This is a genomic window from Streptomyces sp. NPDC002698 (assembly GCF_042888945.1).
In the GTDB taxonomy this organism is placed as follows: domain Bacteria; phylum Actinomycetota; class Actinomycetes; order Streptomycetales; family Streptomycetaceae; genus Streptomyces.
In genome coordinates this window covers 1-57,671 of record NZ_JBIAQM010000008.1, presented here as the reverse complement: position 1 = coordinate 57,671, position 57,671 = coordinate 1, and the positions used below count along the sequence as shown (strand labels likewise).

Below are 57,671 nucleotides of genomic sequence, written 5' to 3'. Positions count from 1 at the left end.
TCGCGGTCTTCGGCTCGGTCTTCTTCGCCCGGGCCAAGACCGGTGACTTCACCGGCGGCTTCCACCGCGCGCTGATCGTCCAGGCGTGCCTGCTGGTGGTCTTCCTCGCGATCACCTTCCTGCTGCCCGAGAAGGGCCGCCCCGAAGAAGAGCAGCACGTCATCACCCCCGAGACCCCCGAGGCGACCGCCGACGGCTCCGGCACCAAGCAGCACCTCACCGTGTGAGCCCCGGCCGGGGACCGTGCACGACAAGCGGCCCCGGCCGGCCCGAACGGACCGCGCCGACCCGTCACGCATCCCGTACGAGGAGACCCACCCGCACACCGAATCCCCCGCACCTGACCGCCGTCGCGCTTCGTGGGCGGGTGGACGATCACCGGCCTCTCGCTCATGTCCAATCTCCTGGACGGGGGCTCTGCGAGTGTCCCCGTGCCACGACCTCGAACGTCCGCGCGCCGCCGGTGCCCCCGTCGGACGGAAGCCCGTGTCAACCGGCGGCCGATGGGCACCCGGAGGTACCGGACGGACCATCCAGGAGCCGTCACCGCGTCTGAGAGGTGGAGGACATGGGGCACGGTGGAAACGTCATCGACGAGCTGACGACCGATCATCGGGAGGTCGAGGAGATCTTCGGGCGCATCGACCGGTGCGCGCCCGGCGACAAGGACCGGAAGGTCTACGCGGACCAGGTGACGATGGAACTCGTCCGTCACTCGGTGGCCGAGGAGGCCTACCTGTACCCGGCCGTGCGCCGGCACGTGCCGAACGGTGACGCGATGGCCGACCGCGAGATCGACGACCACTCCAAGGCCGAGCAGATCATGAAGGACCTGGAGAGCTACGAGGCGGGCGACCCCGAGTTCGACCGGCTCCTCGGGACCCTGATGCTCGAAATCCGCGCTCACATCGCCGACGAGGAGCAGAACCTCTTCCCGATGCTGCGCGCCGCGTGCCCTCCGGAGGCCCTGGACGATCTCGGGGACAAGGTGCGCCAGGCGAAGAGGGTGGCCCCCACCCGCCCGCACCCGTCGGCCCCCGACACGCCCCCCGCCAACAAGCTCCTGGCACCGGGTGTGGGCATGGTCGACCGGCTGCGCGACGCGCTGAGCGGCCGGGGCAAACTCGACTGACAGCGATCAAGGCGATCACACCGGGCCGACACCACGAACCCATGACGACCTGGCCGCCCGCACGACGTCTCGTGGTCGCGCGGGCGGCCGGGCGTCCGGCACGCGTGCCGCCCCTCAGACGACGAGCGCACGCCCCTGGCCCAGACGGCCGACGAGCTCCTCGCGATGGAGCGCCACCACCGGGGCGAGCAGGTCGGGGTGTCGCAGCAGGGCCGCCGCTCGCCTGTCGCTGTCGTCCGGCGACCTCAGGCGCCCGAATTCCACGGGCGCGACCCTGACGTGCTCCCCCTCGGCGAGCGCGGCGACCGCCAGGTCGGCCAGGCGGGCGTCGGTGAGGAGGGACGCGGCCCAGCTCACCACGGCCTCGTCCACCCACGTACGCCAGGCGTCGTCGTCCGCCGTGCCGTCGTCCGGGCCGGCCAGGTCCGAGCCGACGGCCATGTCGAGCCTGCCGGCGCCTCCCGGGCCCGCCATCGCGACCAGGGCGGCGTCCATCGGCGTCGGGTACCGCAGCCATGCCGCGACGGTGACGGCCTGACGCGCCTGGGCCTCGCAGAGCGCGGACGCGAGCGGCCCGCCGCAGGCCGGGTAGGCCCCTGTCAGCCATTGCGTGGCGGCCGCTATGAGCGGAGAGAGATCTGCGAGCACTGCCGGCCCTCCGGGAGCTGCCGAGAAGACGAGTCACCTTCGGCGAACGGTAGCTCCGGCGGACGGCATCGCGATGTGGCCCAGCCCTCGGCGGCGGGGTGGGATGCGACACAGCCCGTCGCTGTCGGCGAGCCGGTCCTCCCCGGGCGATCCGAACCGGCCGGCCGGGGTGATCCACGTCCCTCGATGCCCCGGAGGGAGTTTCACCCGCCGTATCCGGGCATGCGGGCAAGGACACGGGCAAGCGGACAATCCCGTACCTGAGACCTGATCACGGAGGAAACGGTGGGTGGGGGCGACGAGGTGGACTCGACCTCTTCTACGTCGTTGGAGGCATGCGTCACGGCGCGTGTGAGGGAGCTGGAGGGGGAGAACATCCAGCTCCAGGAGGCGCTGCGGTCACACGCCGTGGTGGACCAGGCGATCGGCGTCGTGCTGGCCCTGGGCGGGCTGACGCCGTACGAGGGGTGGGACGTGCTGCGGGCGGTCTCGCAGCGGACGAACACCAAGCTGCGCAGCGTGGCGGAACTGCTCATCGAGTGGGTCCGGACCAAAGAGCTGCGCGCCGACATCCGCACGGAGCTGGAGCGGCAGCTCGCACGGATCCCCGCACACCGGCAGGCGGACCTGTGACCACCGTCGCCGAACCTCGTCACCGGACACCGGCAGGCGGACATGTGACGCCGGTGCCGGCCTCACGACCGGTGTGCCGCCGTCGGCCTCACCACGGGGCGCCCGCCCGGTCCGGTGGAGGGCTCAGCGGTCGAGGCCGGACAGCCCGTCACCGAGGATGCCGACGCCCAGGAGCAGCAGCACGATCACCGTGATGACGGTGCTGTTGGTGACCATGAACCCTCTGATGGTGTCCAGGAACGACGCGGCGCGCCGTCCTCCGGCGAGATGGAGGGCGACGGAGCCGAGGACCGTGCACGAGGCGATGAGGACGTAGACGGCGACGGCCGCGACGAGACCGACGTCGTGCGCCCCGGCTTCGACGATCGACGTGGTGGCCGACGCGGTCAGAACGAGGTTCTTGGGGTTGGCTCCCGACAGGAGGGCACCCAGGAGCAGCGCCCGTCCGGCGGTGGCGTCGTCGAGCGAGGCCATCCAGCGTGGTTCTTCCGCCTGCTCACCGGCGCGCGGACGTCTCCACCACGTACGCGCGCCCAGCACGATGAGGGCTCCCCCGGCGAGGACCCGCCCCCAGTCCGCGATCGCCGACGAGGTGCTGTCGGGGTCGTCGGCCCCGCCGAAGAGCAGCGCGATGAGCGTCGCCGCGATCGTGAGGCCGGTGATCCATCCGGCCGCGAACAGCAGGCCGTTGCGGCGGCCGTGCGCGCCGGACAGGATCAGGATGATCCCGATCAGGGGGAAGGGGCTGAGCGCGACCGCCAACGCGGCCGGCAGCATCGCCCCCATCGCCTGGCCGAGCACTGGCTCCCCTTCCGCGTCGTGCGACTTCCACGTCGTGCGACCGGGACGGCACCTTTCGCCGAAGTCAACCCGATGCTGCCCCGGCGAGGGCCCACGTGCCTTCCGAACGCGCCGACGTCACCCGTCTGCGGAAGGGGCGCGGGACGCGGGCGATCCCGGCCGTTCGGTCACGGGCTTCAGGCTTCGCCGGACTTCAGCAGCAGTACGGCGATGTCGTCGGTCGGCAGGCCGTGGGGCCAGGAGTGGTGGATGAGCTTGTCGACGAGCCGGTCCAGCCGTGACCGGCCGGGGAGGAGCTGTGCGAGCCCGCTGGTCATCCGGTCGAGGTCGGTGCCGGGCACCTCGACCAGTCCGTCGGTGTACAGGGCGAGGGTCGTTCCGGGAGGCATCGGAACCGTGGTGATCGGGTACGGGAGGTCGACGCCGATGCCGAGCAGCGGACCCGGCTCGATCTCCAGCACACCGGGGCGTTCCCCGGGCCGGTGGAGCAGGGGTGGCACGTGGCCGGCGCTGGCCAGGCACATCTGCCCGTGAGCGAGGTCGATGTGCGCGTACAGGCAGGAGACGAGGAGGTCGGGTTCCAGGTCGGCGAGGACGCGGTTGGTGCGGGCGAGCACCTCGTCGGGCCGCGCGCCCGCGGTGGCGTGGACGGCCGTACGGACCTGCCCCATGAGCGCGGCGGCCGCCATGTTGTGGCCCTGGACGTCGCCGATGACGGCCGCCGCGGTCGTGTGGTCGAGCCGGATGAGGTCGTAGAAGTCGCCGCCCACGTCCATGCCGTGGCCTGCGGGGAGGTAACGCGCCGCCACCTCCAGGCCACTGAAGGTGGGCAGGCTGCGCGGGAGGAGTGCCTGCTGGAGTGTGTGGGCCAGGTCGAGCTTGGCGTCGTAGAGGCGCGCCCGGTCGAGGGCCTGGGCGACGAGGCCGCCCAGTGACGTGAGGACGGCCCGGTCGTCTGCCGTGAACGCGTGGGGGCGGGCGTAGGTGAGGATGCAGCAGCCGACGGGGCGGGCGTCGACGATGAGCGGGAGGAAGGCCCAGGCCTGCTTTCCGCTGATCCGTGGTGCGGCGGGATAGTCGCGGGCGAGCTCGTCGGGGTCGGAGAAGAACAGGGGGATCCCCCTGAGCAGTGCCTCTCCCGCGGGCGTCAGGCCGGTGTCCACGGGAAGGCCGTCGAGGCGTTCGATGGTCTCGGGGTCGTAGCCGTGGTGGCCCATGATCTTCAGGCGTCCGGCGTCGGCCGCGGACAGGACCATGCCGTCGGCCCCGAACGCGGGAAGGATCTGGGCGGCGATCAGGTCGACCACATCCTGCACGCCGACCACGTCCGTCAGGGCCGCCGCCAGGTGCACGAGCTGGTACAGACGGCCGACGGAGGCCTCGGGCGCGGCAGGAGAAGCCGTGCCGGGCCGGTCACGGGGCTCTGAACGGCGAGGGCTGACGCGGACGCTGATGCCGCTGGAATCGGGATGGAGATCGATGTCCAGCCAGGTGTCCGGCGGCCGCAGAACGGTGAAACCGACGGGCTCGCGGCTCATGACCGCGGTGCGGTAGTGGTCTTCGACGAGGACCTGGTCCATCCAGGGCAGGGACTGCCAGGGCCGGGTTCCCAGGAGCCGGCTGACGTGGCGGCCGAGGAGGGACGCGGCCCGGCTGGTGAGAAAGGTGATCCTGCCCTCCAGGTCGAGGGCCAGGAAGCCTTCCGGCAGGCGTTCCAGGAGATCGGCGGGCGCGTGGGCGGACAGGACGAAGTTCTCGGAAGCGCCGTCCGCGGGGATCATGTGTGGCTCGTCCGGCGGGACGAACGTTCTGCCCGCGTCCTCAAGCACCCGGGCGACCCGTCGGCCGAGGGAGGCGAAATTCGCCCTTTCCCTGGGCGATGCCCGGCCGGAGTGGCTGGCCGGCCAGATCAGGAACAGCACGCCCCGGGAGCCGCTGCGGCCGGAGAGCGGTGCGGCGGCGAGGGCGTAGCGGTAGGGCAGCGCCGCCGCGGTCTGCGGATAGGAGCGGGCCATCTCCTCCTGCGAGCCGACCCACACCACACGGTCCTCACGGAACGCGTCGCTGACCGGGACGGACGCCGTCACGGGTACCTGCCGCCAGGACACCGCGATGTCGCGGGGCAGCCCGCACCCGATCTTCAGTCCCAGCAGCCGGCTGGTCTCGTCCACGAGGTAGATGCCGCCGCCTGACGCCCCGCTGCGACGGACGGCCACGACGAGTGACTCCACCAGCGGCTCGACACCACTCGGCTTCCCGACGCCACGAGGCTCCGCGACGCGGCCCGGCTTTCCGGGGTCGTTCGAATCCTCGACGTGGCCCGGTCTCCCGGCGCCACTCAGCGTGTCGGCGCGGATCGACCGCTCGGCGCGGCCCGCACCCACCCTTCTCGGGTTGGTCGACACAGCGGCGAGCCTCCTCCTGCGGCCGGACTCGGCGGTCCGGTTCACGTGCCCCGGCAGCCCCGGCATGCTCCTGGAGCGGCACCGTGCGCCTGACGGACTACCCGTCCGGCCACCACGTTCGCGCGATGTCTTTTCGGACCTCGGGGCGCGGACGCTGTTCCGCCTCCCCGGGCATCTCCTCGGGCGCGCGGCCATGGGGCTCGGACTTCTTGTCGTGTTTCTTCTGCACCAACTCTCGACGCATCTTCCTGCTCCTCTCCCAAGTTTCGCGATATGCCCGCTTTAGGCATGTTTCAACCACATTACCGAGATGCGGCCCTCCAGCGCCCAGCAAGGGCCCATCCACCCCCTGCCCCCGCCGACACGGCACCGTCGCCACGCCGGACACTCAGGCACCTCACGCTTCCAGGGAATCCCGGCCATCCTTCGCCCGCTCCTGCGCCCGGGCCCACACGGTCGCCCAGTCGTCGAGCGGGCGGAGGGCGTCGCCGAGGGCCGCTCCCAGGGCGGTGAGTTCGTAACCGTCGGGCGAGTTGGCGATGATCCCGCCCGACGTGAGTTCGCGGAGCCGCTGGTAGAGGACGCTGGACGACAGTCCCTCGCACCGCGCCAGCAGCGCGCGGGCACCGAGCGGCCCCTCACGCAGCTCCCACAGGACGCGCAGTGCCCAGCGACGGCCGAACAGGTCCAGCGCGGCCATGATCGGGCGGCCGGTCGCGGAGCCGCGAACCGGCGCTCCCGGGCGCGGTGTCGACATGACCCTCCTTGCGTTTCGTTATTCGAAACACTAGCATCGGCGACCGCGAGTTTCTGATTTCGAAACAACGCCTGCCGGGAGAGCCGATGCCGCGGATAACCCCGCTGGAGCCGCCGTACACCGACCGGGCCGACGCGCTGCTCGCGCGCATGATGCCCGGCGGAGCCCCGCCGATCGGGCTGTTCCGGATGTTCGCCAGAAACCTCCCGATGACCGGCGCCATGCACGGCTGGGGCCGCTACGAGCTGGGCCGGCAACTGACCCTCACCGCACGGGAACGCGAGATCGTCATCGACCGGACGTGCGCGCTGTGCGGCTGCGCGTACGAGTGGGGCGTGCACGTGATGACGTACGCCGAGCGGGTCGGCCTCACCCACGAGCAGACCGCGTCGCTGGTTCACGGTGGTCCCGCCGACGCGTGCTGGGCGTCCGAGCGGGAACGCCTGCTCATTCTGGCCGCAGACGCGCTCCACGAGCGCTCCGACATCGACGACGCGCTGTGGGCACGGCTCGCCGCGGTCTTCGACGAACTCCAACTGCTGGACCTGCTCCTGCTGTGCGGCTGGTACCACGCCGTCAGCTTCGCCGCGCGGGCCGCACGTCTGCCGCAGGAGCCCGGCGCGCCGGACTTCGCCGACTTCCTGCCCCGCGACCGATGACGCGCCGCCCGTCGTGGTCCCCCGCGGGCCGGACCGGCCTGCCCGTGACGATCGTGCACGCGTGCCTGCGCGAGGGCCGTGGCGGCAGCCCGACGGCGGTCGTGGACGAGGGGCTCTCGGTCCGGGCCAGCAGCCTGTTGACCGACGACGAGCGGCGCCGCGTGCCCGCCCTGGCCGGTACCTCTCACGCGGTCTTCCTCTCGGACGACCCCGCTCCGGCGGACGGTCGCGCGAACGTACGGCCCATGGCCGCGGCGCGCTTCTTCACCACAAAGGGGGAACTGCCCGCGTGCGGCCACGGCACCGTCGCGGCCCTGGCCTTCCTCGCGGCGCGTGCGGGCCGCGAGGAGCTCCGGGTCGATGTACGGGTGTCGGGGCGCGTCGTCTCGGGGCGCGTGGTCCGCGGGGCGTCGGCATCGTCCATGGATGTCACCTTCGGGGCCGGGCCGATCAGCCTGCGTGAGCCGACACCAAACGAACTCGCCCTGCTTCTGCCCGCTTTGGGACTCCCCGCGACGACCGCTTCAGGGGCCTGCATCGCGACGCTGGGCCGTCCGCGGCTGCTTGTCCCCGTCACCACCCGGTCCGCTCTCACGGCGCCGGCCCCGGCCCCCGACCGGCTCGCCGCCGTGTGCGCACGCCTGGACCTGCTGGGCTGTTTCGTCCACTCCGCCGGGTGGGACACGGGCCGGGTCGCGGCCCGCATGTTCGCCCCGTCGATCGGCGTGCCCGAGGACATCGCCAACGTGAACAGCTCAGCCTGCCTGGCCGCCCACCTGCTCGCCCGTCACGGAACGCCCCGGATCGACGTCGACATGGGCGATGCGTCGGGCCGCCCCGCCACCGTCACCGCCGGCGTACGCAGCGGTTCACCGGGGGCGCTGGTCGACATCACCGGCGCCGCGAGGATCGGACAAGTGCGCCGCTTTCCCGTGTAGTCGTGCAGTCCTGGGTCGACGCCGACACCTGCGACCTCTTCCTGGTGAACGAGGTCTGCCTGCTCGCGTGCCCGGACCATCGTGACCCGGCGGCGGTGTGGCCGGTGAACCAGAACTGAGCCGCTGCTTCACCGACCACGTGCCTCCTCCGAGGGCGCAGGTGTCAGCTCTTGGGCATCAGGACGGTGTCGATGATGTACACGTTGGCGTTGGCGGTCTTCACGTTGCCGCAGACCACCTTGGCGGAGTCGTTGACCGTGTAGGACTCGCCCGAACCGGACGTCATGACCTTCGACTTCTCCAGGGTGGTGAAGGAGCCGTTCTCCAGGTCCTTCGGGGCCAGCTTCTGGCCGACGACGTGATAGGTGAGGATCTTCGTCAGCTGGGCCTTGTCGTTGAGGACCTTGTCCAGGGTCGCCTTCGGGATCTTGGCGAAGGCGTCGTTGGTCGGCGCGAACACGGTGATGTCCTGCGCGTTGTTGAGGGTGTCGACCAGGCCCGCCTTCTTCACCGCCGCCACCAAGGTGGAGAGCGCCGGGTTGTTGGAGGCGGCGGTGGCGACCGGGTCCTTGGCCATGCCGTCGAAGGAGCCGGCGCCGTCCTTCGGAACGGAGGAACAGGCCGGGCCGAACGGCTGGTCCATGCTGCTCGCGCTGCTGCCCGAGCCGGCCATCTCCTCACTGCCCGTCGTCGCCGAAGCCGCCGCCGTACCGGCGGAATCGGACTTGTCCGCGTCACTGCTGCCGTTGGAACAGGCGGCCAGGGCCAGGGGCAGCACGGCCGCGGCGGCGAGAAGACCGGTGGTACGGCGGATACGCGTGTTCATCATGTTCTCCTGTTGAACGGTGCAGCACGATGCGGCTGCGTCGGGGTTGTGCGGAAAGGTGGTTCGGAAGGGCGCGCGGCCCCTGTCACGGACCCGGCACGGCTGGTCGACGGGGGCGGGCGTGGCTAGTCGACGGTGACGACGACGGAGTGCCGTCCGTCGGCGCCGTCGGGAATGGTGCGCGTGCGTCTGGCGGTCTGCACGGCGCCGGTGCGGTCGGTCGCGCGGACGGTGAGGGTGTGGCCTCCTCGGGTGGCCTTCCAGGGCAGCGACCACTGGCGCCAGGTGTCGCGGGTGTCCTCGGCGGCCAGGTGGGCCTTCTGCCAGGGGCCGTCGTCGACGCGGACTTCGACCTTGTCGATGCCCCGGTGCTGGGCCCAGGCGACGCCGGCGATCATCACCGTGCCCGCCTTGGGCCGGGCGAAGGGCTTGGGGGTGTCGATACGCGACTCGGTCTTGACCGGGGCCCTGCGGGCCCAGCCGCGCTTGACCCAGTACGGGTCGTAGGAATCGAAGGTGGTGAGCTCGATGTCCTCGATCCATTTGCAGGCCGAGACGAATCCGTACAGACCCGGGACCACCATCCGCACCGGGAAACCGTGTGCGAGGGGCAGCGGCTCACCGTTCATGCCGAGGGCGAGCATCGCGTCGCGGCCGTCCATGAGTTCCTCGACCGGGCTGCCGATCGTCATGCCGTCCACCGAACGCGCCACCAACTGGTCCGCCGGACCTCCCCGGGACGGGGGCCTCACCCCGCACTCGGCCAGCAGGTCGGCCAGGCGTACGCCGGTCCAGCGGGCGTTGCCCACATAAGGGCCGCCGACCTCGTTGGAAACGCAGGTCAGGGTGATGTCCCGCTCGATGAGCTCCCTGTGCAGCAGGTCGTCGAAGGAGTAGGCGGCCGGACGGCGTACACCCTTGCCGTGGATACGCAGCCGCCAGCCGGTGGCGTCCACCTTGGGCACCACCAACGCGGTGTCCACCCGGTAGAAGTCGCCGTTCGGTGTGACGAAGGGGCTGATGCCGGGGACGCGAAGCCCGGCGCCTCCGGGTACCGGTTGCGCCGGTGACCGGGGGGCCGGCAGCACGACCCTCGCACGTGAGGCGACCGCGCCCTGGCCGCGCGAGGCGTTCAGTGACCGGCCGACCACGCCCACCGCGGCCGAGGCCGCGGCGGCGGACGCGGCCGCCAGGACGAATCCCCGTCGGTCCCATTCCCCGCGCGCGGCGAAGCCGTCTCCCGCTCCCTCGGTCGCGGACGCGGGCGGCGGCGACGCCGGTGACGGCCTCACCGCGGTCAGACGGCCCACCAGAACGTACAGAAGCAGAGCCCCGGCCATGGCCCCCACGAGGGAGGGCAGCATGTCGGTGAGGCCGACCGAGTCGGGCCGGCCGACGGCTGCCGCCGCCCCCACGACCCCGAAGAGAAGGACCCCGGCGGTTCCGACCCGCCGAAACCGCACCGCCAGGACACCCAACGCCGGCGCCGCGACAGCCAGCACGACGAGGATGCCGAGCTCCAGCACAAGCTTGTCGTTCGTGCCGAAGTGGCGGATCGCCCAGTCCTTGACCGGAGCGGGTGTCGCGTCGATGGACGCGCCGCCCACCGCGACGACCGGGCTGGACTGCGGACGCACCGCCGCGGCGACCAGTTCGGCCACCGCCAGTGCGGCGAACGCGGCCAGTGCCCCGCTCAGCGCACCCAGCGCCCAGCGCGACAGGCCTGTCCGTGCTCGCTGGCCCTTCTCTTCTGCCCTCACACAGGGAATCCGGTTCTGCGCACCGGGCGGATTGGCCGACCCACCTGATCGGGTGAAATGAGTTCTTCCACCAATCCACGCCGCATTCCGCAACGGATCCGATGTTCCGCTTCGTCTCGGTCGCGGCGGGACGAGACGAGACGGGACAGGTACGCGGGTGAAGGCGTGCCGGACGGAGACGGGGCCGGGAAGCGGGCTACTCGTTCAGCGGCTCCGGCCCGCCCCGAGGTCCGGGCCGCCGCCTTGGCCGAGGGAGAAGATCTGGTCGAGTCCGACGATCCGCAGGATGCGCAGAGTGCTGGCGGGCCTCGGCGGCTTGTCAGGAGACCGTCGTCGGGGCGTCTCGCAGGGTGACGTTGGCGTGGCTCTCCTGGAAGCTCTGGTCGGAAACGAGGGTCAGCCGGGCCGTGGACTGGAACTCCGGCAGGGTGGCGGAGCCGCAGGAGACCATCGTGGTCTTGAGTTTGGCGACGGTCAGGGCGAGCCCTTCGTTGAGGTCGCCCGCGTAGGGGACGTAGCCGTCCACGCCTTCCTCGAAGACCAGCCCCTGGCCTCCCTGTCCGTAACGCTGCCAGTTGCGGGCGCGGTTCGAGCCCTCACCCCAGTACTCCTTCACGAAGCCGTCGCGGGTGGGCAGTTTCGCGCCGGCCGCTTGGTCGAAGCGCGCGAAGTATCGCCCCATCATGACGAAGTCGGCCCCCATCGCCAGCGCCAGGGCCACGTGGTAGTCGTGGACCAGGCCGCCGTCGGAGCAGATCGGCACATACTCGCCGGTGCGCTCGCGGAAGGCGTCCCGGGCGGCCGCGACGTCCAGCACGGCGCTGGCCTGGCCGCGGCCGATGCCCTTCTGGTCGCGTGTGATGCAGATGGACCCGCCGCCCACACCGACCTTGACGAAGTCCGCCCCCGCCTCGGCGAGAAAGGTGAACGCCTCGCCGTCGACCACGTTGCCGCCGCCGACCGGGATCTCGGGATAGTGCTTCTTCACCCAGGTCAGGGCCTGTGCCTGCCAGTCGCTGTAGCCGTCGGACGAGTCGAAGCACAACACGTCCGCGCCCGCCTCCACCAGGGCCGGGATGCGCTCCTGGTAGTCATGGGTGTTGACGCCCGCGCCCACGCGCAGGCGCTTGGCGGCGTCCACGACCTGGTTCGGGAATCGCTTGTTGTCCGTGTAGTCGGATCGGAACACCAGGTACTGCAGGTTGCCCTCGCCGTCCACCACTGGGAGGCAGTCCAGCCGTTCGTCCCACAGCCGGGCGTTGGCCTCGGAGAGCGTGGCGTCAGGCCCGGCATGGGGCAAGTCGGCGACGGCGGTCATCCGTTCGCTGACCGGTTCGGCGAGGTCGTGGCGTTGTGGGTGGAAGTCGCGGGAGGTCACCAGGCCGAGCAGGCGTCCGGTGGCGGTCCCGTCGTGGGTGACCGCGGCGGTGCTGTGACCTGTGCGGCGCATGACGTCGACCAGGAGACCCAGGCTGTCGTCGGGCCGGACGTTCGTATCGCTGGTGACGAATCCGGCCTTGAAGTTCTTCACTTGGCAGACCGCCGCGACCTGGTCCTGGACCGGCTGGTTGTGGTGCAGGAAGCTCAGACCGCCGTTGCGGGCGAGCGCGATCGCGAGTTCCGGTGTACTGACGGCCTGCATGATCGCGGACGTGAACGGGGAGTGCAGCTCGATCGCCGACGACTCGCCCACGATGTGCCGCACCAGGGGCGTGCGCAGCTCGACCGTCGCGGGCGAGCAGTCGGTCCGGGTCCGGTTGGGCAAGAGCAGAAACTCGTTGAACGTCCGTGAGACCTCGGCGATGATCTGTGCCACTCGTTCCTCCTGACCCGTCGGCCGGGGCCCGACTGCCCCGCCGTGAAGATCGCGCCCGTGTCCCAGGGCCGGGCAGGCAGGGGTCGGCAAGACAGCCGTGGAGGTGCCACAACTGCGGCAGAGCCCTGACCGGCCCGTGGATCGAACGGGTGCGGTCGTGACCTGGCACCCTATCGATCGGCCGGCCTCAGCACGAATCGTGCCCCTCATCGGCGATCGCCACCAGACGGTTCCTCAGTTCCTGGGCCCAGGCGGCGAGATCCCGGCCCAGTCGCGTCGGGCGTAGGCACCACGATGGAGTCGTGGCTCGGTGAACGTCACCCGTCCGCCGGAGCCGCTGCCCCGGTGGCGGTGCGTCCCGCCCGCACAGACGGATCCCGCGCCCCCCACTCGTGGAGTGAAGGACGCGGGATCTCCGTGATGGGCTCCCGACGGCTCGGGAGCACGGCCCGGTCAGGTGGTCGGCCGGACCAGGGCACCGCCCGCCGAGCCGCGCACGGCCTCGACCGCTTCCCGATCCTCGGTACCCAGGCCGGCCGGCGCGGCCGGGAAGACGCCGTCCTGTTCCTTGCGGAGGCGGCTGATCAGGCGGACGACCTCGTCGTGTTCGCGGGTCGGCTCGTCGATCGTCGCCAGGGACCGGCAGCCGCAGTACTCGCGCACCGGTCCTCTCCCTGTCCTTCGTTGCCGTCGGTCTCGTCCGTTCGCCGTCAGGCCGGGCGGCCGACGGTGCGGTGCTCGCCCGCGCCTGCGGTGCCCGGAGTGCTCCCGCGGGCTTCCACGGCGGCGCGAACACCGGTCAGCGTGTAGATCAGCGCCACGGCGGCCACGACCGCGAGCAGGGCGAGACCGGCGGCGTACGTGCCGTACGCGCCGTACAGCGAGCCCATCAGCAGGGGCGGCAGGAAGCCGCCGAGGCCGCCCGCGGCACCGACCACACCGGTGACCGAACCGACCTGGTCTGCCGGGGTCAGCAGCGCCACCAGGGCGAAGACCGCTCCGCTGGCCGCACCGAGCGCGGCCGCCATGGCGAGGAAGGCGACGGTCCCCAGCGCGACAGCCCCGACGGCCGCGGGCCGGACCGGGCGGGCCTCCCACTCCGGGCGAGCCCGATGAGCCAGGGTCCCGCGCTCTCGGCGCGGTCCACGACGGCCGCGGCCACGCACGCAGCGGGCACCTGCCGCCGGACGGGCCTGGTGATGCTCCTCACCGGGATCATCGGCTGGTTCGCGTCCTTCCAGCTCACCGTGGACGACTGGCGACTGCTCCGCGACCCCGCCTACCGACCGCCGTGCGACATCAGCCCGGTCGTGAGCTGCGGCAGCGTCATGTCCAGCTCACAGGGCAGTCTGTTCGGCTTCCCCAACATGCTGCTCGGGCTGGGCGCCTTCGCCGCGGTCGCCGCCCTGGGCCTGGCCGTCCTCACCGGCGCCCGACTGCACCGCGGGCTCTAACTCGCGCTGGACGCCGGGGCGCTGCTGGGAGTGCTGTTCGTCCATTGGCTCATCGTGCAGTCGCTCTACGAACTCAACAAGATCTGCCCCTACTGCGCCGGTGTGTGGATCGCCACCATCGCTCTGTTCTGGTACGTCACCGTGCACTGCCTGGAACGCGGAATCCTGCCCGCTCCACGCCGTGTGCTGGTGATCGTCCGGGACACGCACTGGATGCTGCTCGGCGCCTGGTACGGGGTGATCGCGCTGCTCGCCCTCACCCGCTTCTGGCCGTACTGGAGCAGCTTGCCGTGACCCCGGCCCACCGCACCTCCTACCTCGCGCGGGAGCCGAGGCCAGAAGCGCCGTCTCGCCCTCATACCGTCCGGTGCATGACGAAGCCGAGCGACGTCAGTCCCTCCGCCGCGCACAGCCGGTCCGACGCTCCGCCCACCTCGGTCTGCAGGAGTTGGTACGCGGCGCCGTGCCGGTGCCCCCAACACATCGCCGCACGCCACAGTGCCCGGCCGTACCCGCGTCCGCGGTACTCCGGCAGGACGCCGAAGTACTGGGGCAGCAGCCGAGCCCTCCCGACGGCATCGCTCATCGTCTCCATGGGGCCGATGGCGCCCACCACACTGTCCGCGTCAAGGACGGTGAGGACCGGTGCCGCGGTCCCGGCCCGCATCCGCTCGTGGAGGAACCCGAAGCCGTCCGCCGCCATCCGCTCCGCGAACGTGGCGAACCGCTCAGGGTGGTCGAGCCGCTCGTACGCGCGCACCTGACGGTCCGGAGCCTGTCCCGGCCCGTCGGCGAAGTCCCGCAACCGAACGCGGACCCCGCCCCGGACGCGCTCCTCGGGCTGGCCCGGGCCGAGGAACCAGACGACGCGGGCCCGCGCCGCACCGTGTGCGGCGGCGACCTTCCGCGCCAGGTCCGCACCGGCCGAGAGGCAGTCGGGCCCGTTCCCGTACACATGGACCTTGGCCATGCCCGACCCGCGCCCGAGGACGGTCGGCACCAGAGTCCGGTGCCGGTCGTGCTCAATGCCGTCCACCACACGTTCCGTCTTGGCCTCGGACCAGCGACGGTCTTTGTCGTACGGCAGGGACCGGCCGGTCACCGCGTTCGCGACCACCGCTTCCAGGAGGCCGAGATGAGGATCGTCCGGGTGCACCGGGCCGAGGGTCGGGATGTACGGGACGGGCATCACGGGCTCGATCCACCGCAGCTCGAAGCGCATGGCCGCACGTTACTCACGGCATCACCGTGACGTGCCCGGTAGAACCGGCCGACACGGAACGCGCCGCCCTGGCAGGTGAATCCCGACGATACGTCCGAGCGGCGACCGCACAGGACAGAGGCGGGCCAGGACGATGAGAGCACCGGAACGAGGACCGCGGAGCCGGCTGGATCCGAGGCCATGACCCGCGAAGCCGATTAGGCCTCGCGCCGCTTCGCCCGCTCCGCGGTGGCGACCGGACAGCCGGACCGCACCTGGTCCGGCGGCCCAGGGATCTCACCGGCCTTCGCGGCGCCATTCGTACCGCCACGCGGCTTCGAGGCAGTGCTCCTCGGCGAGGAAGCCGGGCCGCGGCGGACCGAGGCGGTGCGAGGCCCGTACGCATCGCTCGTCCTCATGCAGGGCGAGACCGTGCACGGCGGCGACCTGGACCTGGCGCTCCGCGTCGTCCAGCAGGGCGGCCATGGCGTCGGCCAGGCCGGGCCGGCGGTCCCGGCCGCGGCCGACCGTGAGGCAGGCGTCCCGCCGTACCGCCGCGTCCACGTCCGTCATCAGAACCAACAGGGCCGCACGCACCTCCTCGGTGAAGGCGGGTGCCTCGGACCAGGTGCCGAGTCCTTGCGCCACCGCTCCCCGTACCCCGGGACGGGGATGCCCGACGTGGCGCAGGAGGGCCGCGTCGGCACGGGGGTCGGCGTGTTCTCCGAGGGCGACCAACACCTCGGTCAGCACGGCGAGTTCCGTCTCCTCACGCGACCACTCGGTGAAGATGTCCAGGGCCGGACCGGCGAACGTGTCCTCGTCGCTCCCGTCGAAGAGATGGGTCAGCCGCAGCACCTCGGCGCCGAACAGCCGGTGCGAGGGGTCCGGATGTGTGCGCAAGGCCGCGGCAGCCGTCCAGGTCGCCCGGTCCCGGCGGCCGGCCAGCCGGATCGTGACCGTTCCCCATACGGCGTGGTCCTGGTCGGGATGGGCCAACGCGCGGTCCATCAGTTCCTCGAACGAGGAAGGGACCCCGAGCAGTTCCTCCAGACGTGTGAGGATCGCCGCGTGCCCGTCGCGAACGGTCATCCCGCCCAGAGTGAACTCGTCGACGCCGTAGTACTCGTCGTCCTGGACCCGGGTCCGGCCGACCGCGTCCGGGGAGCCGGTCAGGCGCCCCAGTTCGATCTCGACCCCCGTCTCCTGCCAATGGCGGGCGAGATCGCACAGCTCCAGCAGCTCGGGCCTGCCGTACCGCCCCCGGCTCCTGTGGTCCAGGAGCACCTCGGTCAAGGCGGGCGAGCCGAACTCGACCACCCGGCGCAGCGGCGGCAGTTCGCCGGGACCGCATCGGCCGGGGTCGGCGCCGTGGTCGAGCAGCAGTTGGGCGATGTCGGCGGAGCAGGTCCGGACCGCCAGGCAGAACGCGGCGTCGTGGAGGTCCGGTTCGCCGCCGTCACGGAGAAGGCTCCGCACCAGGTCCGTGTCCTGGGCCCGGACCGCGGCGAGCAGCGCGGACTCCTTGTCCGCCGCGCCGCCGGCATCCCCGGAGCCACGCGTACTCATGCCCATGTTCCCGCTCCCCCGTCGCACACCGCCGCGGACAAGTGTGGACGACGCACGCCGCTGTCGCGTGCCTGTCCGGCGCGCCTCCCTATGACGCGCCTCCGTATGCCCGCCAGCGTGGCCGGGCATACGGAGGCTGTGCGCCAGGGGTGTCGGGGTGGCCGGTGGCTCAGCTCGGGAGTTTCCAGTTCTGGGCGGCCGTGCCGTTGCAGGCGTAGAGCTGGAGTTGGGTGCCGGTGGTCGTCGTGGAGCCGGGGTCGTCCAGGCACAGCTTGGACTGGGGGTTGATCAGCGATCCGCCGGGGCCCGCGGTCCATTGCTGGGCGCCGGTGCCGTTGCACGTCCAGAGCTGGATCAGGGTCCCGTTCGTGGTGCCGCTGTGGTCGACGTCCAGGCATTTGCCGAGGGTCCGGACCGTTCCGTCGCCGGCGACGATCCAGTCCTGGGCGTAGGTGTTGTTGCAGGTCCAGATCTGGACGTGGTTGCCGTCGGTGGTCGAGGAACTCGCGTCGTCCACGCACAGGTTCGAGGCCACCGCCGAGGTGATGGGGCCGATACGGGGTGAGGCCGGAGCGGTGGTGTCACCGGCGTACGAGGGTGGAGCGGCTGACGCGGCCGTCGCCCAGGAGGTGTTGGCGCTGGTGCCGAGCGTGTAGGTGAGGGTGCCGCCGGCGGTGATCGCCGACGTGGGGGCGTAGGCGTTGTTCCAGGCGGAGCCGTTCCACGTCGCGGACTGGACGTAGGGGGCGTTGTCGGCGGCGCCGTTGCCGTTGATCGTCAGCGTGTTGCCGGACGGGAGCGTGATCACGGCCTGTGTGAACAGGGGGGAGCCCAGGGCGAGATCGGAGGTGCCGGGCGTCTCGGGGAACATGCCGAGTGCGGACCACACGTACCACGCGCTCATCGCGCCGAGGTCGTCGTTGCCGTCGGCCAGCCCGCCGGGGGTGTTCGCCCAGATCTGCTGCTGGATCGCCCGTACGGTGCCCTGGGTCTTGTAGGGCTGCCCGATGTAGTCGTACTCCCAGGGCAGTTCGATGCTGGGTTCGTTCCCGACCCACGCATAGCCCTTGTCGCCGGTGTAGCTGCGCAGGACGGTGTCCAGGTAGTGGCCCATCGCCGTGTTGCCGCCCTTGGCGCGTGCCAGGCCGGCGATGTTGAACGGGATCATCCCGGTGTAGATCCAGGAGTCGGCCTCGACCATGTCGGTGCCGCTGGTGGGGTCGAAGCCGCCGGTCCAGGAGCCGCTCGCGTTGCGCGGCTCGACGAAGCCGGAGGCCGGGTTGAGTACGTTGCGCCAGTTCTGGGCACGGTTGGCGTACGTCTTCTGGCTGTTGGTGTCGCCGAGCGCTCCGGCCAGTGCGGAGATGGCGAAGTCGGCGGTGTTGTACTCCAGCATCGTGGCCACGGGGCCGTAGAAGTTGCAGCAGCCGTAGCTGCCGTCGTGCGGCATGTATCCGGGTGAGTTCAGGTAGTTGAGGCCCGGCCGGTCGTTGTTGGTCGTGCTCGCCTGCCTGACCATGCCGGCCAGAGCGGTCGTGGTGTCGAAGTCCCTGGCGCCGAAGGCGTAGTAGTCGGCGAGGATGGCGTCCGCCGGGTCACCGACCATCACGTAGGACTCGCCGTTGTTCTCCGACCACTTGGGGAAGATCCCGGTCTGGGCGTAGTCGTCGACCATCGACTGTGCCGTGTCCGAAGCGACCTGGGGGGCGACCAGCGCTTCCAGCTGGGCCTGCGAACGGTAGATGTCCCAGCCGGAGTAGTTGGCGTAGGCGGCCTTGTGGCCGGCGTCCACGGTGTGGGTCCTGCCGTCGAAGCCGTAGTACTGGCCGTTGGTGTCGCTGATGACGTTCGGGTGCAGCAGCGAGTGGTACAGCGCGGTGTAGAAGGTCTGTTGCTGTGCGGCTGTTCCGCCGGCGATCTGTATCTTGCCCAGTGCGCTGTTCCAGGCGTTCTGCGCGGCGGTGCGGGTCGCGGTGAAGTCCCACCCCGTGTTCTCCGCGGCCCGGTTGGCCGTCGCGTTGGCCACCGAGACGTAGGAGATGCCGACCTTGGCCTGCACCACCGGGTTGCTCGTGGTGTTGAAGGTGACGTAGCCGTTCGAGGCGGCGGCTTCCGGCGAGGCGCCGTCCTTGGCGGTCCTCGAGGCCTCGGCAGCGGGCATCTTGCCGTGGAGCACGGGCTGGTTGGGCTTCTCCGCCGCGTTCTTGGACACCGTACGGGGCTTCACGGGGGTGGCGGCCGGCGTCTTGGCGACCGAGCTCCCCTGGGAGGCGAACGGCTGGTCGAAGACCATGTCGAAGTACACGGTGTACGTGTTCCCGGCGCCGCAGAAGCGACCGCTGGTGACCTGTCCGCTCACCTCGGTGTTCGAGACCTTGGTGAACTGCGTTGCGCCGGCGCCGTTCTGACTGCCCGTGAGTTTGAAGATCAGGTTGGCCTGGGTGGTCGAGGGGAAGGTGAAGCGCGCCATCCCGCTGCGTGTCGTGGTGGTCAGTTCGGTGATCACCTGGTTGTTGAGCGCGACCTTGTACGAACCGGCGGACGCCGACTCGTTGGCGTGCGAGAACGCGTCCGTCGCTCCGGTGTTCACGGCCCCGACCGTGGGCAGCACGGGTATGTCTCCGGCCGCGCCGCAGCCGGGCCCGGCGATGTGGGTGAGGCTGAAGCCGGTGATGGACGAGTCGTTGTACTCGTAGCCGCCACCGGGGGGCCGCGACGGCGTGTCGGGGCTCCACTGCACCATGCCGAACGGCACGTCGGCACCGGGGAAGTCGTTGGCCTCGTTCGACGTGCCGATGAACGGGTTGACCACGGTGGCCGGCGACGCGACGGGCGCGGCCTTTCCGGCCGCCCACGCGGGTGCGCACAGCCCGGCCATGGCCAGTACCGCGGCCGCGAACAAGCCGATCGCGGCCGTTCCGGGGGGTCTCGACAGTCGTGTCACGGGGTTTCTCCTCTACTCGAGAGCGGGAGTGGGAGCCGAAGGCTGACAACGTTGTCTTCCTCTGAGGCGCGACACTTGCCCTGTTTGAGCGGCAGTCGAGTCGGACAACGTTGTCGCATCATCGAGACGGGGCGCCTGGCGATGCGAAGGCACGGACGGGACCCCTGGGCCGCGAGCACCTGGGGGCGCGGACGAGAACTGTCCGTGAAGCTAGCTACAGGGCAGGGTCATGTCAACGACTTGCGCAAGGGGCCGCCCGGGGCCCACCACGAAGATGCGGCGCCCATCCATCGGACGGACCGTTGAGGTATGACACATCCACTCGTACCCCCGGGCGAGACCCCACCCGTCGAGGGCTCCATCGCCGAAGCACATCAGGAGAAGCCCGACGGCGGGATATGGGAACACCCCTATGTCTGGCTCACTTTCATCGTCGTGGGCTCGGTGATCGTCGCCGGGTACTTCGTGGCCCGGATCAGCGGGTACTGAGCCGGCCGACCACGTGGCGAACGAAAAACGGAGGCACGGACCGGCAGAACGACCGAAGCAGGCATACCCGTCGAGCGCCGGGCAGACCGAGCGCTGAAGGCGATGTCAGAGCCCTGTGGCAGGGTGAGTCCCGGATGGAAGATTCGTCCGGGACGGATCCCCAAGACCCAGGGAGCAGCACGTGACCAGCCCCGACACCGCCCCGCCCGGGCAGCGTACGACGCGGCGACGCTCGGACCTCAGCGCGATCAAGGCCTGGTGGCGGGAGCTCGAAGGGGACGGGTTCCTCGTGCTGCCGCCACCGAACCGGGCCCGCTACACCCAGTCCGAAGGCCACGGTGACGCGGCGGAACTCATCGCGGCGAGGGGACTCAGCGGCCCCGTCTCCTTCGTGTACTGGCATTGGCAGTCCCACCAGCACGCCTTCGGCCGCTCCGGCGCCCTGACGGGCGAGTTGCTGCTGCACTGGGGCGGCGATCACGCCACCGTCGCCGCCGGACTCGGCGAAGGACCGGCCGGTTTCCGGGTCGTCGACGGCGGGCCGAAGAGCGCCTTCCGGCTGGACCGGATCACCCCGCGGGACGAGGCGGGACTGCCCGACCCAGGGGACCCCGACGGCGTGCGCCAGTTCCTCGCGGCGCTCGACGCACCGGTGGACCTCAGCGCCCTCTCCCTCCGGTACCGGCCGCTGTCACCGGCCGAGGCCGCGTGGCTCCACGACCGGCTGCGCGACTCCCCGGACCTCTCCGCCGCGACGCGGTTCGTGGTCTCGCTGGAGCGGCGGGACGAACTCACGGCCGACGAGACGGATCGGCTGCTCACCGCCTGGCGGCTGGAGGATGAAGGACCGCTGACGAAGTGGAGAGCCTGGCGGGAACTGCTCCACGCGCTGCTGCGCCACGGCCGCGAGGAGGCGTGGGAACTGGTCGCCGACCTCGGCGCCGGGGCGTCCGGCGTCCTGCGGCAGGTGCCGTCCGAGCGGGGCTTGGCCGCGGTGCGGGAGTTCGCGCTCGCGGGCGACCGCGCTTCGGTCCACTCCTGGCTGGCGCTGCATCGCTCGCTCCGCGAGCCCGACGCGGTACGGGCGGCGGCCGACCTCGCGGCGGAACTCACCACGTCCGGCGCCCCGGAGACCTCCATACGCGGGTTGTACGACGCGCTGACCTGGGCCGTCACGGCCGACTGGCGCCGGGAGACGGGGGCGGACCACCACGCCGGCCTCTCCTACGCGGCGCTCGCGGCGGTCCGCTTCGGAACCGACGAACGGCTGCCCCACGCCCTGCGCGTCCTCGCGGCGGGCGCCGCCCGCGACCAGGTGGATCTCGTACGGGAGGAGGCGCTCCGGCCCGGCGGTTCCGTGCTCGTCGGCACCGACACCGCCGAGGTGCTGGCCGCCGTCGAGCGCTACGAGGCCGTCCGGGACGGGCTGCTGTCCGGCACCGGCACCGATCTCACCGCCTCCGAGGGGGCGCTGAGCCGTGTGTGGCACCGGTACCGGACGCTCACCGACACCGATGTGCGCTGGTTGCGGGAGCGGGTGGCCGATCCGGCCACCGGTCTGCAGGGACTCGGCTTCTGCCTCGAACTCCTCCTCGCCCATGGCAGGGCCACGGAAGCCGAGGTCGAGGCGCTGCTGCCGCGTCGGCTCAAGGACCTCACCAAGACGTACCGGACCACGTACACCGAGTGGCGCCACCCGCTCGTCACCTTGACCTGCCTCGCCCTCGACCTGGACCATCCGGCGGCGGGAAAGCTGGTCTCCTGGTGGAACGGAGCCCGGCCGGTGTGGAAGGACAAGGTGCGGCTCCTGACCCACCTCGGCGCCCCCGACGAGGCCAAGGCCGCCGAGCTGTGGGACTTCGTCACCTCGCCCTCCCACGACGTGGGCCAGCTGATGACCTGGGTCCTGGTCCGGGCCCGCCTCGACGGGGAGCATCCGCTGCTCGTGGCCGACCGGCTGCTCGGCACCCCGGGCGTCAACGGTCACGTCCTGCGCCGGGTGCTGATCGGTGTGGCCGACCCCGAACAGCCGCTGTGGCACTACTCCGTCAGCCCCCACAACCGGAGCTGGTGGCAGCGAGCCGTGGAGGTCGCCGACCACCCCGGCCTGTCGCCGGAGGCCCGCGCCATCGGACTGGAGGCCGCCCGCGAGCACCTCCTGATCCGTGACCCGGACCGGCTGACCCCGAAGCCGACCCAGGCCGAACGCGCGGCGGCCCAGGCCTGGTTCGACGGTCACACCGTCAGCCGGGACGGGGCCACGCCGTTGCGTTGACGGACGCCTGCCCCGGGTGAGCTGCGGTCGCGGGCAAGGCCACGGAAACGGCACGCCGGGGACACGCCCCACCGGCTCCCTGCGCCCCGGTACCCGCCCGGCTGCACCGAGCCCCGGTGAACGCCATGGGATCAGCGGGCGGGCGGGGTGACCGGCCCGGTCCGGGGCCGGCTCACCGTCGGGATGGTCATCGGCCGCACCCTCTCCCCGCTGTTCGACGCCCTCGCCGCGTTCCACGCGGCACATCCCGGTGTCGAGGGCGGTGCCGCTGGTGTGGCCGGTCTTCTTGGCGGTCGGCGGCGAAGCGCAGGCGCTCGTACGGCAGTCCGCCGATGTCGATCCTCGACGTCACCTCTTCAGGATCCCCGACGAGGCGGCCGACGGCCTCGCCGGTTGACGATGTCCGTCAACTCATGTGCCCAACACCCCTGAGCAGCACTCCTCTTGACGTCATGGCAATCATCGGCAGAACCCGGTACCGCGCGTTCGTCCGCGCCTCAGGAGGCCCCCGCTATGCCGTCGCCCTGGCCGTGGACGCCCTGGGCACCGGCCTGTTGCGCCCCTTTCTGCTCCTGTACGGGGTGACGGTGTCGAAGCTGTCGGCACCCGTCACGGGCACCGCCATGACGGTCGGTGTCGTCGCGGGTCTGCTGTGCATGCCCGCGGTGGGCCGATGGCTGGACCGGGGAGCACGCAGCACGGTCGTCGCGGCGTCGATGCTCGTGCGCGTGCTCGGTGTCGTACTGCTGCTGGCCGACTCGGCCGGGCACGCGTGGCTGTTCGCGACGGCGGCCCTCTTCCTCGGCATCGGCAACCAGGCCTGGCCGGCCGCGCACGCGGCTCTCGTGGCCACGGTCGCCCACGGCCGCGAACGTGACGCCGCGCTGGCCGCGGGCCGGGCTCTGCGCAACGCCGGAATGGGCGCGGGCGGGCTCGTCGCCACCGCGTGCCTGGCGGGGGGCAGCGAGGCGTTGCGGGTGCTGGCGGTCGTCACCGGACTCGCCTATCTCGTCGCGGCGACGCTGGCCTGGTCGGTTCACATTCACGCGCGTCCGGCCACCGCTCCGGCCGAGGACCGCAAGCGCGAGCCCGTACCCCGGACGGGCGCACTGCTGGCCGCCAACGTCGTCTACGTCTTCTGCCTCAACATCCCCGAAATCGCTCTCCCGCTGATCCTGGCGACACAGTTTCACGCGTCCCCCGTCTGGTCGGCGGCCGTCTTCGTGGCCAACACGGTGCTGGTGGTCGCTCTGCAGGTTCCGGTCACCGTGTTCCTGTCCCGTTTCCCCAGGAGAAGGGTTCTGGCGCTCGGCGGCGTGGTGCTGGCCGTGTCGTACCTCGGCTTCCTCGCGGCCGCTTCCACGGGGGCCGGCTGGGGTGCCCCGGCGGTCGCGGCGGTGTCCGTGGTCTGCACCGTCGGCGAGATCATCTACGCGGGCAGCGCCATCGCGCTCGTCACCGCACTCGCCCCGGACCGGGCCCTGGGACGCGCCCTCGCTCGCTTCCAGCTCTCCACGGGGTTCGGCCTCGCCGTCTCCCCCGCGGTCATCACCGCACTCGCCCCCCACGGCCCCGCCGCCCTGTGGGGAAGCCTCTCCGCCGCGACGCTCCTCGCCGCCGGTGCCGTGGTCACCGAGAAGGACCCGGAAAAGCCGCCGTCGACCAGGGTCTCCGCTGCGAGCGGGGGCTCCGTCGAGGCCGCGCGCGGGGGAACGCGCCCCTCGATCAAGGACTGCTCCGAGTGAGCCCGTGAACTGCTCCGAGTGGAGCCCATGAGTGGTGGACGTCCGTCCACGCACCGAGGCTGGCCCTCGTGGTGCCCGCCCGCAGCAGGCGGTGGCGGGCGGAACCCTGCCCCGCGTCGCGACGGCGGCGTGGCCGGGGACGTCAGAGAAACGGGATCACATGAGGGAACAGCGCAGCAGAACGGGCTGTCCGCCGACCGTCCGCGGGAGCGGCGACGGCGGGAGCACACGGAACGGCAGCGGCGGCGGCAGTCGGACGGGCGGTCGCTGGAACGGCGGCACCGGGCACGGCGACGGCGGTGACCGTCGCAAGGGAGATGGCGGTGGCCGTCGTAAAGGCGATGGCGATGGCTCCCTCGAGGGCGAAGAACACCGCAGCGGCTCCGGATCCGACCCGGGGCGGACGCCGTACCGCTTCGCGCGGCAACGCTCCCGGCAGGTACGCACCAGAGTGGCCGTCGCCGCGGCGGGCCTGGCCTTCGTCGGTCTCCTCATCCCGACACCCGGCCACGCCGCGACGGCCCCCGCAGGCGGGCCACGCCCCGGAACGCCCGCGCGATTCGTGCCCGGCCCGTGCCCGGAGACGCCCGAGCCGGTCCCGGGACGGTGCGGGTTCCTGGAGGTTCCCGAGAACCGCGCCCGTCCCGGCGGGCAGACGGTCCGGCTGGCCGTCGCGATCATCCCGGCCGTCTCGGCGAAGCCGTCCGCGGATCCGGTCGTGTTCATGGCCGGCGGTCCCGGAGGTGACGCGTTCGGGGACATGCCGTTCGTGATCGGCGCCGGTGTGAACCGGGACCGCGATCTGATCGTCATGACCCAGCGCGGGACGCTCTACGCGCAGCCGAACCTCGCCTGCCCGGAGATCGACCGCTTCTACGCGGAGTCCGTCGGACTGCGCTACGACGCGGCGTCGACCGGACGGCGCCTGGTGCGCGCGACCGAACAGTGCCGGGGCCGTCTCGCGGGCGAAGGCGTCGACCTGAGCGCCTACAACACCACCGAGAACGCCGCCGACTTCGCCGACCTGCGCAAGGCGCTCGGGATCCGCCGGTGGAACGTCTACGGATACTCCTACGGCACCGACCTCGGGCTCACCTACCTCCGCCGCCACCCCCAGGGCGTCCGTTCGGTGGCGATCGACTCGGTGGTACCTCCCCAGATCGTCAGTCTGCCGTGGACCTGGGACAGCGCGCAGGAAGGCATCAACACCGTCTTCGCCGCCTGCGCGGCCCAGCCGGCGTGCAGGAACCACTACCCGAACCTCTCGCGCACGCTGACCCAGCAGGTCCGGCGGCTCGAGGCACACCCCCTGACGGTGATGGCACAGCCTCCGGCGGGAGGCGCTCCGGTCAAGGTCGTCCTCGACGGAGGCGCACTCGTCAATCTGCTCGTCGCCAACGCCGTCCCGGCCGTCGACGTCCCCGCGGCGCTCGACGAACTCGCCCACGGCGATCCGGAGCGCTTCGCCCGGGCCCGCGCCGCCGGTGCCACACCCGTCATCGGCGAGTTCGCGCACGGCCTCACACAGTCCGTGGCCTGCAGCGAGTGGGTGCCGGGCTATTCGCAGGCCAACCTGCTCGCGGCCGGCCGCCGGGCCTTCCCCGGGTGGCCCGACTCGGTGCTCGCCCAGGCACCCCAGCTCCCCTTCCAGCACGAGGCGTGCCGCGTCTGGAACGTCCCGGACCGCACCGCGGTCCAGCGAGTGACGACCGTGAGCAACGTGCCGTCACTCGTGCTGTCGGGAACCTTCGACGCCAAGACGGGGGCCCGCTGGGGCGCGTACGCGGCCCGCACGCTGTCCCGCTCGACGACGGTGCCGATTCCCGGAATCGGCCACTGGGTGGTCCCCCAGTCACCGTGCGCGGCGAGCGTCCTGACCTCGTTCCTCACGCGTCCCACCGCACCCGACACCCGCTGTGTCGCGGGCCTGACGCCGAAACCGTTCACCATCGTCCCCGCTCGGGAGAAGTCATGATGTCCATCCGTCCGCCGCGCCGCCGCGGCACCGCGCGACGGCTCCCCGCCGCGCTGGCAGGGGCCACGGCCGGCCTCCTGGTCGCCGGTCTCGCCGCTTCCCCCGCCGAGGCCGAGCCCGGGGCCACGACGACTCCGGGCACGGTCGCCCGGACGGCCGGCCACTCCCGCTTCGTACCGGGCCCCTGTCCACGAACCGCGGACCCCGTCCCCGCTCTGGCCGGGGCGAACTGCGGCACGCTCACCGTGCCCGAGAACCGCTCCCGCCCCCGGGGGCGGAAGATCACCCTCTCCGTCGCCATCGTGCCGGCCGCCACCCGCAGACACGCGTCCGACCCGATCGTGTGGTTCGCCGGCGGGCCCGGCGACGACGCCGTCTCCGAGGCCCAACTGGCGGTCGACGGCGGCCTGAACCGCGACCGGGACGTCATCTTCATGTCCCAGCGAGGGACCTACTCCGCCGACCCGGTGCTCACCTGCCCGAACATCGACGAGTTCAACGCCCGCGTCGTCGGACTGGTCTACGACGCCCCCTCCACCGGACGTCTGCACGTCCAGGCGACGCGGGCCTGCCGCGACCAACTGGTGCGGCGCACCGCCGACCTCGGCGCCTACAACACCACCGAGAGCGCCGCCGACTACGCCGACCTGCGCGTCGCGCTGGGCATCAAGCGCTGGAACGTGTTCGGCATCTCGTACGGTACGGACCTGGCCCTGACGTACATGCGCACGCACCCGCAGGGCGTCCGGTCCGTCGGCATCGACGGCGTGCTGCCGCCCTCCCTGGCCGGGGGCGCGGTGACCTGGAAGGCGGCGCGCGAGGGCTTCGACGGCCTGTTCGCGGCCTGCGCGCGGCAGCCCGCGTGCAACCAGCGCTATCCCCATCTGTCGAGGACCTTCCAGGGCCTGGTGAGCAAGCTCGAAGCCCGTCCGGTCACCACCCACGTCACCGTCCCCGGACAGCCCGGACCGGTGAAGGTCGTCATCGACGGCGGCACGCTGGTGACCTGGCTGACCTCCGCCACCCACCTGGCGTCCGGAGTGCCGCGCTCCATCGACGAGTTGGCGCACGGCAACCCGCAGCGCATCGCCGAGCAGTGGGCCGGGGGCAAGCTCAGCCCGCAGGCCGTCGGCCGGGTCGCGCACGGGCTCTCCTACGGCGTCTTCTGCGGCGAGTGGACACCGTACGAGACCCAGGCCGAGGTGATCCGGGCGGGCCGGCGTGTGTTCCCCACGTTCCCCCGCTCCGTCCTCGCCAACGCGCCGCAGCTCGCCTTCCTCCACGACGACTGCCGCGCCTGGAACGTCCCCGCACAACCGCGTGCCGTCCGCAGCGTCGTACGCAGTGACATCCCCACCCTGGTCATGTCGGCCGGCTTCGACGCGCAGACCGCGCCGAGCAACGGCCCGTACGTGGCCCGTACCCTGCCCCGCGCCACCACCGTGACCGTCCCGTACGTCGCCCACGTGGCCTTCGCCGAATCGCCCTGCGCGCAGACGATCACCCAGTCGTTCTTCGACAGGCCGCTGTCGGCGGACACCTCCTGCCTCGCGGGTCTTCGGCCCCCGCGGTTCGAGATCGCGCCGTAGAGCGCGACCCAGCAGGTCCGGCCGGACCGGGGCGGGCGAGCAGCCGAGGACACGGCGCTCGCCCGCCCCTTTCGCGACATCCGAGCGCGCCGGGGCAGAAGCCCGCCGACGCGGGAACCGGCCGGCTCCGGGCCGCTCCCCTCCGGGTCCGCCGGACGTCAGGGGCGCGTGGCCGGAGCGGTACGAGTGGCCGGGGCCTGGGCGAAGTTGGCGGCTGCCACGATCTCGGGCCGGCGCACGTATCCGCCGACGCTCTCGACGCGGACCACGAGCGCCAGTGGCGACGTCGTGTCGTACGCCTTGGCCAGTGCGCGGATCTCACCGCGGGCGAAGAGCTGGGTCGCGCCCGAGGTGGCCAGGAGCGCGCAGCCCGCGATCATGATCAAGCGGCTCCCCGCCGCGAAGGGATTGCGCGCCAGCACGACGATGGCGTGGTCCACGAGGGTCGCCGTGTCCACGTCCGACTCGCCGTACTCCTCACCGCTCTCCACGCCGACGACGCGGTATTCGTCGGGGAACCGCCGGAAGACGTACGGCGGGTCGAGCCGGTCGGTCAGCAGTGTCCAGACGCCGTTGTGCACCGGCCCACCGATCACGACCAGGTTCTCCTCGGCGTCCGACGCCATGGCGAAGGCCCTGGCCCGTACCGTCGCCGCCTCGTGCAACCCCAGGTCCTGGGAGAGGAACTGACGCAGGTTCATGGCCGCGAGGGCGTCGGTCTCCGGGATCTTCGGGTACGCGGACGAGGACCCGCCCGACTCCCCTACGACCATCACGACCCGGCGGTCCCGGTCCAGCCGCCACACACGCGCCGCCGGAGTCCTCGTCCGGTAGTGGTGGAGCAGCGCACGGCCGAGCCAGCCCACGCCGAACGCCAACAGCGAGGCCACGAGGTTGACCGCCAGATCCTCCCGCACGACCGGCTCCCCCCACCCTCGTCCGCACGTCAACGAGCAGTCTGCACCACGGTGTTGGCCGACGAGAAGAAAACGGTGGGACGCGAGGAGGGCGGGGTGAAGGAGGTTGACCGCGCATCGGCGCGACCACCATACAAACCCCACCGACTCTTTACACCTTCTTCACGGTGCCATAAGGTCGCGCAAGCTTGATCAACTTCTGTCGCCGGGGGACGACGGGCGCACCTCTTTGGAGACCTCACCCGATGCTCACTCGTTCCACCTCAGGCGCCGGATCCACCACCAGGGTGATCCATCTCGTGTGGCCCCTCGCGGCGTTGTTCGTGTGCTTCTTCGTCCTCGGCGGCACCACGGATCTGGCCACAAGGCTCCTCACGACGATCGGCTACGCCTGTGCGTCGTTCATCTGGTGGCGCCTCTCCGTCGTTGTCAGCGGGAAGCTTCCGGCGGCGGTCGTCAAGCCCGAGGTCCGCGACCTTCTGGCGATAGCCGTCGTGGCCCCGGTCTTCTGGGCCGCGGGGCAGCTCATCGTCATGGCGATTCTCCTCGCGGTCGTCGCCGTCCCCGTGTACATCTGGTTCAAGATCCGCTCCGCCGGGAAGCGCACGGGCACCACCCCCGAGCCGGGCGACGTCTGGTGGGCGGCGGTTTCGTTCATGGAGGACGCCGGGACGGTCAAGGACCGTCCGGTCATCATCAAGTCCGTCCACCCTGATGCCGTCGCCGCGTTCTACCTCACCAGCCAGAACAAGGACAGCGGCACCGGCTTCACGCGCTTGGCCTGCGCATCCACGTGGGACCCGGCCGGAAGGCAGAGCTGGGCCCAGCACAGCGAGACCCGCGCCATCCCGCTCACGAACCTCCGCCGATTCGGAGCGGCCTTGCCGGCCGGAGAGTTCCAGCGCCTGTGCAAGAAGCATGCCGAAGCGGTCGGCACCGGGGTGAACCGGGCGTGAACCGCGGCGAGCCCGGACCTCGGCAGAGGATCCGGGCTCGCCGTCCGAGACAGCCGTCAGCCGCAGCGGTTGGTGTGGCTGAAGTCCACGACGACGCGCTCGGGACTGTGCAGCTTGAGCACCTTGTACGAGGGCTTGGTCTGGAACGCGGTTCCGAAGGAGACGACTCCTTCGAAGTCCCCGGTCAGGGCCAGGCCCTTCAGCTTGTACAACGGGATCTTCACCAGTCGGGGCCCCCGGTACACGGAGTTGCCCGCGTTGTTGTGCGCGACCGCGGGAGAGAGCCTGATGTTCAGGAAGTACTTCCCCGCGAGCGGGACCTTCTTGCCGGAAGCGTCGTAGCGGAGGGTGCTGACCCGGCTCACGGCGACGGACGGGGTGCCGCCCTGGACGTCGATGACGAGCCGGTCGTAGGTGCAGTGCCCGGCCCAGCGGGCGTTGACGACACGGGCGGGTGACGTAGGCGTGGCGGCTGCCGTCGGCTGGACGGCCGCGGAGGCGGGGATCGTGGCGCCGACGGCGGCGAGAATGGTGCCGGCGACTACGGCGGTGCGGGATGGACGGTGGTGCATGACGCCCCCAGATGCTCCTGGTGAAGGGGACACACTATTTCACTGGGAAAGACATGCCCGGGGTGCGAATGGTTGCACTGCCGGAGACTTGTTGTGTCACGTTCGCGCCAGTGGCCGGATCGAGCCTCGGCGGCGGCCGCGCGCACGGCCCCGGCGCGGCAGTCGCCCGCCACGTGCGCCCTGGGTCCCTCACCCGGAGTGAAGGATCCGGAAGCGGCCGGGTTCCGCCCGTACTCGCTCGACGACCTGGACCGGTGCCCATGACCACTGCCAGACGCCGACGCCCGGAACACGGGAGAACCTGATCCGCCCGCGGGTCCCCTCGATGTCGACGCCCGGCCAGGCCGCGGCGATCCGTGCCCGGTCCGCGCCCTGGGATCGCAGCACGTCGGCGAGGACGGTGACCGTGTCGTAGCCCTCGAAGGCGACGAAGGAGGGCGCCTGGCCCAGCCGCTCACGCAGGGCCGTCCCGACGCGCGCGCCGAGTGGGCTCAGGCGCTCGGGAAGGTAGCGCAGGAACGGGACGCCGGCGCCGTCGTCGCCCGCCGACGTGACCCATTCGGCGAACTCCGGCTGTCCGGCAGGAGCACCGATCATGATCCCGGGCAGGCGCTGGTCGCGGCGGACCGACGTGACGATCGACACCGCGGGTTCCGGATGACCGACCAGGAGAAGCAGTGCCGTCGCGCGGTGGCGGACGAGTTCGTCGCACACGGCCGCGGGAGTCAGTGCGCGCATGTCGAGTTCGACGACGGAACCGCCGTGTGCGGCGAGGCGGTTCCGCAGGATGCCGGCCCCGGACGCCCAGTAGACACTCGGCTCGGTCGCCACGGCGATACGGGTGTGGCCCGCGCCGAGGAGAAAGTCCGCGTAGACCGTCCAGCCGTGGGACTGCGCCGGGGCGAGGCGCGCGACCCAGGGCGTCGGCCGCTCGGTCAGGGTGTCGAGCACCGCCGACGAGCAGAGGAACGGCACACCGAGCGCGTCGGCCCTGGCGGCAGCGGCCCGAGCGACGACGCTGTGATACTCCCCCGCCAGGGCGGCCACCCCCAGCCCGGCCAGTTCGTCCACGGCCGCCGCGGCCCTCCGCGGATCGGCCGCGGTGTCGCGGACCAGCAGTTCGAGGGGTTTCCCCGCCATGCCGCCGGTGTCATTGACTTCGTCGACAGCCAGTTCGAGTCCGGTGAGCAGGTGTCGGCCCGCCTCGGCCCAGCCGGGCCGGGTCAGCGGTACGAGAGCACCGATCCGGACGGATGATCCGTCGGTCGGCGTTTCCGCGGACGGCGGCACGGGCGGCGATGGTGGCGTCTTCATGCGTCGGTGTCTCCCGTGAACCTGTGCGGTGCGTCATGGGCGTCAGGGCGGGCCGTCGAAGAGGGCCCGCCCCGCGGAGCGGGGCCGGACCGTCGAAGACGGCCGGCCACGGAGCGATGTGCTGCCGCTCCGTGACCGGAACCCGGATCGCTCCAGGAGGCTACTTGCCCCCTACCGAAAGGTGACGGTGATCGGGGTACGCACGCTGCGACGCGGAAGCGTGACGGTCAGCACCTTCGAGGTGTCGTCCCAGTGGTACGCCTGCGGGGACAGGTGCGCACCCGTCGCCGAGACCTCGGTGGGCGCGTGCGCCGCCATGAGGGCGATCGTCCACCGGCGGTTCTTGACCTGACCGGGGAAGGAGCCCCGCGCCGGACCGATCGACACCGTGTGGCGCTGCCCCTTCTCCTGGTACCGGATCGTCGTCGTGGCGCTCCTGCCCTTGCGACCGGTGACTCCGTCGTCCTCGTACAGGTGGAAAGACCCCGCCCGGCCGGCGGCGATGGTGAGCGTGACGTCGGTCAGCGGGTTCTTGTCGTTGCCGGTCACGTCGTGGGTGCGCGTGGGCAGGATGCCGCCCGCCTTGATGAAGACCGGCATCGAGTCCAGGCCGGTGGTGACGTCCTGGGTGCCTCCGCCGGTGTACGTCTCACCCGTGAAGTAGTCGGTCCACCGGCCGGGCGGGAACCATACCGAAGTGGTGGCGGAGGTGCCCGGCGTGGTCACGGGGGCGACGAGGATGTCGGAGCCGTAGAAGTACTCGCTGTCGGCGGCGGCGTACGCCTGGGGCTCGTCGGGGTACTCCAGGTAGGTGGGGCGGACGATGGGCACGCCGGTGCGGTTCGCCTCCTCGGCGAGCGTGTAGGTGTAAGGCACCAGGTTCTCGCGGAGATTGAGGAACTTGTCGGCCGACCGCCGCGCCGCGGTCCCGTACTGCCAGGGCAGCCGGTCGCTGTGATTGCTGTGCAGCCGGTCGATGGGCTGGAACGTGCCGAACTGGACCCAACGGGCGTACAGGTCGTCGGGCAGTTTGCGCGTGGTGCGGCTCTGCCCGCCCTCGGTGTACTTCTCCGAACCGGTGAGCCCTGTCGTGTCGTTGTGCCCGCCGATGTCGTGGGTGACGGCCGCCATGCCGGTCGCGGCGGACTCCCCGGGGGTGTAGCCGACCTCCAGCTTCAACACGCCCCAGGTGGAGGAGGTGTCACCGGTGAAGTGGACGGTGCTGCGCTTGTCGGCCCACGGCCCGGTCGGCAGCCCCTGCTGGCCGCTGTAACCGGCCGCCTGCAACGATCCGTAGGCCCGGGAGAGAACGAATCCGCGGCCGAGGTTCGCGGAACTGGCGGTGGCGTACTGCTGGTTGATCCACGCGTCGGGTGTGACGCCCCTCAGGGACGACCGCGACGCGTCGCAGCACCAGTCGAGCCACCAGAAGTCGTTCCCCTGCCGGTCCATCGTCCGGTGCAGGTCCATGTACGCCTTGAGCTGGTCCGGGTCGCCGAAGTCGAAGGTGTAGCAGTTGTTCTCGACGGCGGCTCCCGAGGCGCAACCGCCCTTGGTCAGCTTGCCCTTGGCCGTGGCCTGCGCCTGGGCGAACTGGGGATCGGAGGCGAGGATGCTGGGGTGCACGTTGAGCGTGTTGTGCAGTCCCTGCGAAGCCGACCAGTCGAAGAAGCCCGTGGGATCGGGGAACTTCGCGGGATCCATCTCCCAACCGCTCCAGGTGTTCACGGCTTTGAAGTCCGTGTCGGTCACCAGGACGTCCAGCGGTGTGCCTTCGGAGCGGAACGCCGGGAGGATGGTGTTCTCGTAGTCGGCCGCGGTGCGGTCGATGTACTCCGAGTACCAGACGCCGTAGGCCCATTGCGGCAGCAGCGCGGGCGGACCGGTCAGTGTGGCCAGGTCGGTGAGTCCCCGCTTGTAGTCGTGTCCGTAGCCGAAGACGTAGCCGTCCTGGTAGGGCGTGCCGCCGTGGCCGGGGCGGGGGGCCGTCTTGTGAGCCGTGGCGTCGTACACCGCGGACGTCGTGTCGTCGAGGAGGTACCAGCCGTCCTGGTTGAGCAGGCCGGGCGTGGTGGGCACGGAGCTCTCGTTGCCGGTCACGCCGTCGAGGCCCCGGCGGTATCCGCCGAGCGCGAGGTGCGGCGGGGGCGCGGCCGTACCGGGGTCGGCCACCGAGACGGTGTCCGCGTTGATGTGACAGCTTGCCGCGCCGGGGCAGCCGAGGGTGATGTCGTTGGTTCCCGCGGTGAGGGTGACGGGAAGCGCGGCGGTCTGCCAGTCGTCCCAGCCCTTCGTCGTGGGGAACGACATGGTGCCACCGGATCCGGCGGCGGACACGGAGGCGGTGCGCGGCTGGTGGAGGCCGTCGCCGCCGACGCCGTTGGCGTACCGCACCCGGAGGGTGTAGACGCCGTCGGCGGGCACGCCGACCACGTGGGTCGTCAGACTCGATCCTTGGTGGAGGTCGCCGACGAAACCGCCGCCGGCGTATCCCTCGTGATCGGTGGCGACGACCGCCGTACCGCCGATGCGTCCGGCTTCCGCCTCGCAGCTCGTGCCGTACGCGCAGTCCGTGATCGCGGTGCTGGAGACGGGCGGGAAGCCGTCGCCGGGCCGGACGAGCGCGACGCTGTCGACATTGACACCGCCGGAGTCCGAGGCGGTCCGGGTCAGGGCGAGGGTGTGATGGCCCGCGCCGAGCCGGACGCTTGCCGAAGTGGTGTTCCAGGTGTCCCAGTCCGCCGTGACCGGCAGGGAGATCGTCTGCTGTGCGCCGCCGTCCACGGTGAGCGTCAAGGTGCGGGTGCGGGTCTGGCCGTCACCGCCGAGGGAGTTGGCGTAGCGCAGGTCGAACCGATACGTCCCGCCGTCCTTGACATCGATGTCAGCGGATGCCGAACTGCCGGTGCCCTCGAATCCCGCGGCGAACCCGCTCCCGGTGTGGCCGCCGTGGTCGGAGGCGACGGAGAGCCCGTCGAGACGAAGACCCTCGGCCTCGCACAGGGTCCCGAGCGCGCAGGTCAGACGCCGCCAGGGAGCGGAGGTCACGGGAGTGCCGCCCGCCACCGACCGCAGGGAGAAGTTCTGGGCGTCGAAGGGGCCCGAGCCGACCTTGTAGCGCAGGCTCATCGCGCTCGTCTCGATGGTGAGCCAGCCGTCGGACGTCGTCGCGCTGTACGCGGCCGGCTCGAACCCTTCGCGGCCGATCGCGTTGAACGTCGGTTCGTCGGTGAACTTCCGGTCACCCGCGTATTCGGTACGGATCAAGGTGGGCGAGAGGATCTCGAAGCGGGCGTTCCCCGAGGAGACGGCCGGGACGCGCAGGGCGTGCGCAGCGCCGTCGGCCGGTAAGTCGGCGCCGGTCAGTGTCATGGCGGCGGACACGGCGAGCGCGGCGGCGACGCCCACCCGCCGTCGTACCGGTCTCAGCCGTCGCCTTCTCGACGCCCTCGACGTCTTTGCGGTCTCTGATGTCCTTGACGCGGTCGTCATACGCGCATCCGTTCTGCTCTCAGCAGGGAGGCTCGCCCCCTGTGCCGGTCGAGATCCGGAGGTGCTGTGCCGCGCGCGAGCAGTGGTCGGGCTGCGGCATCCTCCGGCGGTGCGGCGGTGCGGCGGTGCGGCGGTGCGGCGGTGCGGCGGTGCGGCGGTGCGGCGGTGCGGCGGTGCGGCGGTGCGGGTCTTCGACCCGCGCCCGAGGAGATCAACCCGGGAATCAGAGCACGTCTGCTCGCACGGTGTCCATAGAGCCTCCAGCGGACTCGTCGGCCGAAACGCGCTGCTCGCAGCGTTGGCATAAGCGCTTGCGTCAGGGTTTTCGCGCGTTCGTCGCGTCGGGGTAGCGCCGGGCGCTCGCCCAGGCGAGCTGCTCGGCCGCGCTGTTCAGCAGGGTGTCGAGGACGACGGGGTAGGCACTGTGGGTCATCCGTCCGGCCAGGAGCCGTGCCGTGGCCGCGATGTGCGGGTGGGTGCCCGCGGGCAGCTCGGCGTACGTGGACCGCCACATCTCCTCGTCCGCCGCGCGGGCCTCGTCCGTCAGCGCCAGTGACCCGGCGTCCAGGGCGGCGAAGGCGAGGGTGAGGTCGATGAACGCGTGGTAGACGACGACCGCGTCCACGTCCGGGAAGCCCGCGCCGCGCAGGATGCCCAGGATCGTCTCGTCCACCGCGATCTCCCGCGGCCGGCCGGTGACCCGGCTGGCGGTCAGCACGGCGGCCTGAGGATGCGCGAGATAGGAGGCGTGAATGGCCTGGCCGAGCGCCCGCAGGTCGGCCCGCCACTCTCCGGTGGCCGTCCAGACGTCCAGCGCCCGCCCCATCAGCTCCTCGCCGATGGCCCTGGTCAGGTCGTCGAGACCGGCGAAGTAGCGGTAGAGGGTGCTGGGGTCGGCGCCGAGCGCGGTACCGAGCCTGCGCGCCGTCAGTCCGGTGCTGCCGTGCTCGCGCAGCATCCGCAACGCCGTCCGCACGATCAGCTTCTCGGACAGCACCGTGCCCTGCCGGGTGGGCCGGCGTCTGCGCCGTTCCGTCTCCGGCACCACCTGTTTCGCCATGCCGACCCTCCCTGCTCACCGCGCGGCGACAGCCCTTATGCCAACATGATTGACCTTAACCGAGGCCATCCCGTTGCATCTGTCCAGCCCGGAGACATTCGTCCCCGGCGACGAAAGGTGTGTGACATGCGAGTACTTCTCGTGGGCGCGGGCGGCGTGGGCACAGCCGTCACTCGGATCGCGGCCCGTCGCGGCTTCGTGACCCACATGGTGGTCGCGGACTACGACCTCGCCCGCGCCGAGGCGGCCGTGGCGGCGATCGGGGAGCACGGGGACCGGTTCAGCGCGAGGCGCCTGGACGCCTCCGACGAGGACGCGGTACGCCGGGCGCTCACCGAGGAGAGGTGCGACGCGCTTCTCAACGCGACCGATCCCCGGTTCGTGATGCCGCTGTTCAACGCGGCCCGCGCCGCGGGTACCCACTACCTCGACATGGCGATGTCCCTGTCCGCGCCGCACGCCACCCACCCCTACGAGCGGTGCGGGGTCAAGCTCGGCGACGCGCAGTTCGAACAGGCCGATTCCTGGGAGCGTTCCGGACGACTGGCCCTCGTCGGCATGGGAGTGGAGCCCGGTCTGTCGGACGTCTTCGCCCGGTACGCGGCCGACGAACTCTTCGACGAGATCGAGGAGATCGGTGTCCGCGACGGCGCCGACCTGACGGTCGAGGGCTACGACTTCGCCCCGTCCTTCAGCATCTGGACGACCATCGAGGAGTGCCTCAATCCCCCGGTGGTCTACGAGAAGGACCGCGGCTGGTTCACCACCGCCCCCTTCAGCGAACCCGAGGTCTTCGACTTCCCCGAGGGCATCGGTCCCGTGGAGTGCGTCAACGTGGAGCACGAGGAGGTCCTGCTCATCCCCCGCTGGGTCGACGCCCGCCGGGTGACGTTCAAGTACGGCCTCGGCGACGACTTCATCGCCAAGCTGAAGACCCTCCACGAGCTGGGCCTCGACTCCACCAGGAAGGTCACCGTCCCTTCGGAGAACGGGCCGGTGGAGGTCTCCCCGCGCGATGTGGTCGCCGCCTGTCTGCCCGACCCGGCCACACTGGGCGACCGCATGACCGGCAAGACCTGTGCGGGCACCTGGGTCAAGGGGACCAAGGACGGCTCGGCTCGCGAGGTGTACCTCTACCACGTGGTCGACAACCAGTGGTCGATGCGTGAGTACGGGTCCCAGGCGGTGGTGTGGCAGACGGCGGTCAATCCTGTCATCGCCCTCGAACTCATCGCGGGCGGAGCCTGGTCGGCGAGCGGTGTCCTCGGCCCGGAGGCCCTGCCGCCCCGCCCCTTCCTCGACCTGCTCAACGAGTACGGCTCGCCGTGGGGCCTGCGCGAGGAGCTCTGAGGCACCGGGCGTGGCCCATGGCACACGGCGAGGGCCTCGTCACCGGCGGAAGGTGCGGTATGAAGTCTGCTGTGCATGATCAGACGCGACCCGCGACCGTCCGGGTGTTCATCGCCCTCGCCCCGCCCGACCCCGCGAAGGAAGAACTGGCCCGGGAACTGCGCCCCGCCTACGGCACACACCCTCACCTGCGGTGGAACCGCATCGAGGACTGGCACATCACCCTGGCGTTCCTGGGGGAGCTGCCGGTCGGGACGGTTCCTCTCCTGCGCCCGCCGCTCGCCCACCTCGCGGCGGGCCGCCGGTCGCCCCGGCTGGCCCTGCGCGGCGGCGGCCACTTCGACGACCGTGTGCTGTGGAGCGGAGTCGACGGAGACCTCGACGAACTGCACGCCCTCGCCACGGATGTGCGTACCACCGTCAAGGACTGCGGAGTCGTCCTCGAGGAACGGCCCTTCCGTCCGCATCTGACGCTGGCCCGCGCCCGCAGGGGAGACCGGTCCTCGGCGGGCGAGATCGCCCAGGGGCTCGCCGGGTTCACCGGTCGCCGGTGGCCCGCCGAACGGCTGCACCTGGTCGGCAGCAACGTCGGCCGCAGCAGCGGACCGATCCATTACCGCGACATCGAGGCGTGGCCCCTCGGTGACGGGCGCTCCCCCGGTTCCTGAGCCGTCGGCCCGGCCGCTTCACACGGGCCGCGTCACTCGTCGGAGTCCGGCTTGTCGCGCGCCGCCGCGTAGGCCTGGGCCGGAGTCATGGGGACGCCGTCGAGGCTGACCGTCTTGTAGGGGCTGACGTCGGCGCATTTCTTGGCCTCGGCGGTGGAGGCGTGGGCGTCGGCGACCGCGGTCCTGCTGTCGGCCGGGGCGGACGACGATCCGCCGGGGTAGGTGCTGCCGCTGGGCCAGTCGCTGCCGACCACCAGGACCAGACCGGGGCTCGTGCCCTGCTTCAGATGTGAGGCGGACAGTCCGAGGGCCTTGGCGGCGGTCTGGGCCGCGCCCTTCTGACCGGTGCCGTAGGTGAGGGTCGTGGTGGTCGCCGAGACCGGGGCGTTGGTCGTGGTCGTCGCCGGGCTGAAGCCCTTCCCGGTGAGCGCGGCCGCGACGACGGAGGCGCGGCCGGTGATCCCCGTGCCGTTCTCCACGGTCACGGCGACCTGTGAGGCGGGCACGGCCGAGGCGCCGGGCTTCTTCGTCGCGGAGGCCGCCGCGGACTTCTTGCCCGACGCGGTGGTCAGCGACTTGTCGTCCGCGATCGTCGCAAACAGGCTCTTCGCGCCGGACCCCACCACGACACGGTTCTTGTCGGCCGGGTCGGGAGCCGTCTGCATCGTCGTGAACGTCATCCGCTTCGTCGGAACCTTGTCCAGGTCCGAGGCGAGCCCGATCAGCTTCTTCACGGAGCCCAGGCCCTCGTCCACGGTCAGCGCCTTGGTGGCGGCGTCCGCGAGGTGGTACACGGCGCCGGGATCGGTGAGTGTGCCCGCGCTCTTGAACTTGCGGATCATCGCGCTGAGGAAGATGTGCTGGGAGACGGTGCGGCCCAGGTCGCTGCCGTCGCCGAAGCCGTGCCGGGAACGGACGAACTGCAGCGCCGCCTCACCCTTGAGCGTGTGGCTGCCCCTGGACAGTTTCAGGTGCGAGTAGGTGTCGTACACGTCGTCGCTGACACACACGGAGACGCCGCCGACGGCGTCGGACATCTTGACCACGCCGGAGAAGTCGAGTTTGACGAAGTGGCTGATCGGGATGCCGGTGAGCTGGTGAACCGTCGCCACCTGGCAGGCCGGGCCGTACTGCAGCGCGCTGTTGATCCGGCCGTAGTAGCCGGCCGTCGACTTTCCGGTCTCGCTGTCCTTGCAGGCGGGGACACGGGTCATGGTGTCGCGCGGGATGCTCATCACGGTCGCGTTGGAGCGGTCGGCGGACACGTGCACCACCATCTGCACATCGGCGTTGCTGCCGGTCTGCACCCCGGTCTTGGCGCAGCCGCCGCCGAGCTTGCAGTCCGCCTTGCTGGTACGGCCGTCCGAGCCCATCACCAGGATGTCGATCGGGGTGCGGCCGAAGGCGTCCGCCTTCTCCGTGCCGCCCTTGCCGTCCAGGGGGACGGTGTCGATGTTGCCGTTCAGGTGCTCGTAGAACCACCAGCCGACGCCCGCCGTGCCCAGCACCAGGAGTGCGACACATATCCCGGCGGTCCTCAGCACCCGCCTGCCCCGCCCCGCCCGGCGCGTCCGTCTGCCGCCGTGTGAACGGGAGGCCGTTCCGGATGCGAACCGGTCGCCCGGAAGGCCGGTTCCGTCGGGCTGCGACGTGCCCTGTCCGAGAACCCGCGACGTCCGGTCGCGTGTGGCCTGGCCGCCCGAGCCGTCCCAGGGGTCGCTCATCTCCCACTCCCATGAACACTCGGGCCCGTCGGCTCCGGCCATCAGGGGTTACGGCCGAGCGTGAACTGCGGTCTACGGGCGGATGAAGCGCGCGTCTGTCCGGGTTGCGTAGTTGCGCAATCTAACAAATCGACGGCCGGATCAGCCGCGATCCTCTCACGATGCGCAGGTGAGGCATCTCATGGCACCTGTGGGGCAGTTGATGGAACCGTCCCCTCAAGGGAGACGTCCGCCCGAGCCGTTCCGTTCCGCGGATGCCCCGGTTCCGGACCCGGCTCCCCCGCACCGTCGTACGCCACCGACGCACCCGTGCGCCGATCCGGCTGCCTTCCCGGCTCCCGGGAGCCGTCAGAGTCCGTGCGGGCCGGCCGGCAACAGCGGCCATGCGGCCGCGCCGATGACGGTCGCGGGAGGGACGGCGAGCGTGCGGGCGGGCGGCTCACACCATCCCGTGTTTGCCTCGCACGACTCAGGAAACCCGGCGGGAGAAGGGACGCCCGCAGACGACGTCCCGCCACCGGAGGACACCATGATCATCCTCGGAGTCATCCTGCTCGTCATCGGCCTCGTCGCCGGTATCGGAATCCTGTGGACCATCGGGATCGTCCTGGTCGCTGTCGGTGTCCTGCTGTGGATCCTGGGAGCGGTCGGCCGCGAGGTCGGCGGGCGGCGCCATTACTACTAGGCCGCGTGACCGCGGGTCGCGTGACCGGCGGTTCGGCACGCCATCGGGCGTGAGCAGTCGCGGTACGGAAGCGGCGGCCCGCTGTCGGACCGAGGATCTCGCGCTGCTGCGCGGGCCCCGCCTCCATCGTGTTGATCGTAGGCTCGACACGTCAACCACGACAGGAGAGTTCATGCCCACCAAGATGCTGCAGATCCCCACCGCGGACGGACAGGCCGACGCGTTAGCCGCCTTCCCCGACGACGGCGGGCGGCACCCGGGGGTGCTGATGTACGCGGACGCCTTCGGGATTCGGCCCGTGCTGCGGGAGATGGCCCGCGAACTGGCCGGGCACGGGTACTACGTACTCGTCCCCAACTTCTTCTACAGGCACGGCCCCACACCGGTGATCGAACTTCCCGAGCACATCGGAGAAGAGTTCCGGCCCACGCTCTTCCCCCGGCTGATGCCCATGATCGAGGCGCACACCGCGGAACGTGTCCTGAGCGACGCCGACGCCTATCTCAAGTTCCTCACCGCTCAGCCCGAGGTCAGCGACGGACCGGTCGCGGTGACCGGCTACTGCATCGGCGGCCTCCTGGCGACGCGCACCGCCGCGGCCCACCCCGGCCAGGTAGCCGCCCTCGCCGCGTTCCACGGCCCGGTGGGAGCCGACGGCCCCGGCAGCCTCTCCGAACTCACCGCCGAGGTCCACTTCGGCCACGCCGAGAGCGACTTGACGCCCGAGGCCCTCGACGAGCTCAACCAGGCCCTGGACACGGCGGGTGTCGGCTACACCTCCGAGATCTACCCCGGCACCGTCCACGGCTTCACCATGTCCGACACCGACGCGTTCAGCCCCGCCGCACTGCGGCTTCACTGGGACCGCCTGCTGCCCCTTCTAGGCCGCACCCTGACCAAGAGCTGAGGCTCCGGCCCGGAAGTCAGGCCCGAAGTACACCTCGCCGGAGTCCTGGCGACGTTTCGGAGCCGGTGGAGGGCGAGCGACGCCCGCCCTCCACCGAGGGGTCCTCGAGGCAGAGACGGCCGCGATCGTTCATGGAACCGGGCTGCGGACGTCCCCCGCACCCGGTGATCCGCAGGGCCGGGTGCAGGGGAACCCGACCGTGGCCGGACATTCCCGACGTGGTCGGCGACCGCCTCGACAGTCCAGCCGAACGCGTCGTCAGCCCAGCCGGACGCGTCGTCAGCCCAGCCGGACGCGTCATCACGCGACGGCCCACCACCCCGTCCTCCGGTACGAGCCCGAGCCGCGTCCTGACATGATCCGGTGGTATGACCGCGATACCTTCCGACGATCTTGCCGCCGCTTTCGCACGTCTGGGTGGTGAGGACGACAGACAGGTCTGGAGCGAGCTGTGGGACGACTTGTGCCATCAGGGATGCGTCGGCAGCGGCAGCTTCGCCGCCCTCCCCCGCCTGGCCGAGATCGCGGACGGCCGCGCCCCCGGTGAACCGGACGAAGCCGTCGAGCTGGCGGGGCTCATCGCGTCGGCGGCCGACGACGAGCACAGCGCGCGCTACGCCGAAGAGCTCGCCGTCCTCCTCCCGGTGGCCCGCCGCCTGCTGGACGAGGCGGGCGAGGACTCCGTGGCGTTCGTGGACCTCCTCCAGTGCGTCCTGGCCTTCGAGGGGGAACGGGTCTGGAGCACGGGGCTGTTGGAAGGCCTGTACCAGCACGAGTACGAGATCGAGTGCCCGAAGTGCACGTCGGAACTGTTCATCGCCTTCGGCGACCGCGGCACCTTCGCCTCGGCCGGCGACTACGTGACGTCCGACCCGGCCAAGGCGGCCCTGCTGCCCGCCGATCCGGCCGCCCTCGCTCCCTTCCCCACGCGCCTGCACCGCACCGCGGCACAGGCCGGACACGAGGACATCGCACGCGGCGTCACGTACCTCTTCGGCCGGGCCACCTGCCCGGACTGCGGTGACGTCTTCCCCGTCGAGGACCAGGTCGAGGCGAGCCGGATATGAGGGAGACGCCCGCGCGGATCGAAGCCGTGGGCTGGACAGCCCTCCGTCACGCCTACGGGACGGCCGAGGACGTGCCCGCCATGCTGCGGGACCTCCGGCGGCCGGAGGCGGCCGCCGAAGCCGCCGACGATCTGCTGACGCACGTCCATCATCAGGGCGGTGGAGTCTATTCGTCGGCACCCGCCGTGCTGCCCCACGTCGTCGCGGCCGCCGCGGACGCGGCCGTCGCCACGGGCGTCCGCGGCGATCTCCTCCACCTCGTACGGTCCCTGGCCCACTCGGGAAACACCGCACAGGCCCGCTTCGTCACCTCCGGCTGGCCCGAGGCGTGGGACCTGGCGGTCACGGACCTGCTGCCGCTGCTCGACGACCCGGTGGCGGAGCACCGTACGGCCGTCGCGCGCTGTCTGGCCGAGGCCCATCGGCGGGCCGACGAGGTGATCGCCGCGCTGCGGGCACGCTGGGACGTCGAGTACGCGCCACGGACTCGGCTCCAGCTCATCGACTCGGTCGGCTCGCTGGCCGCCCACGCCGGTGAACAGCGCGGCGCCTGCGTCGACTGGCTGCGGGCGCAGCTGAACGGCACCGAACCCTCCGTACGGCTGACGGCCGTGCAGGCCCTGCGCCGCGCGCTCCCGGGGCAGGCCGACAGCGACTGCGGACGGACCGTGTCCGACGTGCTGTCCGGCAGCGAACCGGCCACGTGGCGGCCGGAAGGCGCGACCACGGGGACCGTGATCTGGGCGGCCGGTCTGCTGGAGGACGACCGGACCGCCCTGACCGGCGCGACCCGCGAACTGCTCGCCCACCGGGACCCCGTGGTGCGCGCGGGAGCGCTGCGGGTGGCGGCCCAGTCGCTCAGCAGCCGGCGCTCCGCCGTCGCCGACCTGCTGCCGGCCGTGGCCCGACGCCTCGGCGATCCCGAACCCGACAACCGGCTCTTCGCCGCCCGGGTCCTCGGCATGTGCGGGCGCGCCGCCCGCCCCTGGGCGGACGCGCTGGCGGCCATGAGCACGGACGCCGGCGAACCGCATCCGCCCACCCGGTCCCACGCGCTCTGGGCGCTCTCGCGACTCGGTGACGCGCGGTGCGTCCCGCCCCTGGTGCGGCGCCTGGCCGAAGAGCGGCACGGGTTCGCGTCCCACTCGTCCCACGCCGACGGCTGGTGGACGTACGAGCTGAGCCTGAACGAGGTCGCCGCGGATCTCGGCGCCCACGCGGACGTGCTGCTGCCCCCGCTGCGGGCCCGTCTCCCCGCCGCCTCCAGCCTCGACGAACGCCGTTCGCTCTGCCGGCTGCTGACCTCGTGGGGTGCCTCGGCCGCCCCCGCGATCCCGGAACTTCTCGCGCTCCTGGACACCGACGCCGCGGTCTGGGCGCTGGACGCCCTCGCCGCGATCGGGCCGGAGGCGTCGAAGGCCGTACCTCCCGAGCGACTGCGCGCCCTTCTCGACGCCCCGCCGGCGGACCAGCCCTTCGCACCACGCAGCCTGGCCCTCGCCTACGGGCGGCTGACCGGCGACCGCGAGCCCGCGCTGCGGCTGCTCCTTCCCCAGCTCGGCGAGCCGTACGGCCAGGAAAGCGCCGCCACCCTGCTGGCGGAACTGGGCCCGGCGGCAGTCCCGTACGTCGGGCGGTTGCGTGAGCTCCTGACCCGGCACGCGCAGGGCTGGCTGCCGCTGCGCGCCGGTGAGGCACTGTGGCGGATCACCGGCCGGACCGACGAGGTGGTCCCCGCCCTCGTCCGGGCCATCACCCCGTTCGCCGAACGGGGCGGCGCCTATCCGGCGGTCATCGAAACAGTGCGGCTGCTGGCGGAGATGGGCGCGGACGCGGCTCCCGCGCGGCCGGCCCTCAGGGCCTTCCTCGACGCCGACGAACGGCCCGTGAGACACGGCACCTGGCGCTCCGTCCCGGAGGACGACGCGCTGTGCGAGGCCGCACGCACGGCACTGCTCGCCACCTCGGCACCGGGTGGTGCCGTCTGACAGCGCCGGGGCAGCCGGCCCCTTGTCGCCCGGCACCGGAACGGACCAGCCACCGACCGACCCCGGACCGGCCCCGGACAGAAAGAAACCCTGTCCCGCACACAGCGGGACAGGGTTTCGACAGAGCGCCGGGCAGGCCTTGCACCTGCATTTCCCCGCAGGAAGCGGGGCGTCTTTCCTTGGACCACCGACGCATCACCAACCGGAGTGACTTCCTCCGACCGGCTCTGGCGAAATAGTAGCGCACACATGTACGGGCGATGTCCTGCGCCCTCACGAGCACGGAGACCGGCCGCACCTCCTGCCGTCAGCCACCGGGGAGCTCCGGGCGTCTCACCGATCAGCGTTCGCGGATCGCCGGAAGCACCTTGTCGGCGATGGCGAGGAGAGCGCTGTCGTCGGGGAGGGCTCCGGATTCGCTCCACACGGTGATGTCGCAGTAGCCGCCCCGGTCCTTGCGGTCGAGGGCCACGGTCAGGTTCCTGGCCAGGGGGCCCTGCTCGACCGGACCGCCGGTAGTGCCGCTCCCGCCACTGATCCGAATCTGCATGGTGTGATCCGAGGAGAAGACCGCGGGCCGACCGAGAACCGTGAGGGTCTTGATGTTCTGCTCGGTCCCGTACTTCATCAGCTTCACGTACTGGTCGGTCGTCAGATGGTTGTACGTGGCCGAGACATTCACGGTGTACGTGTCGAACTCGACCTCGGCCTCCGGCGCGGCCACCTTGCCGTCGGTCAGGGGAGCGGTGTTGTTGCTGCCGGAGACACTGGTCGCGGTCTCCGTGGGCGTTCCGAGCAGCTTGGCCAGGTCCGGCCGGTTGAGCGCCTTGCACAGCTCTTCACCGGTGACGGGCCGGGGCGTCTTCTTGTAGACCTTCGGCAGTTCCTCGTGTTCCGCGCCCGGACACGAGACGGGCTGCGGGGCGCTGACGTCGGACGGCATCACGCGGGGGCCCAGCCACAGCGCGGCCCCGAGCGCCCCGAACAAGGCTATGGCCGCGACGGCCTGGCCCCACGCGTTGTGGTCCTTCCGCGGAGCGGCCGGGCCAGGGCGCGGCCCGGCTGCGGCCTGGGCGGGGGCGTCGACGGTGACCGCCGCCCCGGCCGTGGAGGCCGCCGGACCCGGGCTGCGGCGGGCGCGCAGGGCCCGGACCACCTCGTGGACGCGTACGGCGGTGAACACGAGGAACGCCGCACCGATACCGGCCGGGACCAGCTCCTGATCGCGGACGGCGAGATACATGATGCGTACGCCGAAAACCGACCCGACCACGATGAGCAGAGGCTCACGGACCCAGAAAGGCAGGAGACGCAGGAGGAAACCGAGCATCCGACGATCCCACCACACCAAGATCACAGCCGCCGTGGTGGAAGCCACAGTTCCGGGCACGTGCGGTGAATTGCTGCGGCGACACCGGCCGAATGGCCTGGATGGCCTGGATGGCCTGGATGGCCTGGATGGCCTGGATGGCCTGGATGGCCTGGATGGCCTGGATGGCCTGGATGGCCTGGATGGCCTCAACTGGCTTACCACACACCGGAGTCGGCGCACCCGTCGGGCGAACGCCGCGCGAAGGTTGACCGGCATGCGTCAAACGGTAGGGTGCGGAGCCTTCCCGCGGTCTTCACGGAGGTGCGCACCCATGTCCCTGTACCGGGCGATGCTGACGTTCGGCACCCTCGCCCTGTTCGTCGGTGTCGGCCTGCTCTACGACCACGACTATCTGCTGGGCGCCCTGTTGCTGGCGGCCGGCGTGGTGTCGGGTGTGATCCCGATCGCCACGGGCGTCGCGCGCGCCCTGGCCGCGTGGCGGTATCAGGGCGACGACATGGGGGCCCTCGCCGACCCGGTGCTGCGCAAGCGGCTGCGGATCCTCGGCGGTGTACTGAGCGCGCTGGGCTTGGTGGTGTTCGTCGCCGGGGTGGTGATCGAGTCGCTGGTCTGGGCCACGAACCACGACGACCCGCCGATCCCCATGCCGGTGCTGATGCTCGCCGGGCTGATCCCGGCCGGTCTGCTGTGCCTGCTGGGCTACGGGCTGGTGAACGCGGGCCGGCTGACCTTCGCCGGCGACGCCGAGGGCGTGGATTCCGGCTATCGGCTGGGCTGGATCCTGGTGGGGTTCTGTGTCATCGTCGGCGGCTCGGTGACCGACCCCCGGTTGTCCTGGCAGATCGCCGGAGGTATCGCGATCCCGACCGGCGTCCTGGCACTGGCGTCCTGCCTGGCGTTGCGAGCGCTGCGCGGGCCGATGGCCGAGATCCAGTCGAAGTTCTGGGCCGCCCGCAGAGCCGCGGCGCGGGAGCAGGCGATCCGCGCCGGGCGGATCGACGCCGCCGGACAGAGCCTGCCACAGCCTCCGCAGCAGTGACGAGGGCCGCGCCTCGCGCGGCTTTCACCGGTCCACGGCGGTCGGCCATCGGCGTTCACTCCGTCTGCGTACATCGCGCGGGCGTCAGGCCGGACCGGCCGTCGACCAGCAACCGAACGCCCGACTTCACGGCCTTGTCCTGGAGTTGCGCGTCCGACCGCCTCCGCTCGTGTCCGGCCGCCACCTCCAGCGGTCCGAGGCCGATGCCGGCGCTGCCGGGATCGCACGATGGCATCCGCGGCACGCATCCGTGACTTTCGTCGGTCAACTCGGCGAAGCCGGAACCGAGTTCCTGACAAAGGGGCATCGCCTCGCGGCTTGTTCGCCGGGCTCGCGGAGGTTTCCGAGCGGTCCGCGGAGGCGATTGCCCATCTCTCGCGCGGTACGACAAATCCATCTCGAGGGAACGGCGGGCACGCGGCGGTCATACGCCGTATCGCCCCCCACCCGGCATATGCCGTTTTAACCGTGCCCTCAGGGCCCAATCGACCGGGACGGCCGACGCGGCTCGCTCCTGGGAAAACTCCTGGTCGCAGGCCCGGCGAGACAGCGCCCGCCTTCGCAGCGCCCGCGACGGCTCGGCGCACCGGACCGGTCCGGTGATCCGGTGTACGCCTCGGCGCTGTCGGCGATGGGCGGCCCCGACATCACGCCCGGGGTGAATATCTTCGGAAAAGCCTTCTTTCGCGCCGTTGTGGCCGAAGTATCGCCTTCCCAATACTTCGAGTGGCCGCAGCCCCGCCAAGCTCCGGCCACCAGCCGAAAACGCGCGGCCCGCTCCCGCTCCCCGGGCCGGCGCACCTCCCCGCTCCCCGCTCCCCGCTCTCCAGGCCGGCCGGATCTCCGCTCCCCTTCGCCGACCCGCCTGTACACGTCCCTGCCCTGAGGAGAAGTCCGATGGACAACCGGTACGAGGCCTACGCCTACGCAGACCCGATCTTCTACGACTCACCCCGACGCTGGGGCGCTCAGGAGGAGTTCGCGGCCGTCAGCCGGCCGCTGCCCGCCGGCTGGGAGCGCGGGGACCTGGAGATCTGGGCGGTGGTACGCCCCCAGGACGTGCAACTGCCCCCGCAGGGCTGGAAGATCCACGTGTCCTCGTGCGCGGAGGACGCCGAGGCGGTGCTGGAACAGGTCTACGACTACTGTCTGCGCGAGCACATCACGTTCAAGTTCCTGCGTGGGCTGCCCATCCTGCAGCTGCAGAACTCCAAGTACTCCCCGCGTGGTTCGAGCGGAAAGTTCTGCACGCTCTACCCGGTGGACGACGCCGAGCTGCGGCGGTGCCTGGAGGGCCTCGGACCGCTGCTGGCCGGACGCCGCGGCCCGTACATCCTCAGCGATCTGCGCTGGGGGGAGGGACCGCTGTATCTGCGCTACGGGGGATTCGCCGAGCGCCACTGTCACAACGACGCCGGTCAGCGGGTGCTGGCACTCGAGGACCCGGACGGCCGACTGGTCCCCGACGTCCGCGGCGCCGGTTTCTCGGTCCCCGGCTGGGCGCCCGTACCCGCGTTCGTCGAAGGCGCCATCGCCGAGCGCAACGCCTCGCAGGCGCCCTCGCTCCCCTACACCGTCGAACGCGTCCTGCACTTCTCCAACGCGGGCGGTGTCTACCTGGGCCGCAAGGACGCGGACAGTCCGCAGGTGGTGCTCAAGGAGGCTCGCCCCCACGCGGGTCTTGACCAGCGCGGAGTCGACGCCGTCACCCGGCTCCAGCAGGAACACGACATGATGGCCCGTCTGGCCGGATCGCCCGGTGTCCCCGCACTGCACGAACTGCTGACCGTGTGGGAACACCGTTTCCTGGTCCAGGAATTCGTCGAGGGACAGTCGCTGAGCGAGTGGCTGACCGCGAAGTACCCGCTCATCCATCCGGACGCCGACGACACGACGGTCGCCGAGTACACCCGCGAGGCGATCGGGATCGTGGACCGGATCGAGCACGTCCTGAAGGCCATGCATGCCCGCGGGGTGGTCTTCGGAGACCTCCACCCCCGCAACCTGATCATCCGGCCGAACGGCGACATCTGTTTCATCGACTTCGAACTCGCCAGCCCTGTCGACGCCTTCGTGCGTCCGGCGCTGGGAGCCGCGGGATTCACCGCGCCGAAGGGGTACACCGGACCGGAGATCGACCTGTACGGACTGGCCGCGATCCGCCTGTGGTTGTTCCTGCCGCTCGCCCAACTACCCACCCTGGACGCGGGCAAGAGCACCGAACTCGCCGACGTCATCGAGCGCCGGTTCCCCGTGCCCCCCGGATACACCGCCGAGATCCGCCGCATGCTGGCCCCCTCCCCCTCGGACGGCCGCACCCCGAGGCCCGAACTGGGCTTGCGCAGGACCGAGACACAGGCCCTGCTCAGCGGGCCGCAGGCCGACTGGCCGGCCATCCGCGACTCGCTGGCGGCCGGCATCCGGGCCATGGCCACCCCTCACCGCGACGACCGGCTCTTCCCGGGCGACATCGCCCAGTTCACCCAGGGCAGCCTGGGCCTTGCCCACGGAGCGGCGGGTGTCCTGTACGCCCTCCACGCCACGGGCGCCGGAACGGACCACGAACACGTCCGGTGGCTCATCGACGCCGCCCGTACCCGCCCGGCCCAGCCCGGTCTCTACACCGGCGGACACGGCGTGGCCTACACCCTCGACCTCCTCGGCGAACGGGACGCCGCACTCGATCTGCTGCGCCGGCTCGCGCACGACACTTCGGACGGCCCACCGGGCCCCGACCTGTCGTCGGGCCGCGCCGGCATCGCCCTGACCCTGTCGCACTTCGCCACGGCCACCGGCGACCCCCAACTGCTGGACACCGCCCTCACGCACGCACAGGCCGCGGCCGACGAACTGGAGAAGGAGGGCCCTTCGAGCGGGCGCCGCAAGGCCGGCCTGATGAACGGAGCGTCCGGTGCGGCCCTCGCCCTGGTCCGCCTCCACGAACGCACCGGCGATCACGCTCTCCTCGAACGGGCCCAGACGCTGCTCGAACTGGACCTCGAGCGATGTGTGACCGCGGCGGACGGCACCGTCCAGGTCCTCGACGAGTACCGGGTACTGCCCTACATCGAGACCGGCAGCACCGGCATCGGACTGGTTCTCGACGCCCTCCTCGGCCATCATCCCGCCAGTCCGACGGCCCGCTACCGGACACCGATCAGCCGCGCGGCCGAACCCGAGTTCATCATCCAGCCCGGCCTGTTCAACGGCCGCGCGGGGCTCCTCGGCTACCTCGCCCTCACCCGGCCCCAGCCGCACCCTCCGGGCGTTCGGCACTCCCCGCCCCCGCACACCCCGGACGACGTGGAAGCGGCCGCCCACCGCCAGACCGCGCTGGACCGCCACCGCAGGCTCCTGGCCCTCCACCAGATCTCGTACCAGGGCCACCTCGCCTTCCCGGGCGACCAGCTCCTGCGGCTCTCCGCGGACCTGGCGACCGGCTCCGCCGGAGTGCTCCTGGCCCTGGGCACCGCCCTGGCCGGCACCCCCTTCCTCCCCTGGACCGGCGGAGCCGGACCCGTACCGACGAGTGCGACCCGAACGGCTCCGGCCACGGCCGGCCACCGCCCTGTCTCCGCCGGGCACACGGTCGGCCACCCCTGACCACGTCACCACGACGCGCCGCGGGATAAGCCGAGTTGCGCACCCCAGACTCCCGGCCGCCCGGCCGGGTGATCCACCCGTCAGTGAATGAAGGAGAACAGACATGATGATCCTCGACCTGCAGACGATGGACCTGCCCGAGACCGAGGCCACCCCGATCGACGACACCCTCGCGAGCACCAGCTCCCTGAGCGTGCTCAACTGCGGCACCAGCACCGTGAGCACGCTCCTCTGCCTCTAGCGGGCACCGCCCCGTAGGGGGCCGTACGCAGCGCAGCCGGCCGGGCCGCCACCAGCGGCCCGGCCGGTCGCCCACCAGGGCCTGTACTGCAACAGCACCGGACGGCGGCACAGCCCACAGACCCGTCCCAAAGCGGCCCGTCCACCACCACCGCGACCCCTGCGAAGCCGGCCGGCCTCCGCGGCTCCGCCACCCCGGCCCGGCCCCGGCTGTTCAGCCGGCCTCAGCCCCAGCAGCCCCTCCCTCCGCCGGGTGCGTGCCGTACACGACGACGCCCCCTCGCCCACCAGAGAGGTTTCCCGTGGCCGACGAGCCCGCTCCCCACGCTCTCCACACAACGGGCCCACTGCGGCTGCGCCGTGAACTGACGGCCGAACCCGGACCCCTCACCGTCGCACTGCTCCTCGCACTCGCGGCCACCGCCTCCGCCCTCGCCCTCCCTCTCTTCCTCCAGGACGTCATCACCGACTTCTCCGGCCATCGCCCACTCACAGGTCACATCACCCTGATGTGCGCCGCCGCCGCGGCCGGCGCCCTCACCCAGGCATGCTCCGGCTTCCTGCTCGCCCGCATCGGCGAACGCATGGCGTACAGGCTGCGCATCACCTTGATGGAACACGCGCTGCGCCTGCCCCTGCCCGTCGTCCGGACCCAGGGCACCGGCGAACTCGCCGCCCGGATCACCTCCGACGCGCTGCTGCTGCGTCAGATCGTGGACGTGGCAAGCCAGTTGCCCCTGGCCGCCGTGACCATCGCGGCGACCCTGGGCGTGATGCTGTGGATCGACTGGGTCCTCACCGTGGTCACCCTGGTCGCCCTGTCCGCCCTGACCCTCATGGTGATGCTGGTCCTGCGCCGTATGCGGGCCAACGTGACCGGCCAGCAGGACGCCGTCGGACACATCGCCCAGCGCTTCACCGCGAACCTGGAGGCCCTCACCACGATCAAGGCCAACCGGGCCGAACCGCTGGCCACCCGCGCCCTCGCCCGGGACGCCGAACGGCTGCGCTCCGTCTCCCTGGAAGGCGCCCGGCTGGGCACGCTGATCCCCTCCGTCCTCACCCTCGGCAACCAGCTCGCCATGATCGCCGTGATCCTCACCGGAGGCGCGCGCCTCGCCGCGGGCGACATCACCGCGGCCGCGTTCGCCGCGTTCCTCCTCTACCTGCTGCAGGCCATCCCGTCCGTCAACACGCTGGCCACCGGCCTCGGCCGGCTTCAGTCCGGCCTGGCCGCCCGCGACCGCTGCAACGACCTGCTGCTCCTGCCGCCGGAGAACGACCCCACCGACGACGACCGGGCCGCCCCCACCCCCCTGCCCGACGCACCCGCCGTCGCCTTCGACTCCGTCTCCTACACCCATGCCGGAGCCGGCCGGCCCACCTTGCGGAGCATCTCCTTCGCCACCGCCCGCACCGGGCTCACGGCCGTCGTGGGCGCGTCGGGAGCCGGCAAAACCACCACCCTCTCCCTCATCGACCGGTTCATCCGGCCCTCCTCGGGCACCATCACGGTCCTGGGTCACGACATGCGGCACTGGCCCCTGGACGCCCTCCGCACCCGCATCACCTACGTCGACCAGGCCTTCACCCTGCTGGAAGCCACCGCCCGCGAGAACCTCCAGCTCGGCCGCACCACCCCCGCCACGGACGCCGAACTCACCACCGCCCTCGACGCCGTCGGACTCACCGACGACATCACCCGCCTCCCCCAGGGACTCGACACCCATCTCGGCCGCGAGACCGACCTCTCCGGCGGCCAGAGGCAACGCATGGCGCTCGCCCGTGCCCTGCTCTCCGACGCCGACATCGTGCTGCTCGACGAACCCACCAGCCAACTCGACGGCCTCAACGAACAACGCTTCCGAACCGTCATCGAAAAGCTGGCGACGACCCGCGCGGTCATCGTCGTCGCCCACCGGCTCACCACTGTGCAGCACGCCGAGCACGTGATCATGCTCGATCAGGGCACCGTCACCGACACCGGCGACCACCCCGCACTCCTGGCGCGCTGCACCCCCTACCAGCAGCTCATCGCCAGCCAGGCCATCTCCGGACCCTGAATCCGACGGAAGGGCGGCCAGGACGGCACGACGGACGAAGGCGACCGATCGACGATGACCGGATCGAACGGGACAGGGTCCGGCAGGACCGGAGCGAGCAGGATCGAGCAGGATCGAAGAAGCCACCGCCACCGAGCCGCGACTAGCGTGATCGGCATGACTTCCATCGCATCCATCACCCTCGAAGTGGACGACACGACTGCCGCCGAGCAGTTCTACACCACCGCCTTCGGGCTCGGCTCCCGGCTGCGCCTGCGCACCTCCGAGGCCCCGACGGCCGGCTTCCGCGGATTCACGCTGGCACTCACCGTGTCCCAGCCGGCCGATGTCGCGAGCCTCGTCGACGGCGCCATCGCGGCCGGCGCCACCTCACTGAAGCCCGTGTCGAAGTCCCTGTGGGGCTACGGGGGCGTCGTCCAGGCCCCGGACGGAACGATCTGGAAGGTCGCGACCTCGGCGAAGAAGGACTCGGGCCCGGCCACGGGCACCATCGACGAACGAGTGCTCCTGCTGGGCGTCGCGGACGTGAAGGCGAGCAAGCGGTTCTACGTCGAGCAGGGGCTGACCGTCGCGAAGAGCTTCGGCGGCAAGTACGCCGAGTTCACGGCGGACGGACCGGACCAGTTCAAGCTGGCGCTGTACAAGCGCGCCGGTCTGGCCAAGGACCTCGGCGTCCCCGACGACGGCAGCGGCTCGCACCGGCTCGCCCTCACCGGCTCCGCCGCGGCGTTCACCGACCCGGACGGCTTCACCTGGGAAGCCGCTTCCCTGACGTCCGCGCAGTCCTGACCGCTGTGCCGGGCACACCGGCCCTCGAACACCGTTCCCGCCGATACGTCACGGGGCCGTAGTCTCTCTGCGTGGCCCGCCATACACCACCGCGCCCCGTGGACGTGGAGATGCTGTTTCCCGAGCTGGCGCCCCTCCGCAGAGAGACCGTGAGGCTTCACCCGCGTGCGGGTGAACCGACCTTCCGGGACAGCTCGGTGGGTGGCCCTCTGCTCTGGCCGGCCGAGGAAGCATGGCCCCTGTGTCCCGAGCACGAGGGTTCGCCGATGGTGCCGGTCGTCCAGATCTATCGCGGTGCCGTTCCCGACATCGTTCCGTTCCCCGAAGGGTGCGATCTGCTCCAGGTCCTGTGGTGCCCGCGGAAGCACAGCGGCGGCCGCTGGGTCGTTCCTGATGTGCGCTGGCGCGAGGCGGGCGCGGTCGGCGAGGTGCTGTCGGCGCCGCCGAGTCCGACCGGGATCTGGGCGAACTACGTCCCTCGTCCGTGCGCCGTCCATCCGGAGCCGGTGCCGGAGTACCCCCACTGGGACCTGGACGACGGCCTCTGGGACCAACTGGAGTTCAGGTTCCTGGACTTGGACCAGGAGACGGGCTGGGACCACCAGAGCCACCTCTCCACTGCGCCGGGCACGAAGCTGGTCGGATATCCCGGCTGGAGCCAGGAGCCGAGGTGGCCGGACTGCGCGGAGTGCGGGAAGCGCATGGAACACCTCCTGACCGTGGAAAGCACCGAGGGCGACGCTCTGTCCCGGCGCGCCTGGACCCCGGTCGAAGACGAAGGCGTGCCCTACGAGGGCTCGGGCCTGGTGCTCGGTGACCTCGGCGGCGTGTATCTCTTCGAGTGCCACACCTGTCCCGGACGCCCCTTCACCCACCGCTTCGACTGCCCGTAGCAGTACGGGACTTGGTACCTGGAGCGCGTGAGCACCTCTCCCGTCCTCTCCCGTCTCCCGCTGTCGGCACGCAATCGCGGAACCCCTGTCCCTGAAGGGTTGGAGCGGTCGTCGTCGCGGCCCGGGCAATCATGCTGTTGTCCCCGGCGCCGGTCAGGCGACGCGTTCCAGGCCGGCCTTCACCGACTGCCGGGTGCCGTTCCGCTTGGTCGACTCGTAGCCGAAGTCCACCGTGTCGCCGGGGCGCAGCGTCAGGGTGATGCGGCCGTTCGTGACGCAGTTGCCGGACTCGATGCTCTCCCCGAGGATCACCTGGTCCGTGCCGCCGACCGCGGTCAGGCTCACGGTGCCGTAACAGTCGGAGGACTCCATCGCGTAGTGGACGCTGCCGACCCGCTCTCGCAGTGTGCCCTGGTCGAGCTCCACGGTGACGCGGTAGTGGTCGGTACTGGTGGCGTCGACCTCCTCGGCGTAGCCCTGCCAGCGTCCGAGGAACTTCTCCGGCAGACCGACGGGCGTCGGAGCGGTGGGGGTCGGGGCGGCCCCGGCCCCGTCCGCTTCGCCAGGCGCTCCGGACGCCACGGGCATGCTCGACGGGACCGAGGGAGCTGCGGAGGTCTCGGGCACGGCGGGAGCTTCGGAGGCGGGCGACGCGCCGCCGAGCGACGGACCGGAGGCGTGTTGCTCCACGTCGCCGCTCAGTTGCACGAACAGTCCGATCAGGGCCGCGACGATCGTGGCCGCGGCACCGATCAGGGCCACGACGAGCGCGCCGCGGTGGGAGTCACCGGAAGCCTGCGGGACCGGGCGCTGCGGCCTCGCGTAGGGATCCGGCGGGAACTGCGGTCTGGTCATGGCACGGCCTCTGATGCGTGGTTCAGGAAGATCAGGCCATATTGCCGTCCAGGCACCGCACTTATGCGACTTTCAGGCAAATCTACCGAATGCGATCATGCCAAATCGATTCACCTCACGCGCTGTTCGAGTGCGGTTCGCTGCGATGTCGGCCATGTTCGGCGCAGACACCTGAGTTACTCACCAACAGGCCCTGTCATCTCTTGCGTTCGTAGGCTTGTGGGTCCCGGCGGGGGCAGCATGGTGTTCCCCGTCCGGCACCCTGGCGGTCACGCCTTGGCTGGACCGCTTCCCCGCTCCTTCACGATGCGATCGCCGACCGCGATCGACTTCCACAGCCCACGGTCGATGCGCACCTTGACGGACTGGCCGTCCGCACGCCTCACCTTGACGAAGTGGTACATGTTCGCGCCGTCGAGCATGCCCCGCGACTTGTCCTCGACGGTGCCTTCCCAGGCATCGTCCGGTCCTGGTCTGTGGGATGTGAACATGCCCCAAGCCTACGAAGGTCGACAGGCGTGGTGCAGGGGCAAGAGGCGCACATACCGCACGACAGGTGTCACACAAGGAGCCGTACAAATGTCCTGAGCGGCGCGATGACGCCGGCCCTCAGGAACTGAACCGGCAGGCGCGGCAGACGGCGAAGCTGCGAGGATGCGGCCATGGAGCAGACATTGAGCCGGCAGGAAGCATCCGCGGCGGTCCAGGACCACGGATGGCGCTTCTTGCTGGGCACCTTGCGAACGTCGGTCCGGGTCGGATCGTTGACTCAGGCGATGGGCTTGGCGGCGGACACCGTCGCGGCGTGCGGCGACGACGCCGACCGGCACCTTCGGGTCGACGTCCGCCCCGATCGGGTGGTCTTCACTCTGCAGTCGTCGGACCGCGCGGCGGTTACCACCCGGGATGTCGAACTCGCGCGTCAGATCTCCGCCACCGCCGACAGGTCCGGGCTTCCGACAGAGCCCGACATCGGGACAGGAGCACAGCGATCCGTCCAGGTTCTGGAGATCGCCATTGACGCACTGGACATCGCCGGGATTCGGCCGTTCTGGAAAGCGGTGCTGGGCTATACGGACGAGGCGGGTGCCGAGGGACCGCAGGACGCGCTCGTCGACCCGGTCGGGCAGGGCCCGGCCATCTGGTTCCAGCAGATGGACCAGCCGCGCCCACAGCGCAATCGCATCCACTTCGACATCTGTGTTCCGCACGACGAGGCACCCCGGCGGATCGAGACCGCGCTGGCGGCCGGAGGCCGGCTCGTGTCCGCGACCCGTGCCCCCGCGTTCTGGGTACTCGCCGACCTGGAGGGGAACGAGGCCTGCGTGACCACATGGCAGGGTCGAGACGGCTGAGACTTCCTGTGGCCGTGCCGGTCACAGCCACTCATCGGGTTCCGCTACCGACAGGCGCCCGTGGGGCGGGGCGTGAGAGGGTGCGATTCGATCTGGGGCAGGGGGAAGTGTGGGGCTGGTCTACGGCTACGACATCTATCTGCGTCCTCGGAATGTCGCCAGGGCGTTGACCAATCTGGCCGAGCTGGCGCCACCGGCCCGTGCCGTACCACCGCTCGAGGTCACCCTGCCCGGCGGTGAGCGGCTCGCCCTCCCGTTCACGTCCCGTTTCAAGAGCGAGCCGGTCGACTGCTCCCGGAGCAGCACGCTCGAACTCGACATGTCCCTCATGTTCGACGTCGATGACGCACTTCGTGAGTACGCGCAGTCGACCGGCCCTGAACCCGACGCCGACGGGCGCGTCCAGATCGGGTACGTCTACGCGACGATCCGGTTCGAGTCCCTTCTCCACCCCGGCTACACGTCGGTGGAGTGCTGGGCGGCGACGTCGGGGATGAGCCGCCTGTTTGCGCGGTCGGCCGGCATCAGGAAGTCGTTCACCGATCTCACCGCCGACAGCGGAGGGGTGTGCTGCCTGTTCGACACCGGTGACGGCGCCCCCGAGCGAGTGTGCTGGCTCAACGGTGAATCCGCCCAGGAGACGGTCTCCGGTCCCCGCTTTCCGGATCGGCGGTCACTTGTGGCGGCTTGGTCCGACTCCTAGAAGCCGAGCACGTCACCGGTGCCGACGGAGACATGGTTCCGCATGCCGGAGAGATCGGCTTCACGCGCGAGGCAGACCCGATCAGCGAGCCCCGTGCGCGCGGTCGGCCGCTAGTGACCTGAGTCAGAGATTTGTCGTTAGTCGGGCATGAGTCGTCCGGGTCCGAGGATTCCGCCGTTGTCGGTCACTGATGCCCAGCGGGCGGTGCTGGCGGGCTGGTTGCGTCGCCGAACGACGGCTCAGGCTCTGGCTCAGCGGTCGCGGATCGTGCTGGAGTGCGCCGAGGGCCACTCGATCATGGAGGTGTCGCGCCGGCTGCGGATCGCGCCGGACACGGTCCGCACCTGGCGGCGGCGCTTCATCGAGCGGGGCCTGGACGGCTTGTGCGACGACCCGCGGCCCGGCGTCCCCCGGAAGATCACCGATGCCGACGTCGAGCGGGTCATCGTCAAGACGCTCGAGGAGACACCGAAGAACGCGAC

The 57,671-nt window shown here is 71.2% G+C and carries 47 protein-coding genes and 3 pseudogenes (1 of these 50 running past the window's edge); 28 read left to right on the top strand and 22 right to left on the bottom strand.

Going from position 1 to position 57,671, the window contains the following annotated elements; genetic code table 11:
• On the top strand, positions 1–227 hold the 3' end of the coding sequence (locus ACFYW9_RS14255) for an MFS transporter (RefSeq protein ID WP_389149095.1). The gene continues 1,300 nt to the left of window position 1, outside the view; only the last 227 of its 1,527 coding nucleotides appear in the window; its start codon lies off the left edge, out of view; it ends in the stop codon at positions 225–227.
• A gap of 341 nt (positions 228–568) precedes the next feature.
• On the top strand, positions 569–1,132 hold the full coding sequence (locus ACFYW9_RS14250) for a hemerythrin domain-containing protein (RefSeq protein ID WP_351869999.1): 564 nt from the start codon (positions 569–571) through the stop codon (positions 1,130–1,132).
• A gap of 114 nt (positions 1,133–1,246) precedes the next feature.
• On the opposite strand, the gene ACFYW9_RS14245 is transcribed toward ACFYW9_RS14250, so the two are convergent.
• On the bottom strand, positions 1,247–1,780 hold the full coding sequence (locus ACFYW9_RS14245) for a hypothetical protein (protein WP_351869996.1): 534 nt from the start codon (positions 1,778–1,780) through the stop codon (positions 1,247–1,249).
• A 351-nt stretch (positions 1,781–2,131) separates the two neighbouring features.
• On the opposite strand from ACFYW9_RS14245, the gene ACFYW9_RS14240 reads away from it, so the two are divergent.
• Complete coding sequence (locus tag ACFYW9_RS14240) at positions 2,132–2,413, top strand: ANTAR domain-containing protein (protein WP_351869993.1); 282 nt, start codon at positions 2,132–2,134, stop codon at positions 2,411–2,413.
• A 123-nt stretch (positions 2,414–2,536) separates the two neighbouring features.
• Here ACFYW9_RS14240 and ACFYW9_RS14235 read toward each other — a convergent pair whose 3' ends face one another.
• The 4 genes from ACFYW9_RS14235 to ACFYW9_RS14220 form a co-directional block, all read right to left on the bottom strand.
• Complete coding sequence (locus ACFYW9_RS14235) at positions 2,537–3,214, bottom strand: GAP family protein (protein ID WP_389149088.1); 678 nt, start codon at positions 3,212–3,214, stop codon at positions 2,537–2,539.
• Between the two features lie 176 nt (positions 3,215–3,390).
• The gene (locus tag ACFYW9_RS14230; RefSeq protein WP_389149085.1) at positions 3,391–5,619 is read right to left on the bottom strand and encodes a SpoIIE family protein phosphatase; all 2,229 of its coding nucleotides are present in this window, start codon (positions 5,617–5,619) and stop codon (positions 3,391–3,393) included.
• Positions 5,620–5,716: 97 nt separating this feature from the next.
• Entirely contained in the window at positions 5,717–5,863 is a 147-nt protein-coding gene (locus tag ACFYW9_RS14225) for a hypothetical protein (protein ID WP_389149082.1), read from the bottom strand.
• Between the two features lie 153 nt (positions 5,864–6,016).
• Positions 6,017–6,319: a winged helix-turn-helix transcriptional regulator gene (locus ACFYW9_RS14220; RefSeq protein WP_389149631.1), complete on the bottom strand. Its 303-nt coding sequence runs from the start codon at positions 6,317–6,319 to the stop codon at positions 6,017–6,019.
• A 143-nt stretch (positions 6,320–6,462) separates the two neighbouring features.
• Here ACFYW9_RS14220 and ACFYW9_RS14215 point away from each other — a divergent pair, with 143 nt between their 5' ends.
• A complete protein-coding gene (locus tag ACFYW9_RS14215; RefSeq protein ID WP_389149079.1) occupies positions 6,463–7,035 on the top strand; it encodes a carboxymuconolactone decarboxylase family protein in 573 nt (190 codons plus the stop codon).
• 44 nt (positions 7,036–7,079) lie between these two features.
• Positions 7,080–7,973 (top strand): PhzF family phenazine biosynthesis protein, encoded by an 894-nt coding sequence (locus tag ACFYW9_RS14210; RefSeq protein ID WP_389149074.1) that lies wholly within the window; start codon positions 7,080–7,082, stop codon positions 7,971–7,973.
• Between the two features lie 163 nt (positions 7,974–8,136).
• On the opposite strand, the gene ACFYW9_RS14205 is transcribed toward ACFYW9_RS14210, so the two are convergent.
• From ACFYW9_RS14205 to ACFYW9_RS14185, 5 genes and pseudogenes are all read right to left on the bottom strand, one after another.
• Complete coding sequence (locus tag ACFYW9_RS14205) at positions 8,137–8,799, bottom strand: fasciclin domain-containing protein (RefSeq protein WP_389149071.1); 663 nt, start codon at positions 8,797–8,799, stop codon at positions 8,137–8,139.
• Between the two features lie 125 nt (positions 8,800–8,924).
• Entirely contained in the window at positions 8,925–10,559 is a 1,635-nt protein-coding gene (locus tag ACFYW9_RS14200; protein WP_389149068.1) for a molybdopterin-dependent oxidoreductase, read from the bottom strand.
• Positions 10,560–10,878: 319 nt separating this feature from the next.
• On the bottom strand, positions 10,879–12,375 hold the full coding sequence (locus tag ACFYW9_RS14195; protein ID WP_389149065.1) for an IMP dehydrogenase: 1,497 nt from the start codon (positions 12,373–12,375) through the stop codon (positions 10,879–10,881).
• A 453-nt stretch (positions 12,376–12,828) separates the two neighbouring features.
• Positions 12,829–13,038, bottom strand: coding sequence for a hypothetical protein (locus ACFYW9_RS14190; RefSeq protein ID WP_389149062.1), 210 nt, complete (start codon positions 13,036–13,038; stop codon positions 12,829–12,831).
• A 47-nt stretch (positions 13,039–13,085) separates the two neighbouring features.
• A pseudogene (locus tag ACFYW9_RS14185) lies at positions 13,086–13,427 on the bottom strand (hypothetical protein); the annotation flags it as partial.
• A gap of 60 nt (positions 13,428–13,487) precedes the next feature.
• Here ACFYW9_RS14185 and ACFYW9_RS14180 point away from each other — a divergent pair.
• Positions 13,488–14,123 (top strand): annotated as a pseudogene (locus ACFYW9_RS14180) (vitamin K epoxide reductase family protein).
• Positions 14,124–14,184: 61 nt separating this feature from the next.
• On the opposite strand, the gene ACFYW9_RS14175 reads toward ACFYW9_RS14180, so the two are convergent.
• The 3 genes from ACFYW9_RS14175 to ACFYW9_RS14165 form a co-directional block, all read right to left on the bottom strand.
• On the bottom strand, positions 14,185–15,051 hold the full coding sequence (locus tag ACFYW9_RS14175) for a GNAT family N-acetyltransferase (protein ID WP_389149059.1): 867 nt from the start codon (positions 15,049–15,051) through the stop codon (positions 14,185–14,187).
• Between the two features lie 276 nt (positions 15,052–15,327).
• Entirely contained in the window at positions 15,328–16,599 is a 1,272-nt protein-coding gene (locus tag ACFYW9_RS14170) for a hypothetical protein (protein ID WP_389149056.1), read from the bottom strand.
• A gap of 169 nt (positions 16,600–16,768) precedes the next feature.
• A complete protein-coding gene (locus ACFYW9_RS14165) occupies positions 16,769–19,543 on the bottom strand; it encodes a lectin (RefSeq protein ID WP_389149053.1) in 2,775 nt (924 codons plus the stop codon).
• A gap of 309 nt (positions 19,544–19,852) precedes the next feature.
• Between ACFYW9_RS14165 and ACFYW9_RS14160 the strand changes: the two genes are divergently transcribed.
• From ACFYW9_RS14160 to ACFYW9_RS14135, 6 genes and pseudogenes are all read left to right on the top strand, one after another.
• Entirely contained in the window at positions 19,853–20,032 is a 180-nt protein-coding gene (locus tag ACFYW9_RS14160; protein WP_351869929.1) for a DUF6480 family protein, read from the top strand.
• Positions 20,033–20,213: 181 nt separating this feature from the next.
• Entirely contained in the window at positions 20,214–22,307 is a 2,094-nt protein-coding gene (locus ACFYW9_RS14155; RefSeq protein ID WP_389149048.1) for a hypothetical protein, read from the top strand.
• A 147-nt stretch (positions 22,308–22,454) separates the two neighbouring features.
• Positions 22,455–22,565 (top strand): annotated as a pseudogene (locus ACFYW9_RS14150) (LysR family transcriptional regulator); the annotation flags it as partial.
• Between the two features lie 194 nt (positions 22,566–22,759).
• Positions 22,760–24,052, top strand: a complete 1,293-nt coding sequence (locus ACFYW9_RS14145; RefSeq protein ID WP_389149046.1) for an MFS transporter — start codon at positions 22,760–22,762, stop codon at positions 24,050–24,052.
• 724 nt (positions 24,053–24,776) lie between these two features.
• Positions 24,777–26,027 carry an alpha/beta fold hydrolase gene (locus ACFYW9_RS14140; protein WP_389149628.1) on the top strand — a complete coding sequence of 417 codons (1,251 nt, stop codon included), beginning with the start codon at positions 24,777–24,779 and terminating at the stop codon, positions 26,025–26,027.
• The gene (locus tag ACFYW9_RS14135; RefSeq protein WP_389149043.1) at positions 26,024–27,616 is read left to right on the top strand and encodes an alpha/beta fold hydrolase; all 1,593 of its coding nucleotides are present in this window, start codon (positions 26,024–26,026) and stop codon (positions 27,614–27,616) included. The genes ACFYW9_RS14140 and ACFYW9_RS14135 overlap by 4 nt, the downstream gene beginning before the upstream one ends.
• A 158-nt stretch (positions 27,617–27,774) precedes the next feature.
• On the opposite strand, the gene ACFYW9_RS14130 is transcribed toward ACFYW9_RS14135, so the two are convergent.
• The gene (locus ACFYW9_RS14130; RefSeq protein WP_389149041.1) at positions 27,775–28,533 is read right to left on the bottom strand and encodes a hypothetical protein; all 759 of its coding nucleotides are present in this window, start codon (positions 28,531–28,533) and stop codon (positions 27,775–27,777) included.
• 245 nt (positions 28,534–28,778) lie between these two features.
• Here ACFYW9_RS14130 and ACFYW9_RS14125 point away from each other — a divergent pair, with 245 nt between their 5' ends.
• A complete protein-coding gene (locus ACFYW9_RS14125; protein ID WP_389149038.1) occupies positions 28,779–29,489 on the top strand; it encodes a hypothetical protein in 711 nt (236 codons plus the stop codon).
• Between the two features lie 56 nt (positions 29,490–29,545).
• On the opposite strand, the gene ACFYW9_RS14120 is transcribed toward ACFYW9_RS14125, so the two are convergent.
• The 4 genes from ACFYW9_RS14120 to ACFYW9_RS14105 all read right to left on the bottom strand — a co-directional run bounded on the left by ACFYW9_RS14120 (position 29,546) and on the right by ACFYW9_RS14105 (position 35,927).
• Positions 29,546–30,061: a hypothetical protein gene (locus tag ACFYW9_RS14120; protein ID WP_351869907.1), complete on the bottom strand. Its 516-nt coding sequence runs from the start codon at positions 30,059–30,061 to the stop codon at positions 29,546–29,548.
• Positions 30,062–30,250: 189 nt separating this feature from the next.
• Positions 30,251–31,375: an ABC transporter substrate-binding protein gene (locus tag ACFYW9_RS14115; RefSeq protein ID WP_389149035.1), complete on the bottom strand. Its 1,125-nt coding sequence runs from the start codon at positions 31,373–31,375 to the stop codon at positions 30,251–30,253.
• A gap of 171 nt (positions 31,376–31,546) precedes the next feature.
• Positions 31,547–34,747, bottom strand: a complete 3,201-nt coding sequence (locus tag ACFYW9_RS14110) for a TIM-barrel domain-containing protein (protein ID WP_389149625.1) — start codon at positions 34,745–34,747, stop codon at positions 31,547–31,549.
• Positions 34,748–35,183: 436 nt separating this feature from the next.
• Positions 35,184–35,927, bottom strand: coding sequence for a TetR/AcrR family transcriptional regulator (locus tag ACFYW9_RS14105; protein ID WP_389149032.1), 744 nt, complete (start codon positions 35,925–35,927; stop codon positions 35,184–35,186).
• A 126-nt stretch (positions 35,928–36,053) separates the two neighbouring features.
• Between ACFYW9_RS14105 and ACFYW9_RS14100 the strand changes: the two genes are divergently transcribed.
• Both ACFYW9_RS14100 and thpR read left to right on the top strand, forming a co-directional pair.
• Positions 36,054–37,277 (top strand): saccharopine dehydrogenase family protein, encoded by a 1,224-nt coding sequence (locus tag ACFYW9_RS14100; protein WP_389149028.1) that lies wholly within the window; start codon positions 36,054–36,056, stop codon positions 37,275–37,277.
• 71 nt (positions 37,278–37,348) lie between these two features.
• Positions 37,349–37,945 (top strand): RNA 2',3'-cyclic phosphodiesterase, encoded by a 597-nt coding sequence (gene thpR / locus ACFYW9_RS14095; RefSeq protein WP_389149025.1) that lies wholly within the window; start codon positions 37,349–37,351, stop codon positions 37,943–37,945.
• 32 nt (positions 37,946–37,977) lie between these two features.
• Here the strand turns inward: thpR and ACFYW9_RS14090 are convergent, their stop codons facing one another.
• A complete protein-coding gene (locus tag ACFYW9_RS14090) occupies positions 37,978–39,669 on the bottom strand; it encodes an LCP family protein (RefSeq protein ID WP_389149022.1) in 1,692 nt (563 codons plus the stop codon).
• Between the two features lie 529 nt (positions 39,670–40,198).
• Here ACFYW9_RS14090 and ACFYW9_RS14085 point away from each other — a divergent pair.
• From ACFYW9_RS14085 to ACFYW9_RS14070, 4 genes are all read left to right on the top strand, one after another.
• Positions 40,199–40,354, top strand: coding sequence for a DUF6131 family protein (locus ACFYW9_RS14085; protein ID WP_389149019.1), 156 nt, complete (start codon positions 40,199–40,201; stop codon positions 40,352–40,354).
• 172 nt (positions 40,355–40,526) lie between these two features.
• Positions 40,527–41,261, top strand: a complete 735-nt coding sequence (locus tag ACFYW9_RS14080; protein ID WP_389149015.1) for a dienelactone hydrolase family protein — start codon at positions 40,527–40,529, stop codon at positions 41,259–41,261.
• Between the two features lie 368 nt (positions 41,262–41,629).
• Positions 41,630–42,328 (top strand): hypothetical protein, encoded by a 699-nt coding sequence (locus ACFYW9_RS14075; RefSeq protein WP_389149012.1) that lies wholly within the window; start codon positions 41,630–41,632, stop codon positions 42,326–42,328.
• Entirely contained in the window at positions 42,325–44,316 is a 1,992-nt protein-coding gene (locus ACFYW9_RS14070) for a HEAT repeat domain-containing protein (protein WP_389149009.1), read from the top strand. Before ACFYW9_RS14075 ends, ACFYW9_RS14070 begins: the two co-directional genes overlap by 4 nt.
• Positions 44,317–44,656: 340 nt before the next feature.
• Here the strand turns inward: ACFYW9_RS14070 and ACFYW9_RS14065 are convergent, their stop codons facing one another.
• Entirely contained in the window at positions 44,657–45,646 is a 990-nt protein-coding gene (locus ACFYW9_RS14065; RefSeq protein WP_389149006.1) for a DUF6215 domain-containing protein, read from the bottom strand.
• A gap of 313 nt (positions 45,647–45,959) precedes the next feature.
• On the opposite strand from ACFYW9_RS14065, the gene ACFYW9_RS14060 reads away from it, so the two are divergent.
• The 6 genes from ACFYW9_RS14060 (at position 45,960) to ACFYW9_RS14035 (ending at position 54,276) form a co-directional block, all read left to right on the top strand.
• On the top strand, positions 45,960–46,688 hold the full coding sequence (locus tag ACFYW9_RS14060) for a hypothetical protein (RefSeq protein ID WP_389149003.1): 729 nt from the start codon (positions 45,960–45,962) through the stop codon (positions 46,686–46,688).
• An 897-nt stretch (positions 46,689–47,585) separates the two neighbouring features.
• Positions 47,586–50,291 (top strand): class III lanthionine synthetase LanKC, encoded by a 2,706-nt coding sequence (gene lanKC, locus ACFYW9_RS14055; protein ID WP_389149000.1) that lies wholly within the window; start codon positions 47,586–47,588, stop codon positions 50,289–50,291.
• 103 nt (positions 50,292–50,394) lie between these two features.
• Positions 50,395–50,532 carry a SapB/AmfS family lanthipeptide gene (locus ACFYW9_RS14050; RefSeq protein ID WP_328456874.1) on the top strand — a complete coding sequence of 46 codons (138 nt, stop codon included), beginning with the start codon at positions 50,395–50,397 and terminating at the stop codon, positions 50,530–50,532.
• Between the two features lie 301 nt (positions 50,533–50,833).
• Entirely contained in the window at positions 50,834–52,594 is a 1,761-nt protein-coding gene (locus ACFYW9_RS14045) for an ABC transporter ATP-binding protein (RefSeq protein ID WP_389148997.1), read from the top strand.
• A gap of 156 nt (positions 52,595–52,750) precedes the next feature.
• Entirely contained in the window at positions 52,751–53,383 is a 633-nt protein-coding gene (locus ACFYW9_RS14040; protein ID WP_389148994.1) for a glyoxalase, read from the top strand.
• A 197-nt stretch (positions 53,384–53,580) separates the two neighbouring features.
• Complete coding sequence (locus ACFYW9_RS14035; RefSeq protein ID WP_389148991.1) at positions 53,581–54,276, top strand: DUF1963 domain-containing protein; 696 nt, start codon at positions 53,581–53,583, stop codon at positions 54,274–54,276.
• A gap of 153 nt (positions 54,277–54,429) precedes the next feature.
• On the opposite strand, the gene ACFYW9_RS14030 is transcribed toward ACFYW9_RS14035, so the two are convergent.
• Both ACFYW9_RS14030 and ACFYW9_RS14025 read right to left on the bottom strand, forming a co-directional pair.
• On the bottom strand, positions 54,430–55,131 hold the full coding sequence (locus ACFYW9_RS14030) for a hypothetical protein (RefSeq protein ID WP_389148988.1): 702 nt from the start codon (positions 55,129–55,131) through the stop codon (positions 54,430–54,432).
• A 269-nt stretch (positions 55,132–55,400) separates the two neighbouring features.
• Positions 55,401–55,622: a hypothetical protein gene (locus ACFYW9_RS14025; RefSeq protein WP_389148986.1), complete on the bottom strand. Its 222-nt coding sequence runs from the start codon at positions 55,620–55,622 to the stop codon at positions 55,401–55,403.
• Positions 55,623–55,793: 171 nt separating this feature from the next.
• Here ACFYW9_RS14025 and ACFYW9_RS14020 point away from each other — a divergent pair, with 171 nt between their 5' ends.
• The 3 genes from ACFYW9_RS14020 to ACFYW9_RS14010 all read left to right on the top strand — a co-directional run.
• Entirely contained in the window at positions 55,794–56,486 is a 693-nt protein-coding gene (locus ACFYW9_RS14020) for a VOC family protein (RefSeq protein WP_389148982.1), read from the top strand.
• 109 nt (positions 56,487–56,595) lie between these two features.
• On the top strand, positions 56,596–57,189 hold the full coding sequence (locus tag ACFYW9_RS14015; RefSeq protein ID WP_389148979.1) for a hypothetical protein: 594 nt from the start codon (positions 56,596–56,598) through the stop codon (positions 57,187–57,189).
• 177 nt (positions 57,190–57,366) lie between these two features.
• Positions 57,367–57,671, top strand: a 305-nt coding sequence (locus ACFYW9_RS14010; RefSeq protein WP_389148976.1) for a helix-turn-helix domain-containing protein, incomplete at its 3' end; no start/stop codon positions are given.

What these genes read in the sequence shown, in the direction of transcription:
- ACFYW9_RS14175 (WP_389149059.1), bottom strand. Translation starts at nt 15,051, where the DNA reads ATGCGCTTCGAGCTGCGGTGGATCGAGCCCGTGATGCCCGTCCCGTAC.
- ACFYW9_RS14120 (WP_351869907.1), bottom strand. Translation starts at nt 30,061, where the DNA reads ATGCACCACCGTCCATCCCGCACCGCCGTAGTCGCCGGCACCATTCTC.
- ACFYW9_RS14220 (WP_389149631.1), bottom strand. Translation starts at nt 6,319, where the DNA reads ATGGCCGCGCTGGACCTGTTCGGCCGTCGCTGGGCACTGCGCGTCCTG.
- ACFYW9_RS14100 (WP_389149028.1), top strand. Translation starts at nt 36,054, where the DNA reads ATGCGAGTACTTCTCGTGGGCGCGGGCGGCGTGGGCACAGCCGTCACT.
- ACFYW9_RS14250 (WP_351869999.1), top strand. Translation starts at nt 569, where the DNA reads ATGGGGCACGGTGGAAACGTCATCGACGAGCTGACGACCGATCATCGG.
- ACFYW9_RS14080 (WP_389149015.1), top strand. Translation starts at nt 40,527, where the DNA reads ATGCCCACCAAGATGCTGCAGATCCCCACCGCGGACGGACAGGCCGAC.
- ACFYW9_RS14065 (WP_389149006.1), bottom strand. Translation starts at nt 45,646, where the DNA reads ATGCTCGGTTTCCTCCTGCGTCTCCTGCCTTTCTGGGTCCGTGAGCCT.
- ACFYW9_RS14145 (WP_389149046.1), top strand. Translation starts at nt 22,760, where the DNA reads ATGGCAATCATCGGCAGAACCCGGTACCGCGCGTTCGTCCGCGCCTCA.
- ACFYW9_RS14075 (WP_389149012.1), top strand. Translation starts at nt 41,630, where the DNA reads ATGACCGCGATACCTTCCGACGATCTTGCCGCCGCTTTCGCACGTCTG.
- ACFYW9_RS14060 (WP_389149003.1), top strand. Translation starts at nt 45,960, where the DNA reads ATGTCCCTGTACCGGGCGATGCTGACGTTCGGCACCCTCGCCCTGTTC.
- ACFYW9_RS14215 (WP_389149079.1), top strand. Translation starts at nt 6,463, where the DNA reads ATGCCGCGGATAACCCCGCTGGAGCCGCCGTACACCGACCGGGCCGAC.
- ACFYW9_RS14205 (WP_389149071.1), bottom strand. Translation starts at nt 8,799, where the DNA reads ATGAACACGCGTATCCGCCGTACCACCGGTCTTCTCGCCGCCGCGGCC.
- ACFYW9_RS14030 (WP_389148988.1), bottom strand. Translation starts at nt 55,131, where the DNA reads ATGACCAGACCGCAGTTCCCGCCGGATCCCTACGCGAGGCCGCAGCGC.
- ACFYW9_RS14025 (WP_389148986.1), bottom strand. Translation starts at nt 55,622, where the DNA reads ATGTTCACATCCCACAGACCAGGACCGGACGATGCCTGGGAAGGCACC.
- lanKC (WP_389149000.1), top strand. Translation starts at nt 47,586, where the DNA reads ATGGACAACCGGTACGAGGCCTACGCCTACGCAGACCCGATCTTCTAC.
- ACFYW9_RS14125 (WP_389149038.1), top strand. Translation starts at nt 28,779, where the DNA reads ATGCTCACTCGTTCCACCTCAGGCGCCGGATCCACCACCAGGGTGATC.
- ACFYW9_RS14050 (WP_328456874.1), top strand. Translation starts at nt 50,395, where the DNA reads ATGATGATCCTCGACCTGCAGACGATGGACCTGCCCGAGACCGAGGCC.
- ACFYW9_RS14105 (WP_389149032.1), bottom strand. Translation starts at nt 35,927, where the DNA reads ATGGCGAAACAGGTGGTGCCGGAGACGGAACGGCGCAGACGCCGGCCC.
- ACFYW9_RS14040 (WP_389148994.1), top strand. Translation starts at nt 52,751, where the DNA reads ATGACTTCCATCGCATCCATCACCCTCGAAGTGGACGACACGACTGCC.
- ACFYW9_RS14225 (WP_389149082.1), bottom strand. Translation starts at nt 5,863, where the DNA reads ATGCGTCGAGAGTTGGTGCAGAAGAAACACGACAAGAAGTCCGAGCCC.
- ACFYW9_RS14115 (WP_389149035.1), bottom strand. Translation starts at nt 31,375, where the DNA reads ATGAAGACGCCACCATCGCCGCCCGTGCCGCCGTCCGCGGAAACGCCG.
- ACFYW9_RS14020 (WP_389148982.1), top strand. Translation starts at nt 55,794, where the DNA reads ATGGAGCAGACATTGAGCCGGCAGGAAGCATCCGCGGCGGTCCAGGAC.
- ACFYW9_RS14090 (WP_389149022.1), bottom strand. Translation starts at nt 39,669, where the DNA reads ATGAGCGACCCCTGGGACGGCTCGGGCGGCCAGGCCACACGCGACCGG.
- ACFYW9_RS14170 (WP_389149056.1), bottom strand. Translation starts at nt 16,599, where the DNA reads ATGAGTACGCGTGGCTCCGGGGATGCCGGCGGCGCGGCGGACAAGGAG.
- ACFYW9_RS14160 (WP_351869929.1), top strand. Translation starts at nt 19,853, where the DNA reads ATGACACATCCACTCGTACCCCCGGGCGAGACCCCACCCGTCGAGGGC.
- ACFYW9_RS14140 (WP_389149628.1), top strand. Translation starts at nt 24,777, where the DNA reads ATGGCCGGCGGTCCCGGAGGTGACGCGTTCGGGGACATGCCGTTCGTG.
- ACFYW9_RS14085 (WP_389149019.1), top strand. Translation starts at nt 40,199, where the DNA reads ATGATCATCCTCGGAGTCATCCTGCTCGTCATCGGCCTCGTCGCCGGT.
- ACFYW9_RS14110 (WP_389149625.1), bottom strand. Translation starts at nt 34,747, where the DNA reads ATGACACTGACCGGCGCCGACTTACCGGCCGACGGCGCTGCGCACGCC.
- ACFYW9_RS14070 (WP_389149009.1), top strand. Translation starts at nt 42,325, where the DNA reads ATGAGGGAGACGCCCGCGCGGATCGAAGCCGTGGGCTGGACAGCCCTC.
- ACFYW9_RS14135 (WP_389149043.1), top strand. Translation starts at nt 26,024, where the DNA reads ATGATGTCCATCCGTCCGCCGCGCCGCCGCGGCACCGCGCGACGGCTC.